General features: G+C 46.6%; 32 protein-coding genes and 2 pseudogenes. 7 read left to right on the forward strand and 27 right to left on the reverse strand.

Translation table 11 applies throughout. The annotated features are described in order from the left end of the window. Window positions 1–295: 295 nt before the first annotated feature. The 7 genes from E1757_RS34305 to E1757_RS34335 form a co-directional block, all read right to left on the reverse strand. Window positions 296–1,300, reverse strand: coding sequence for a 5-oxoprolinase subunit C family protein (locus E1757_RS34305; RefSeq protein ID WP_133236777.1), 1,005 nt, complete (start codon window positions 1,298–1,300; stop codon window positions 296–298). Between the two features lie 4 nt (window positions 1,301–1,304). Continuing rightward, window positions 1,305–2,006, reverse strand: coding sequence for a 5-oxoprolinase subunit PxpB (gene pxpB, locus E1757_RS34310; protein ID WP_133236779.1), 702 nt, complete (start codon window positions 2,004–2,006; stop codon window positions 1,305–1,307). Between the two features lie 40 nt (window positions 2,007–2,046). Further along, entirely contained in the window at window positions 2,047–2,604 is a 558-nt protein-coding gene (locus tag E1757_RS34315; protein ID WP_133236781.1) for a UbiX family flavin prenyltransferase, read from the reverse strand. A 138-nt stretch (window positions 2,605–2,742) separates the two neighbouring features. Next, window positions 2,743–4,167, reverse strand: a complete 1,425-nt coding sequence (locus E1757_RS34320; protein ID WP_133236783.1) for a UbiD family decarboxylase — start codon at window positions 4,165–4,167, stop codon at window positions 2,743–2,745. Window positions 4,168–4,184: 17 nt separating this feature from the next. Beyond that, window positions 4,185–5,198 (reverse strand): ABC transporter substrate-binding protein, encoded by a 1,014-nt coding sequence (locus E1757_RS34325; RefSeq protein ID WP_133236785.1) that lies wholly within the window; start codon window positions 5,196–5,198, stop codon window positions 4,185–4,187. A 31-nt stretch (window positions 5,199–5,229) separates the two neighbouring features. Next, window positions 5,230–5,994, reverse strand: coding sequence for an ABC transporter permease (locus tag E1757_RS34330; RefSeq protein WP_133236787.1), 765 nt, complete (start codon window positions 5,992–5,994; stop codon window positions 5,230–5,232). A gap of 15 nt (window positions 5,995–6,009) precedes the next feature. Next, on the reverse strand, window positions 6,010–6,783 hold the full coding sequence (locus tag E1757_RS34335; RefSeq protein WP_133236789.1) for an ABC transporter ATP-binding protein: 774 nt from the start codon (window positions 6,781–6,783) through the stop codon (window positions 6,010–6,012). A 538-nt stretch (window positions 6,784–7,321) separates the two neighbouring features. Here E1757_RS34335 and E1757_RS34340 point away from each other — a divergent pair. Next, a complete protein-coding gene (locus E1757_RS34340; protein WP_181956729.1) occupies window positions 7,322–8,083 on the forward strand; it encodes an IclR family transcriptional regulator in 762 nt (253 codons plus the stop codon). Window positions 8,084–8,312: 229 nt separating this feature from the next. Here E1757_RS34340 and E1757_RS34345 read toward each other — a convergent pair whose 3' ends face one another. From E1757_RS34345 to E1757_RS34375, 7 genes are all read right to left on the reverse strand, one after another. Next, the gene (locus E1757_RS34345) at window positions 8,313–10,328 is read right to left on the reverse strand and encodes an alpha-L-arabinofuranosidase C-terminal domain-containing protein (protein WP_133236791.1); all 2,016 of its coding nucleotides are present in this window, start codon (window positions 10,326–10,328) and stop codon (window positions 8,313–8,315) included. 20 nt (window positions 10,329–10,348) lie between these two features. Continuing rightward, on the reverse strand, window positions 10,349–11,242 hold the full coding sequence (locus E1757_RS34350; RefSeq protein ID WP_133236793.1) for a carbohydrate ABC transporter permease: 894 nt from the start codon (window positions 11,240–11,242) through the stop codon (window positions 10,349–10,351). A 13-nt stretch (window positions 11,243–11,255) separates the two neighbouring features. Beyond that, window positions 11,256–12,212, reverse strand: coding sequence for an ABC transporter permease (locus tag E1757_RS34355; RefSeq protein WP_133236795.1), 957 nt, complete (start codon window positions 12,210–12,212; stop codon window positions 11,256–11,258). 28 nt (window positions 12,213–12,240) lie between these two features. Beyond that, window positions 12,241–13,839 (reverse strand): extracellular solute-binding protein, encoded by a 1,599-nt coding sequence (locus E1757_RS34360; protein ID WP_133236798.1) that lies wholly within the window; start codon window positions 13,837–13,839, stop codon window positions 12,241–12,243. Window positions 13,840–13,957: 118 nt separating this feature from the next. Continuing rightward, window positions 13,958–15,550 (reverse strand): response regulator, encoded by a 1,593-nt coding sequence (locus E1757_RS34365; protein WP_133236800.1) that lies wholly within the window; start codon window positions 15,548–15,550, stop codon window positions 13,958–13,960. Window positions 15,551–15,565: 15 nt separating this feature from the next. Further along, window positions 15,566–17,332, reverse strand: coding sequence for a cache domain-containing sensor histidine kinase (locus E1757_RS34370; protein ID WP_133236802.1), 1,767 nt, complete (start codon window positions 17,330–17,332; stop codon window positions 15,566–15,568). A 122-nt stretch (window positions 17,333–17,454) separates the two neighbouring features. Further along, entirely contained in the window at window positions 17,455–19,239 is a 1,785-nt protein-coding gene (locus tag E1757_RS34375; RefSeq protein WP_133236804.1) for a family 43 glycosylhydrolase, read from the reverse strand. A gap of 288 nt (window positions 19,240–19,527) precedes the next feature. Here E1757_RS34375 and E1757_RS34380 point away from each other — a divergent pair, with 288 nt between their 5' ends. Continuing rightward, entirely contained in the window at window positions 19,528–20,367 is an 840-nt protein-coding gene (locus tag E1757_RS34380; RefSeq protein WP_133236806.1) for a helix-turn-helix domain-containing protein, read from the forward strand. 351 nt (window positions 20,368–20,718) lie between these two features. Here E1757_RS34380 and E1757_RS34385 read toward each other — a convergent pair whose 3' ends face one another. Both E1757_RS34385 and E1757_RS34390 read right to left on the reverse strand, forming a co-directional pair. Continuing rightward, on the reverse strand, window positions 20,719–21,948 hold the full coding sequence (locus E1757_RS34385; RefSeq protein WP_133236808.1) for an oligogalacturonate lyase family protein: 1,230 nt from the start codon (window positions 21,946–21,948) through the stop codon (window positions 20,719–20,721). Window positions 21,949–21,995: 47 nt separating this feature from the next. Beyond that, window positions 21,996–23,399: a family 4 glycosyl hydrolase gene (locus tag E1757_RS34390; protein WP_133236810.1), complete on the reverse strand. Its 1,404-nt coding sequence runs from the start codon at window positions 23,397–23,399 to the stop codon at window positions 21,996–21,998. 169 nt (window positions 23,400–23,568) lie between these two features. Between E1757_RS34390 and E1757_RS34395 the strand changes: the two genes are divergently transcribed. Next, window positions 23,569–24,414, forward strand: coding sequence for a helix-turn-helix transcriptional regulator (locus E1757_RS34395; protein WP_133236812.1), 846 nt, complete (start codon window positions 23,569–23,571; stop codon window positions 24,412–24,414). A gap of 235 nt (window positions 24,415–24,649) precedes the next feature. On the opposite strand, the pseudogene E1757_RS37400 reads toward E1757_RS34395, so the two are convergent. The 6 genes and pseudogenes from E1757_RS37400 to E1757_RS34420 form a co-directional block, all read right to left on the reverse strand. Next, window positions 24,650–24,793, reverse strand: a pseudogene (locus E1757_RS37400) (transposase zinc-binding domain-containing protein); the annotation flags it as partial. Window positions 24,794–24,925: 132 nt separating this feature from the next. Beyond that, a complete protein-coding gene (gene melA, locus E1757_RS34400) occupies window positions 24,926–26,224 on the reverse strand; it encodes an alpha-glucosidase/alpha-galactosidase (protein ID WP_133236814.1) in 1,299 nt (432 codons plus the stop codon). A gap of 45 nt (window positions 26,225–26,269) precedes the next feature. Next, window positions 26,270–27,244, reverse strand: a complete 975-nt coding sequence (locus E1757_RS34405; protein ID WP_165972418.1) for a PdxA family dehydrogenase — start codon at window positions 27,242–27,244, stop codon at window positions 26,270–26,272. 77 nt (window positions 27,245–27,321) lie between these two features. Beyond that, on the reverse strand, window positions 27,322–28,137 hold the full coding sequence (locus tag E1757_RS34410; protein WP_133236818.1) for a carbohydrate ABC transporter permease: 816 nt from the start codon (window positions 28,135–28,137) through the stop codon (window positions 27,322–27,324). After that, the gene (locus tag E1757_RS34415; RefSeq protein ID WP_133236838.1) at window positions 28,134–28,973 is read right to left on the reverse strand and encodes a carbohydrate ABC transporter permease; all 840 of its coding nucleotides are present in this window, start codon (window positions 28,971–28,973) and stop codon (window positions 28,134–28,136) included. The genes E1757_RS34410 and E1757_RS34415 overlap by 4 nt, the downstream gene beginning before the upstream one ends. A 133-nt stretch (window positions 28,974–29,106) precedes the next feature. Continuing rightward, window positions 29,107–30,411: an ABC transporter substrate-binding protein gene (locus tag E1757_RS34420; RefSeq protein WP_133236820.1), complete on the reverse strand. Its 1,305-nt coding sequence runs from the start codon at window positions 30,409–30,411 to the stop codon at window positions 29,107–29,109. Window positions 30,412–30,621: 210 nt separating this feature from the next. Here E1757_RS34420 and E1757_RS34425 point away from each other — a divergent pair, with 210 nt between their 5' ends. The 3 genes and pseudogenes from E1757_RS34425 to E1757_RS37405 all read left to right on the forward strand — a co-directional run. Next, window positions 30,622–32,340 carry a cache domain-containing sensor histidine kinase gene (locus E1757_RS34425; protein ID WP_133236822.1) on the forward strand — a complete coding sequence of 573 codons (1,719 nt, stop codon included), beginning with the start codon at window positions 30,622–30,624 and terminating at the stop codon, window positions 32,338–32,340. Continuing rightward, window positions 32,337–33,827 (forward strand): response regulator transcription factor, encoded by a 1,491-nt coding sequence (locus tag E1757_RS34430; protein ID WP_133236824.1) that lies wholly within the window; start codon window positions 32,337–32,339, stop codon window positions 33,825–33,827. The genes E1757_RS34425 and E1757_RS34430 overlap by 4 nt, the downstream gene beginning before the upstream one ends. A 194-nt stretch (window positions 33,828–34,021) precedes the next feature. After that, window positions 34,022–34,156, forward strand: a pseudogene (locus tag E1757_RS37405) (transposase); the annotation flags it as partial. Window positions 34,157–34,236: 80 nt separating this feature from the next. On the opposite strand, the gene E1757_RS34440 reads toward E1757_RS37405, so the two are convergent. The 5 genes from E1757_RS34440 to E1757_RS34460 all read right to left on the reverse strand — a co-directional run bounded on the left by E1757_RS34440 (window position 34,237) and on the right by E1757_RS34460 (window position 41,089). Then, window positions 34,237–35,064, reverse strand: coding sequence for a carbohydrate ABC transporter permease (locus tag E1757_RS34440; protein WP_133236826.1), 828 nt, complete (start codon window positions 35,062–35,064; stop codon window positions 34,237–34,239). Beyond that, window positions 35,061–35,939: a carbohydrate ABC transporter permease gene (locus E1757_RS34445; protein ID WP_133236828.1), complete on the reverse strand. Its 879-nt coding sequence runs from the start codon at window positions 35,937–35,939 to the stop codon at window positions 35,061–35,063. Before E1757_RS34445 ends, E1757_RS34440 begins: the two co-directional genes overlap by 4 nt. Window positions 35,940–36,065: 126 nt before the next feature. Continuing rightward, complete coding sequence (locus E1757_RS34450; protein ID WP_246079716.1) at window positions 36,066–37,397, reverse strand: ABC transporter substrate-binding protein; 1,332 nt, start codon at window positions 37,395–37,397, stop codon at window positions 36,066–36,068. Between the two features lie 255 nt (window positions 37,398–37,652). Continuing rightward, window positions 37,653–39,239: a response regulator gene (locus tag E1757_RS34455; protein WP_133236832.1), complete on the reverse strand. Its 1,587-nt coding sequence runs from the start codon at window positions 39,237–39,239 to the stop codon at window positions 37,653–37,655. A gap of 14 nt (window positions 39,240–39,253) precedes the next feature. After that, window positions 39,254–41,089, reverse strand: a complete 1,836-nt coding sequence (locus E1757_RS34460) for a cache domain-containing sensor histidine kinase (RefSeq protein ID WP_133236834.1) — start codon at window positions 41,087–41,089, stop codon at window positions 39,254–39,256. Window positions 41,090–41,383: 294 nt separating this feature from the next. On the opposite strand from E1757_RS34460, the gene E1757_RS34465 reads away from it, so the two are divergent. After that, the coding region (locus tag E1757_RS34465) for a transposase (protein WP_484217470.1) at window positions 41,384–41,604 on the forward strand (221 nt) is incomplete at its 3' end.

A 41,604-nucleotide genomic window follows, 5' to 3' on the forward strand; every position in this document is an offset into this window, starting at 1 on the left:
TCCCAAGCACCAACACAAACGCGCCCTCGTCTTAACGGCAAGAAAACTTGTGCGTCTGGTCGATGTGCTGCTACGCAACGACCAACTTTATACGCCACGGAGGAAGGTGAACAACGCGAAGGGATAACGCCTCCTTTGTCAAAGTCCTTCATGGATTCCCAGTAAAATTCTGGTAAAAAATCGGATTTTAGGCTGGGTCTGATTTGATGCGTCCATTTTTCCTGACTGATCTACTTTACGGCCAAGAAAATTTCCAATTCGATTGAATCAGGGACTTGACATCATACCGCTGGACTTATATGAAATGCATCTGAATGCTCTTTTTCAAGAAGTTCAAATTCAGCTCAGTCATCAAATAAGCTTCTTGAGCCTCGCGAAGATCGACCAGCCTGAAACGGATGCTGCTGCCAATTTGAGCTTGAGCAAGCAGGGGCAAATCCGCCGAAATAACTTGCGCCACCTTCGGGTATCCTCCCGTTGTTTGCCGGTCCGCCATCAGCACGATAAGGTTTCCGTCGGGAGGTACTTGAACCGTCCCGAACGTTACGGGCTCGGAAAGCATTTCTTTAGGCTCCCGCATATGAATCGGCTTTCCCGCCAAACGGTAGCCCATCCGATCCGACTGCGGCTGCACTTTAAATTCCGTCGCAAACAAATTCTCCAGGCTGGCAGGATCAAATAACGGGTACTGCGCCCCGGGGATCACCCGAATCTCCGGATTCGCCTCATAGGCGGGCATCAGCTCGAACGATACGCGCCAAGATACGGAACCGAATGCCGCATCGCGCGCATTGCCGCCAAGCCGCTCCATCATTTTCGCTCCCAGCTTCGTGATCGGCTTGATGGAGAGCCGGTCGTTCTCCTTAAGCGCTCTGCCCTGAAAGCCGCCCAAGCCTGCGCGAAGATAGGTCGAATAGCTGTTCATTTGCCGCGGGACATCAATCCCCCCCGAAACAGCCAAATAGCAGCGGCATCCTTCACGGGAAGATCCGAACTGAACCGTTGCTCCCGCCTTTATATATACGGGCCTCCATAGAGGTACGGGCATGCCGTCGATTTTGGGCGATAAATCCGACCCGCAAATGGAGATTAGCGCAGGCGTCTCAAAATACAACGCAGGTCCGATTATCGTGATCTCCAATGATGCTTCCGTTTCTTCATTGCCTACTAACAGATTGGCCGTCTTATGCGCAAAGCGATCCATCGCCCCGCTAACAATGACGCCATATTGTTGATAACCGTACCTGCCCGAATCCTGAAGCGTTGTAAGCAGGCCCGGCTTTTGCACATGAATCGTCATCGACTTACTCCTTCCACCGATCGTACTCCTTGCGGGAAATCGGGTAAAAGCGTACCAAATTACCCGCTTCGAGCAGCGTGGGAGGTTGCTTTTCCGGCAAAAACAAAGATATCGGCGTTCTGCCGATCAACTGCCAGCCGCCCGGCGTTTCAATCGGATATACCCCTGTTTGCTCCCCTGCGATCCCAACCGTTCCCGGCGGAATCCGTAATCGGGGAGTCTGCTTGCGCGGGGCTGCAATCCGCTTGTCCATTCCACCCAAATAAGGAAAGCCCGGGGCAAACCCAAGCATGTACACCAAATACTCTCCACTCGTATGGATCTGAATGACTTCATCCGTACGGAGTCCATTGATTTCCGCGACATATTCCAAATCTACGCCAAATTCGTCTCCGTAGCATACGGGAATTTCGACTACCCGGGGTTCGGGCACGGAACCTGTATCCATGGACGCCAATATATTTTTCAGCTTCTCCTCTACAGCGTCAAACGGATAGCGAATGTGTTCCGTATGCGGCTCCTTGTTTTCACTAAGAAAAATTCGCATAGGATTATACACGACAGTAACCGAAGCGAATGCAGGAATATACTCGACCAGTCCGTCAAAAGGATGCTCCGCCAAATAATCGGAAAATACTCTTACTTTCGCATGTGTTTCCAAATCGACACGATCTCCAAGCTTCACTACAATTGCACTGTCCCCCATTGGAGACATTTCCACATATCGAATACCCAAACATCCCCTTTTATGACTGAAGCCAGCGTTTTGAAACCGCATTATCAATGCCAAGCTGATCCAATGTTCTCGAAACCGTATGCATCACAATATCGTCAATCGTTTCCGGTTTATTATAAAATGCGGGCATGGGCGGTAATATGACCGCTCCCATGCGGGTTAGTCGCAGCATATTTTCCAAGTGAATCTCGCTTAACGGCGTTTCTCTGGGAAGAAGCACGAGCTTCCTTCTTTCTTTTAAAACAACGTCTGCGGAACGGGACAATAAATTGTCCGAATATCCATGACTTATCGCTGCGAGCGTCTTCATACTGCACGGCGCAATGACCATTCCGTCGGTTTTAAAGGAACCGCTTGAAATAACAGCCGCTTGATTGGAGGATGGATGCACCACCGTGGCCAAATCCTTGACCTGCTCCAATGTATACTTCGTTTCAATCGCAATCGTTTTCTCTGCCCAAGGGCTCAGAACAAGATGTGTTTCCACGCCGAGCTGCTTCAAAACCTCCAGCAGCTTTATGCCATAAATTGGACCCGTCGCGCCGGATATGCCAATTATCAGCTTCATTTCATTAACCCCGCTTTGGCTGTTTAGTGCACTGCATATCGCATTTGTGAAACAGGCGAGCCCCAAGCAGGCCGTAGCAAGACGGAAAATTCCGTCTTGCTACGGACAAATTCTCGGGGCTGAATGACTTGAATCGAACTAAAACCACTTGCCTTTTTCTTCATTCGTCAGACCGCGCAATACATCCAGCTGAGCAAGTCCGACATGTTCGACAGGAACAACCGCCCGTTTTGGAAATACAATCGGAGGCGCAGGCTTGGTTGCGTCGGCGATGACTGCGCTGGACATGCGTGGCGTATTTTTCCCGTCGGCATGATATTCCCAGTTCGTAGGCAGCAGCCCGCCCGGACCGTTCCATTTGGGAATGATAAGCAGATCGCGTTCGGCGTCGAATCGGGTGCCGATCGCCCATGCCACCTCTTCCCCGTCAAACACGTTGATGTCATCGTCGACAACAACGATATGCCGCAAATTTTCCTGTTCGGTGTTCAAAGCCGCGAACGCCGCCTTTTTCACATCCGCTTCTCTTTCCTTATGCAGCGATAAATAGCAATGCATTCTGCTGTAGAACGGCACGTTAACCGTTTTTAGGCTCGGAACCACTTCTTTTACGGTTTGATAGATGCTTCCGGAACGGGGAACCGCCCCGACGACCAGATGCTCGCGGCTGGAGGCGACAATATCCTGGAAAATCGCATTGCGGCGATGTGTAATGCGGGTAATCCGAATGGTCGGAACAGAGCCGCCGCCCAAATAATGACCCGGCCACTCACCGAAAGGCCCTTCCACTTGATCATAATCCGGTAAAATTTCGCCTTCCAAAATAATTTCTGCATGTGCCGGGACGAGCAAATCGGATGTTTCCGCCTTGACCAGTTCGAGCGATTCATCCATCAGAGCTCCGGCTGCCGCGTATTCGCCGCCAATGCCTTGAATTCTTGACACCGAGCCCATAACGAACCCTGGATGGTGTCCGAGAACGATGGCCACCGGGGCCGGTTTACCCTGTTTTTTATATTTTTTATAGATCAGTCCGCCGTGATGGGCGCCAAGGAACCAGACGCCCAGCTCTTTTTCATTAAAAATTTGATGACGGTAAATGCCTGCATTGATTTCTCCGGAATCCGGATCTCGGATGACCATAACACCGGCAGATAAATAGGGGCCGCCGTCCAATTCATTGTGCACAGGGATCGGAAGCTTCGACAAATCGACCGCTTCTTCCTCAATAATAACTTCCTTTACCTTCGCTTCGGATCGTTCAATCTCCGTCGGAGGGATGGGCGCTTGCAATTTTTCCCCGTATACTCTGGGAATATCCTGTACATCGCAGTTCAGGTAAAGAGCGATACGTTCATAGGAAGTAAGCACATTCGAGATGCAGGAAAGCTCGGAGCCCTTTACTTTCGTAAATAACAAGCCCGGATATTTTCCGTCTTGCGCAAGTCGCGATGCATAAGCCGTAATGCCAAACTTGGGGTCAACCTGCTGGTCCACGACTTTCAAGCTATCCGGGTCGTGGTGAACCAAATCTTTCAGATACGTTCTCAGATCTTTGGCCATGGATCGATCATCCTTTCTTATGGAAGCAGTGTTAAATCAACTGTTTTGTCAAAAGGGATTTCTTTACTGATCGCGCCCAGCTCAAGCTGAGTACTTACTACCATATCGGCAGCCGCTTTGGTTATTTTCAGATCAGCCGGAACTTTGGGCAGCTGGTTTTTAATTGCTGTCAAAAGCACATCCTGAGGAATTTTATCGAATTCCTTCGTCATAGGCTGCACAGCGCTTTGCGGATCTTTTTGCGTGCGGTCGTTAATTTCTTTATTTATTTTCAAAAATGTTTTCATCGCATCTTTGTTTTTGTTGACCCAATCCGTCTTGGCCATAACTACGATACCGGCATATTCAAACGGCGGATCATACAAAATCCGGTAGTTTCCGGAAGCGAGCATTTGCGCCGTCGTCGGCTCGGACACCATGCCGCCGGCCGCTTTGCCGCTTTCGATCGCCGCCAGCATCGTTGCGCCGCTGCCGCCATTAATAATCTGTACATCCTTTTCGGAGCTTATGCCTTCTTTTTCCAGGCCGGCACGCAAGCCTGTATCGGACAAGCTGCCAACTTTGGTTACAGCCAAAGTCGTCTTTTTAAGGTCGGCCAGCTTTTGGTAAGGAGCGTCTTTCTTAACGACCAGCGCATAACCGACGCCATTGAAAATTTCACCGTAAACTTTGACATCAAGGCCGTTCTTCTGCTGTCTCAGCACATGCTCGTAAGAACCGAGGTTGATGTCGATGCTTCCGCCAACCAAAGCCTGAACGGCATCGGCGCCGGCATTAAAGCACGTTTTTTCGATTTTCAAGCCCGCTTTTTCAAACGACCCGTCATTGATTCCGATTTGCGTCAGCAGCGGCGTCATGCCTCCGCATACCAAACCGACTTTAATGCTTGTCGGAGCTTTAGCTTCCGCAGGCGGCTGGCTGCCTCCCGCAGCAGGAGCCGGATTCGGCTGGGCGGATTGAGTGCCGCAAGCCGAAACGAACATTAGTGATACGCCGAGCACTAGAGCAGAAACAGATTTAAGGTTTCTCATGAATAATTCCCCCTGATATGAATCTATGTTATTAGCGGTATTTCAACAATCTCCGTTCCAACTGGATCACAATTTGTTCCAATACGACAGCGATGATCATAATAAGGAATAGACCTGTAAAAATACCGGTCGTATCCAGCATGCCGGACGAATAAGTAATGTAATAACCTAGCCCGCGATTAGCCCCTACCAGCTCGGCTATAACGGAACCGATCAGCGCCATCCCGATATTTAACCGAAGGCTTGTCAAAATCCAAACCGTTATGGACGGCAATATGACCCATCTCAGCTTTTGCAGTCTGCTGGCCTTGTACGTCTTCATCATGTCCAGTAAATCTTTGTCTATGTTGCGGATACCTTCAAACGCGTTATAAAAGGCAACGAAAATGACCATCGCGACAACCATCAATATTTTGGATGACATTCCGATCCCGAACCAGACGATGAAGAGCGGCGCCAATGAAACGCGAGGCAAGCTGTAAAGCGCCATAATGAAAGGATAAACCCATCGCTCGAAAATGCCGCTATAGGCAATCAGAATGCCTAATAAGGTTCCCCCTACCATCCCGATGATCAATCCGAAAATGGCTTCCTGCAACGTCACGCTTAAATGAAACCATAAAGTACCCTTCTGCAGCATTTCGATAATACGTTCAAGGATCAAGGATGGCTTGCTTAGCCAAAATGCGTTGAATGCCCGTCCCGATAAAACTTCCCACAGGCCCAGGATGAGAATGCCCAGGATGATTCTTCCCGACCAAATTTTAACCTTGCTGTAATCGACTGCACCTGTCATGGTCTGCTCCCCTTTCTATTCCTCCTCGGCCATGCAATTCCAGATTTCTTTCTGGAGCTGCTTGAACCGGGGATCAAATCGGATTTCGTAAAAGGGGCGCGGACGTTCCAGAGTCACATCAAACTCAGCCTTGATTTTACCCGGACGGCTGGTCATCACTACTACCCGGTCCGAGAGCGCTATCGCCTCTTCAATATCGTGAGTGATGAACAGCACGCTTTTCCCGACCTGTTCCCAAATCTTCAGAAACTCTTCCCCAATCTTGACTCTGGTTTGCGCATCCAAAGGTCCGAAAGGCTCGTCCATTAAATACAGCTCCGGATCATACGCGAACGTTCTGGCCAGAGCCACTCTCTTTCTCATACCGCCGGATAACTGCTTCGGATAATAATGTTCAAAATCAGCCAATCCTACCATGCCGAGCAGGCGGCGAACCTCGTTCGTCTGTTCCGATCGGGAAAATCCTTTAATTTCAAGAGGCAAGCGCACATTATCAAAAACCGTTTTCCAAGGGAGCAGCGCATCGTTCTGGAATACCATGCCGACTTCTCCGGTTACGCCATCGATCCGCTTGCCGTCAAGCAGCGCCTCTCCGGCTGCAGGCTTTAACAGCCCCGAAGCGACCTTGAGCAAGGTAGATTTCCCGCAGCCGCTTGGACCGACAACCGAAACGAATTCGCCTTCTTTTATCGATAAATTGACGTTATTCAATGCGACAGTGCTATGTTCCTTCGTATTATATTGAACTACCAGGTCTTGTATTTGCAGCTTTGCTTGATCTGTACTCATCTCACGTTCTCCCATACTGCTTGCATAGTCTTAAGCATTCCTTGTAATTCCGTATTTCGGTATTTTATTTCCGAATTTCGAAATACGACATATACGATCATTATAGTTGGTGTTTTCAAAAAATCAAGAAAAAAATGCTAGATGACAGCAGGAAAAATTCGAGGCACAGTTTCTTCATTATTATTTACAGAAATTTGCAATCTGTTGCAGGTTATCACTTCCTTTTATTTCATAATTTTGGATTCGCAATTCCGGATGTCCGCGAACGGAAGTCAATCCTTAAATTGACATATCCGTTAACATGATCATTATAGAATTCCGAATTTTGGAATTTCAATTCCGAATTTAAATTCCTAGATATACGATCATTATAGTCGGTATTAAATAAAAATCAAGAACAAAATTTCAAACTTTTCATCGGAATACTCGAAATATGGAATGGAGTTCATTCTTCTTTCGGTGTATACTGGATAAACGAAACCGCGAAATGATGAAATTTTCATAAGCAATCAGCATAATCAGGAGGAAAACGCGCAACGTGCAAAATAAAAATAAGACCGTCGTAAGATCCATGGACCTGCTCAATCTCTTCTTGGCCCACATCAAGCTGAGCATGAACGATATGGTGGAGCTTTCAGGCATTCCCAAAACATCCGTCCATAGAATGATCGGCTCCCTTGAAGAAATGGGATTTGTTAAAAAAGATAATGATGGACAATACTCGCTTGGCCTGCTGTTCCTGCAATTCGGGAACTTGGTGGCAGAACGGCTCGATATCCGGCATATCGCTATATCCGTAATGGAGAAGCTGCGCGACGATATCGGAGAGGCCGTACATCTCGCACTTAGGGACGGTCAAGAATCGATATATATTGAAAAACTGGATACGAATCATCCCGTCAGACTTTTTACCAAAATAGGAAGAAAGGCTCCGCTTTATGCGGGTGCCTCCTCCCGAACGATTCTCGCCTTTATGCCCGAACATGAACGAGATGCCTATTTGGACGAGATTGAATTGAAGCCTATCGGTTCCGGAACCATCATGGATAAAGAAGAGCTCCGCGCATCTCTCGAGCTTTCGAGAAGGACGGGCTACAGCTTCAGCCGTTCCGAGCTAGAAAATTATACCGCCGAGTTGAGTGCTCCCATATTCGATCATACAGGACAAATTATTGCCGCGCTCAGTATTGCGGGGCTTGAAGTGCAATTTGGGGAAGAGAAAATGGCCGACTTGATTTACAAGGTTAAAACGGCTGCACATGAAATTTCGCAGAAGCTTGGTTTTATCGAAACGGCTTAGGCCATTGTGTCCCGGTTACCACTCAAGGAACGGCTTCATGTCGTTCATAGGTGTTCCGCGGCAGAGGCGGCCCGGCAAAAATAAACCGCAACGCGACAGTCAGTCGGTTGCGGTTTATTTTTGCCTTTATTCCATTTCGATAATTAGCCGCTTCCAGTCCGAAATGCCGGACGCCGCCTCGCTCTCCCTGCTGCCTGCAATATCCCATCTCTGTGTAAATTCGGGAACTTTAACGCGTTATTTCCATTACATAGACCGACGATGCCTTTAACTGGCAAGTCACTTGACTGTTCATAAATTGCAGCTTATAGGTTATGCAGGCAACCGAATCCGGATGCTGTACGCTATTGATGGCTTCATAATCGTCCGCTGTTATTTCATATAATTTTGCTGTGCCTGAATCTGCAAATCCGTTCAGCCGCACTTCTGTCGACGCCGCTTCGAGACTTCGGTTGACCATAAAGATCGTCAACTTATTTCCTCTAGCATTGATACAAGCTACGACATCCAGATTCGGCAGGCGATCAAGCTGCGGCGCAGCCGGTATGAGACTGTTCACTTTAAAAGTGCCGCATTCGGTATGGCTTTTTACAACGCAGCCCAAGTCACGGTTGGCATACAATTTCATAACATAGTAAGTCGGAGTGCCATAGACAGTCAAAGGCTTCCCGCTCCAGCCTGTCAACTTACCGCGAAACTGATCCGCATAAAAGTCCCCCACCCTGATACAACCGCCAAGCCAGCCGTTAACCAGGTCGGAGAAGCTGCCAATCTCCACCAGGTCGCTGTTCCGGATAAATTCATTCAAATTGGCGGCATTGGCAACCGCAGCTTCCAGCGTATGCTCGCGGGGAAGACCCTTACGGATTGTATTGGGATTGTACATCGTATTATATTCAGTAATAGCTACTTTCAAATGGGAATAACGTTTATCCGACCTGAACATTTCTCTTAATCGATGTATGGATTCCCTTGTCCATTCCGGGTAGGAAACCATGGCCTTATAGCGCTCTTCCTTGGGCGTATGCTCATTCATGCCGAATCGCGGGTATCCGTGATACAAATGCAAAGTCAAATAATCGATATGCTCGGCGGCCCGCTCTATGACCGTCTTGTTCCAGTCCATGCGGACATCGCCGCAAGCCAACAGTTTAATTCCGGGATCCGCGGCCTTCATAGACTGCGCAAACTGAATATAGCGTTCGGAGAACTGCGCAGCGTCGCAGTGTCCAACCTGCCAAGCTCCCCATACTTCATTGCCGATCTCCCAATACTTCACGCCATACGGCTCGATATGTCCGTTGGCGGCCCTTAAGCTTCCCATTGGCGAATCGGCATCTCCGTTACAGTATTCAACCCATTCCGCCGCTTCCGCCGGTGTGCCCGAGCCGTCATTTACACAAATCAGCGGCTCCACATTCAATTCGCGGCAAAACTGAATAAATTCATCTGTGCCAAAGTATTTATTCGTCCAGCCTCCCCATGCTTCATTCACAACACAGGGACGCTCATACACTGGGCCGACCCCCTGCCGCCAATGATAAGCGCTAATATAATTGCCTGCAAGCCGCATCATGCCGGCGTTTAAATCCCTGGTCATATCCATGACTTCTTTACGGACATTGCCTGCACTGTCGGAAGGCAGCAGCGAAATATGATCAACCCAGAGCATCCCCGTGGATACGTGATCCAGCCAGCGCTCATGCTCCGAAGGAACATACAGCCTGAACTCAGCATGCTCGCAATTCCGTTGCACCGTGAGTCGCGTTTCATAGTGCTTCCAGTTATGGCCGGTCAGATCTATCCGTGTCGAACCAAGCATTTCTCCGCTCATCTTATCTACAATCTCCGCAAGTACAAACTTGATTTCAATAGAAGCCCTTGCATACAGAGCCAAATCATAGCCATCCGCGTCTTGTTTCACTGCAACGGCCTGGCTTATTCCCGCATAACCTTCGTCATCGCTATAGATGCGTATCAGCTGACTATGACCCGAATGCCGCGCAGCTGCAGGCTCAAGGGCATAAATAGTGCTTTTCCCGTTCGTATAAGGACGCCAGCAGCCGGAAAGCCCCTTGTAAGTTTCATCCGTACTTTCAAAATCCATATCCTTTAACGGATAAGCCAGCATGGCATCCATGTGATCACGAATATCTTCCACAAAATGACCGAACAAATAAGGATGAATTGTATCGCCAACGGCTTGATTTGCATTCACTTGAATTTTAGCTTTGGTAGGTACCATCAACTATAAACTTCCTTCCATTATCCTTTTAGAGAACCGATCATAACTCCCTTGACGAAATGCCGTTGTACAAACGGATACATCAACAGCACCGGCAAACTGGAAATAATAATGACCACGTATTTGATACTTTCGGCCAGCAGCACTTTCGATTCCAGCCCCACATTACTGTCAACGGCATCCGCCTGACTCACCATAAGCACTTCGCGCAGCACGAGCTGCAGCGGGTACAAATCTTTGCTGCGAATATAGATCAACGCATTGAAGTATGAATTCCAGTGACCGACAGCGTAAAACAGGATCATAACCGCCAATATCGGCTTGGAAAGCGGCAATATCACATGCGTCAGCAGCTTCCAGTTCGAGCAGCCGTCGATATGAGCCGCTTCCTGGATTTCCCAGGGGATGCTGGACCCGAAATAAGTTCTCATTACAATCAAATTATAGGTGGCGATTGCCCCCGGGATGATGAGCGCCCACATCGTATCGACCATTCCCAAATTTTTCACAAGGAGATAAGATGGGATGAGACCCCCGCTGAAAAACATCGTAAGCGTCACAAAAAACATAATGCCTCCCCGCCCGGGCAGGTCCGGTCTTGAAAGCGGATAGGCCGCTAATGTCGTCATGATAAGATTGATCGCCGTACCTACGGCCGTATACAGAATGGTATTTCTGTATCCGTTCCATATTTGACCGTTTTCAAAAACATTCCGGTATGCCTCTAAAGTAATCTGCTTGGGCAGCAAATACACCTCGCCATTCAGCACCAAAGCGGGATCGCTAAAGGAAGCGCTCACGATGAAAATTAACGGGTAAAGCACGACTATCACTATAAGGGCGGCCAATGTGTTGACGACGGCATCGAATACTTTTTCGCCCGATTTCCTTTTCCTGATCGTTAGTTCCCTCATCCATTGCCCCTCCTTACCATAAGCTTGTCTCGGCCTTTTTACGGGCAAAGCGATTTACGAGTACCAGCAGCGCCAGGTTTACAACGGAGTTAAACAAACCTATTGCAGCCGTATAGCTGTACTCCCCTTTTAAAATACCTGCCGAGTAGACGAAGGTGGATATGACATCGCTCGCTTCCAAATTCAAATTATTTTGCATTAACAATATTTTCTCAAAACCGACGTTCATGAAGTGTCCGATATCGAGAATAAGCAAGATGACGATTACAGGGAGAATGCCCGGAACGGATACATGCCAAATGCGCTGCAATCGGCTTGCGCCGTCCATTTTGGCCGCTTCATACAGCTGCGGATTGACTCCGCTAAGGGCCGCGATATAAATGATCGATTGCCAACCCATATTTTGCCATATATTGGAACCGATAAAAATCGGCTTAAACCAGGCGGCCGAATCCAGAAATCGAACCGGCATCCCGCCAAATGCTTGAATGACCGTATTAATAGGCCCTCCTCGCGGAGATAAAAACAGCATCAACATCCCTACCATCACGACGACAGATATAAAATGTGGAATATAAGTAATGTTTTGCACAATTTTACTGAATGCTTTGCTGCGAATTTCATTAATCAGCAGTGCCAAACAAATCGGAATAGGAAAAGCAATCAATAATGAGAACAAATTAATCGAAATGGTGTTCCAGAGCAGTCTCCAGAAATAGTAGGACTCAATAAAACGTTCGAAATGATCAAAGCCCACCCATGCGCTGCCAATTATACCTTTGGCCGGACTAAAGTTTTTAAACGCGATTTGCAACCCATACAGAGGGCCGTAATGGAACACAAGGTACCAAACAATGGGGATGAGCAGCATAAGGTAAAGATCGTATCGAATGACAATGGATTTAAAGAGGCTGGAGCGCCTCGATCCGGATCGAGACGCAGCGCCTGCAGTATTGGCTGTACTCTTCATCTGTAGCCCTCCAACCGGCATCTGGTTCTCATTTTTGCTTTTTGAGGTTATCGTAAGCGTCCTGGTACAGCTTTTGCAGCTCGTCTATTTTCATTTTCTTCAATGTGGCCTGGAACTCTCCCCACTTATCGAAGCTAAGGGCGCCCGCAATAAACTTTGTGCTCTGCTCCTCGTAATATTTATCAATATCGTTCCGCAGCACATTTATTTTTTGAGCCGTTTGTTCGTCGAACATCGGCGCTGCGTAACGAACCTTCGGCATGAACGGATCCAGTTTCTTTTGAGCTTCTTGAACCTGCGGCGGATTGATGTAAGAAGCTACTTTGTCGCTGATCAGATGCGGCGCTCCGCCTCCGGCATACGGGGTAATTTTGGATTGATTGCCTGTCGCCAAGAAGGCGTCCGTATAATAAGGAATGCCTTCCCGCAATTCATAATTTTCGCCTTGTCGGCCGAATCGCAGCAAAGTGGAGCCTTCGTCGCCATAGAAGTAATCGATCCAACGCATCGTCGCCTCCGGATTTTTGTTAACCGAGGTGATTGCAAAAGCTCCGAAATCTCTAGGTACCGGAGCTGCGTGACTTTGCAGCCGGTCGCCGTGCGGACCTTTGACAGGGGGAATTCCTATATATTGATCCGCTATCGCGATGAACGGATTGTTCGTCTGATCGAAGAAAAATCCAGTGTTGCCCGCCGTTTGTTTGGCGAGATACTGTGCTTCTTTATGCGAAAATAGTTCCTGATCAAGCAGCTTCTCGGAATAAAGCTTGTTCAGATACATCAGCAGTTCTTTATTTCGGTCGTTGCCCATCCAAATTTGCACTTTGTCATTTTCAAGATTAATGTAATAACCGAGCTGCTTATCCAGGCCGAACGATCCGCTCATCATATCTATGACCGGTAAACCCAGACCCGAGCCGGCGCTTGCGCGAGCGGTCATCGGGATTTCATCCTGCTTGCCGTTGCCGTTAGGATCTTTATCCCGAAAAGCTTTCAGCACCTCGTACAGATCATCCGTAGTCTCAGGTTCCTTTAGGTTCAGTTTCTTCAGCCATGCCTGATTCATCCATTTTTTATCGGTTCTGGCTGCATTAACGGTCACAATCCCCGGTATGGCATAAATATGACCTTCGGGGGTTGTTATGGCTGAACGTATTTCAGGATACGTATCCATCAGCTTTTTAAGGTTTGGCGCGTAGGTTTCAATCAGCTTCTCAAGCGGGATTAATTGACCGCCTGAACCATAGCGAATGGCCTCTAAAGGAGTAAGGCCCGCGCGGTACAGGGCGTCCGGGAGCTCATTCGAGGCAAACAAAAGATTTTTTTTCTCAGCAAATCCATCCGTCGGCGCCTCGATAAATTCCACCTGGACATTGCTCATTTTCTCGAAGTCCTGGAACACCGGCATATCCTTAAAAGGACCGTTGGACGGCGCGATTCTTGTGAACATCTTCAGCTTAAGCGGTTCTTTGACAATGGGAAATCCGGCTGCGCTTACAGCGTTTGCCGATTCTGCACCGGATTTGACATCGTTCTTCCTGGCCGCGTTATCCGGGCTGCAAGCGGCAAGCGTTAAACCGGAAACTACTACAGTCGAAAGCAGTGTAGTCACCCAATTTTTGTTCATTCTTTCGTTCCCCCTATTTTAGTTATTTCCCCTCAGGTAACGAAAGCGTTTTCCAAAGGATTCTTTAATTGTAGTAAAACTTTTTCCATGAGGTACTCCAAATATATGACTTTCCATTCTACTTTTTTGACGGTTTCCGACTATCCATGTAAGCCTGAGGCGTCATACCCGTAATGCTCTTAAACACTTTAAAGAAGTAAGTATAGTTAATAAAACCGACTTGACTGCTGATGTGTTTCATCGAATACGTACCGGATTCCATCAGCAGACAGCTGGATTTAATGCGAACGCGGTTTAAATACTCCGTGAACGTCATTTGCGTTTCCTCTTTGAACCGTCTGCTTAAGTAGGAGGAATTCAGACTAATGGCATTCGCCGCCATTTCCAAGGAGATGTTGGAAGCATAATGATCCATAACAAATTGAACGGCTTGTGAAATATGACGGGAATAAGTCCCCCCTGCTTGCTGCTGCTTGATGGCCTCAAGAATAGATGCATAGCAACCTGACATCCACCGCTCAAATTCGCCGACAGTTCCTAAACGTCCGAGCTCACTCCGCGCAGGAATGATCTTGTTGTCTTCTATGGAATGCCGTTTCAGCGTCTTTTCAACCATACGCAGCATTTCACTTACAATGACTTGTACCGTCATGGAGTAGACGGGCTCATCCCGTACGGCTTCAAAAATGGATGAGATGACTCGTTGAACCTTCTCCCCATCCAACTGCTCTAAAAATAGCAGCAATTGCTTCTGTCCCTCGATCAACAATGAATCTCTCTGGACGGGTGCGCTCAAGTCTACAAAGAACTTGTCGTTCATGAGTTGATTTGCTTTGCTGTAGCTGGCGGCAAGCTGCCTCAAACTGCGGCATATCGGCCCTATCGCATGCACACATCGCAAATTAAGAAATTTCTCTAGAGAGTGGGAAAGGCTGCTCATGGCTTGATTCATTTGGGCTGTAACCGTATGTTCGCTTCTTTCTGACGAGGAAAATATAACAATGAAGCGTCCTTCCCCCGCATAGGCTGCGGTCCGCTTATGAATGTCCCCGACCGCCATCTGCATGACATCCGTGACCCGCTGCACAAACCGGTTCTTTTGTACATCGGTGAAAGACTCTGTCAGCAGCAGAAAGGGGACGATTTGCACCGCTGCGGCTGCATAATTGACAGAATGGACAAAGAGCCCATTATCCTGGGCATACAGCTGCAGCTCTTCCCCCGCTTCTTGAACCTCTCTGACCAAATTTGCCACATATTCGCGGAGAATAACCGGACTCAAACGTTCGATCATTTTCGATTGAGCATTGCGGGCTTCATCCTCCCGCTGCTCGCACTGCAAATCCTGAACCGCTTTATTCAACAACGACAAAAGTGCAGCCGAATTCAAACGATGCTTGAGCAAATAGTCCATGGCCCCGTTCATTAGACAAGTCCGAACATAATCATAATCGTCAAAACTGCTGAGCATAATCATCTTCACCTTGGGAAATCTGTTTTTGATAATGCGGCTCAATTCCACACCGTTCATGATCGGCATACTTACATCCAGGATCGCGATATGCGGAACATGGCGCTCCATGATGGAAATGGCCGCAGCTCCGTTATGCGCTTCGCCGCATATAGTAAATCCATGCTTCTCCCAATCGATCAAACTTTTCACATCGTTGCGCGCCAACGCCTCATCGTCAACAAGTACGACCTGAAACATGAATTCATCCTCCTGTCACGCACTATCTGTACTTGGCAGCAGCGGAAATCTGATTTCCACCTTGGTATACCTGCCAGGCTCACTATAAAGAAATACGCCGTAAGACTCCCCGTACAAACGAACTATTCGCTCATGCACATTTCGGATTCCCATGCCGCTGAAACGGGTATAAGTCCCGCCTTCCTTCACTTCAAACAGCGCCTTAATCTGTTCATCCGACATTCCCTTGCCATTATCGCTGACTTCGAGTCTCAGCTCTTTCTGCTCTTTATATACCCGAATTAACACCAGGCCCCCATGCTCCGCGGAAGCGATTCCATGAATAATCGCATTCTCCACAATGGGCTGCAGCATTAACTTTAATACACGGTATTGCAATAGCTCTTCATTCTCGATTTCTATATTGACATGAATCGGTTCTACATATTTGTATTTTTCGATATTTACGTAGCTGCGGACATACTGCAGTTCCTCTTGCACGGAAAGAAACTCATTGGAATTGCCCAGCACGCCGCGCATCAGTTCGATCAAGGATTCCGCTACCTCTTCAATATTGGGTACCCCGTTTAATTTGGCCAAATACTTGACCGTATTCAGTGAATTATAAAGAAAATGGGGACGGATTTGTGCCTGCAAAACTGCCAGCTCAGCCTCATGCTTCATCTTCTCGCTCGTCTTGATTCCTTCAAGCAACCGCTTAAGCTCTTCAACCATACTTTTGAATACTTGATACAGCTGACCTATTTCGTCTTTGGAACGAATTTCTACCGCATGCAGCGTCATGTTGCCTTCCATCACATGCATCATCATGGATCTGAGTCTTCGAATATTTCTCGTTATTCTTGAGGAGACTTGCAAAGAGCTGAACAAGATAATAATAAATACGACAATAGCTGCTTCGGCCAATACATTGCGAATCCGCACCGTTTCACTTAGAAGCGATTCCATGGGAACGAGAGCCAACGTGGACCAGCCCGTATAATCCGATTTCCGGCTAATGACAAGATAAGACCTTTGATCAATTGCTTTTTCAACCGAAGCGTTGGAGCCGGCCAGCTCTTGACTTAGCTTGATGATCGTTTCCTGTGCAACGGAGCTGTTATCGGGTTGATATATGAATTCATTTTTCTCGTCGACAACAAACAGCATACTGTCCGGGGTAGGTTTAACGTCATAAATCTTCTTAATAAATTCATTATCGAGGTCGAACATCACAACGCCGATCGTTTCCCGGTTATAACGAATGTGGCGGCCGGTGACAATAGAGTCATTGGAGCCCGTCTGATGAAAATAAGCATGCCGTGAACCGTTTTGTATTAAATAGTCCATCATAGGCGTTTTGATTACATTTTTGTCGAGCCAGGGGGATCCGACGAAAAAAACCTTTTCGTTCAAACCGATGACGGCAATTCGCGAGATGTATGCCTTATAGGCAATAACAGCGGATAAAAACTCCTCAATCCGTTTTTGTTCCTGAAACCATTCGTAGCTTGCTTCTTCCGTGGCGCTTAGCAGCGTGTTTAGCACTGTTTTATTTGTGACGACAACCGTATTTAAGCGATCTATTTCCTCCAGCCGGATATTTAATGATTCGTCGGCTTGTCGTATGCTGTCCATGACGGAAGTAAGCGCATTATTTTTAACCGTTTCTCTCATATACAAATAAACAATACTCGTCACAGCAACGATGGCAAGCAGAGTAACCAGACTAAATGCGACAAAGATTTTCCCCTGGATGCTTACGGTAGGCGAAATCAGCTTTTTAACGGAGAAAAGCTTCATTGACTGGCAGCCCCCTTCAATAGAAACGCTATCATTGCTCGATCCAAAATGAGCCCGTCTTCCGGAAAGAAGACGGACTGTATGTCAAACTATTTTCCTTTGTTCACCAGATCTGCCGGGCTTCACGAACAAGGCTCGATGCACATCCCCTGTCCGTCCTCTTCGGCATGAAGAAGAACAATTCCCGCACGTGTCCGAAATGGAGCGGTACGATCATTGCCAAAAAATGTAGATCTGAGTCTGCCGTCATTATCGATAAACATCGTTCCGTGGCCTCCGTGAGGCACCGCCAGCCGTCTTGGGGTATAAGGGCCATACAGATCGTCGGCAACGGCATACATCAAATCATACGTACCGTCCACCCGTTTATCGCCATTCCATTCCGCCGCGCCTAAAATATATTTGCCTTTATACTTAACGATAAACGCGCCTTCATAGCCAACGCGCTGTCCGTCTGTGCATAACAGCTTGCGCGGGTCTTCTGCAAAGCCCGACATATTTTCCTTCATCCTGGCAATTTTGCCGTCCTGCCATACAAAATATACTTGTCCATCATCATCCTGGAACAGACTGGAGTCGATATCCGTATTCGTCATTCGTCCCATATCGATATACGGCCCCTCCGCATGGCCGGAAACGCTTTTAATCAATCCGGTGCCGCCGCCTTTAAGAGAATAAGTGATCCAGAACGTCCCGTACAAATAAATCATCTCCGGAGCCCAGAGACAAGGATTCTCATAAATATTGTTTTCCCACGTGCCATTTTCGGCAAGATCCCATACTTTCGACACATGACTCCATTGCTTTAGATCTTTAGAGCTCCACAAGTGAAGCTGATTATTCCGATCCCAAAAATTTCGATGCGGCTTATCTGTCGTCCCCGTCAAATAATAGGTCCCATCCGGTCCTTTGCTAATATGAGGGTCCCGAATCATAAAGTCCGCGACGGGCTTAAGACTTCCCACAGCCCCCTTCTCCAGCACCGATTCCTCAACCGGCCTGATGAATCCCGGTCCGGCAAAAGACATTTGGACAATGGAAGGAAAATGCTCCACCGGCGAATAGCTGCCGCAGCCCGTGAAGGAGGCATACAGCTGTTTGTCCGGTCCGGCAAATAAAGTGACTTGTCCGCCATGGGGAAGCGCCAAATACCGTCTGCTGTACGGACCATAGATCGATTGGCTCACCGCTACAAAGGTATCTACCGCATTGCTGCCGATCCGTTCAAACTCATCCGCACAAAACATAAAGTAGTAACCGTCCCGCTTATATAAAAATGCCCCGTAAGCTCCTACCTGCAAATTCCGGGTGTACGATGGATGATCCTCCCGCCCCGTGATCTTCCAAGGCTGAGCTTCCACCATCCGGGGACTTTCCGCAACACCTGCCATTTCCTCATTCATTCGGGCAATCTTGCCGTTGCTGTAAACCCAATACATAACCCCGTCATCATCCTCGAATAAAGACGCGTCGTGCCCGTCGGATGTTATTTTGCCCATATCCCGGTAAGGGCCCTCGACGGAGCCCGACAAGCTTTTAAGCAGGCCGGTGCCGCCTTGCTGCAATCCGTAAGAAATCCAGAACGTTCCTTTCGCATAGTGAATTTCCGGGGCGCAAATACGATAGGAGCCTTCGCCCTCCTTTTGCCACGTTCCTTCTTGCTCCAGACTCCACACGGTAGCAGGTCCCGACCATGACTTCAAGTCTGCGGATGTCCATACCTGTATGCTGGTGCCGTCCGTCGTTCCGGTCAAATAGTACGTATGATCCATTCCTGTGCAAATAGAGGCATCACTTAAGGGCACATCCAAAATTTTTTCTATCATACCTGCAGTTTCAGAATAGCCTGTGCAAGCGGACCATTCCGTTTCAGGATGAGGAGGCTCATTAATAAAATGATTGTTCATTATAGGTTTCCCTTCATATCGTTGATTGAAATTAATCAAATATGTTCCCTCTGCAGCAGAACGAAGGAGGCGCTTTGCTTGAGGCAAGCACCTGAAATGTCCCTTTTCGTAGTTGTGCTTATGGTAATTATATATTGGTTCGTACAACTTCTTAATAGAGAAAACGGTGCGTCAGGTGAGGAAAAGGGACAACCTTACACCCATCTCATTCCATGTCCCGATACGATATAAATCGTGCTACAATATAGTAGGAACAAGGAGCAAGCTGTTAAGGGAGGTCCTATAACGATGTTGAATAAACCCGGCAAGCATGGGCCCATATATCACCTGCCTTCGTTAGGAGATCCTCCCCCTCTTAGTGTGCAATTCCTGGGAATAAATTACTGCGATACGGATTATCTCAATATTCGCAAGCTTGCCCAAATTACCGTTTTCGGATATGTGCTTTCAGGACAAGGATTTGTTCAGGTGGGCCATCAAACGTATACAGCCCAGCAGGGAGATATATTCATCCTTCCTGCCGGATCATACCATGAGGTTTCGGCAGATCCTGATCACCAAGTGCAATGGAGCTATATATGGCTGAACATTAGCGGATACTGGATACTGAAGCTGCTTGAAGCTTACCAGCTGCTCCCCCATGTCGTGATCCCGGATAGCGGGCTGGAACCGTTGTTTAAAGAAGCCATTGAAGGCGCTAAACATAAATCGGTAGAAGAAATGCAAAACGAGCTGCAGATTATTGTTATGCGAATGATCGTCAGCCTCTCCGAAGCTTTACGCAAAAGAGGGGAAGCGCTAACATTAACGGTTCAAGCTATCAAGCAATTTTTGGATAACAGTATCCTTCGTCCTTTCGATCCGATCCGGCTCTCCGCACAAATCGGCATTTCCAATAAGCAAATGAATCGATTGTTTAAAAGAGAAGTCGGAACTACCATCTACAGCTATGTCATCTCCAAAAGGATAGAATCCGCTAAACTGATGCTGCTCGACACACAGCTGACCATAAGCGATATCGGTTATAAGCTTGGGTATGCAGATCCGCACTATTTTTCAAACCTGTTCCATAGCAAAACCGGTGTGAGACCGAGCGCCTTTCGAAAGCAATTGAATAAAATTCATTGACTTTATTGGCACAATATCATAGTGTCCCGCGAGTACGTACAAGATGAACAAAAAGGAGCCGACTCAGCAGCTCCTTTTTGTGTCTCGATTCATTTCTTACTATTCAACCTCCGGAGACTGCCGATTAATTGTGGGGAACAGGCTTTGGAGGTGACTTCGAAGCTCAAACACGTTTTATTGCCTTGATTTCATTATACTTTTCGGTGTCAAGGCAATAAAAAACTCGCCCTGAAGCCATCCTCCAAGCCCTTATCCCCTATTAATAGACAGTCTCTTCCGATTTATTACATTGCAGCTGACCTGGCTTCATTCCGAAGGAGATTTTTAAGAGAAACGCCTTGCGGCGTCCTTCTACATATCGTTCAAATCGACGAGGTATACGTTTCCTTTCGTTCGCTCGTTATGGGCATCCGAAGTGAACAAGATGTATCGGTCGTCATGACTGAAGATCGGATGCGGGTGCACGTCCTGAACGGTGAAGCTGCTGCCGTGACGGCAGAGGAGCGTCATACCCAGCTCGCGCCGCTGCCAATCCATTCGGCACAAGTGGATGCTGTGAGCATCAATAATCCCGTCGGTTACGAGCATCGTATCGTCCGTGCCGGCCGTGAAATGTCCGTAAGCCGTCATCTCCGGTAAAAAGTTCACCTCGGCATACTGTCCGTCGCTCGTGTCCATATACCCGACAAAGCTGACGACCTGTCCATGATCTCTCGAATTATCGTTCATCGCCGGGTCGTTCGGTACTCCCCGGGTCCCGTGATAGATGACCGCTTTGCCTTCGCCGGCCCACATCTCGTGACAAATCCATAACGACGGTCCGCCGTCCGATTGATCCCTTACTTTGGTTATCACACCATGGTCATACAGCCAGATGCGCTGCTCCACCATGCCGCCCTCGTGATTAAACAGCACGATGTTCGGATCGTTCGGGTGAAACTGCACATGCGTCACCCAGCCCTGATGCGTAAACGAATACAGGATCTCTCCCGTGGTCGTATCGACAACGATAATTTGCGAGCTCAGCCGCTCCTTCTTCACCTTTTCCCGAATCAGGCCGAACGGATTTCCTTCGCCAACCTCGAACGCTTCCGCATCGATATACGGAATACACGCATACCGGCCGTCGCCGGACAAATGGGTAAACCCGGTCATCACGCGCTCCGGAAGGACGTAAATTACACGCTCGTCCAGAGAGCTTATGTCCAGCAGCCTGGCCTCGTTACCCTGGATATACAGCAGTTTTCCGGCGGCAGGGGCAAAGCTGGGACTCGCTTTCGCCAAGCCGCGATACGGATTGCCGTCGTAATAGACGTAGCTTTTCATAAAACCGTCCCGGTTGTCGGTCAATTGAACGGCGGATCCGTTGTCCAGCGCCAGCTTGAACAGATTGGGGCTGTCCGTCCCCGTATCGCTGATGTATAGAATGTGCCGGTTATCCGCTGAAAAGCTGCTGCTCGTAAAATAAAGATGATGGTGGTTGCCGGGCAGCGATGTGAGCCGGGTTACCGTTCGTCCCGTTTGCGCATCCTTGCGTTTCTCCAATCGGTGCTGCAGCAGGCTGCCTTTAGACGTATTCAACTGAGCTCTCCCCTTCCTAGTTCAAGGATAAACATTTTTACCGTCCTTTAGGGACGGGCGCGTTTGTCAAAAAACCGCGGCAGCCACATTTGGTTCGCCCGCAGCAGAGCATCGGCCAATTCGCCGAGCTCGGAGAAATCGGCTAACCCGCTCAGCGGATCGAAGCTTAACGCTTCAAGCAGCGTTGCCCGGCTGCCTTCAAGGGCTGCCTTCACTGTCAGCTCGTGCACATCGGCATGCAAGCGGCACAGGCTGCCGATCGGACCGGGCAGCTCGCCTGAAGCCCATGGATGAACCCCGCTCCGGTCAACGGTGGCCAATGTCTCCACGATGACATCCCCGGGCATGTTCGCGAGCTGGCCCCCGTTCGGGACGTTCACGACGGCCGTCGTCTCGCTGCCGGTGACGATGGCCTTCATGATTTCGCTCATTTCCTCGCCGGACTGCTGCCACGATACCTCCTTCACCCCGCTCGCCAGCTGTCGGATGTGATCCAACTGGTGAACCTTGGTCAAACGTCTTGCATCAACCGTCGTTTTCAGCACCCCGTATTTCATGCCGTACCCGTTTCTCACATTGCACAGGCTCGGATAAAATTCGATCAAATGGCGGTCCCCGGCAAGCGGTAAATATCCGAAATGGCGGCAAAGGGCAAGCTTCGCCGCGCTTCTATTGTGGAACGAGTCGTTTGCTTGCCCGCCCGCCGGATCGTCCGCAAGCTCCCGGCGATCCCGGGCGTAATCCCGAATTTGCGGAAGCACATCTTTTCCATGAAGCTCCGCCTTCGTCAGCCAGATGAAGTGGTTAATCCCCGCGACCGTATATCGCAAACCTTGCTCCGGCAGCCAGCGGTATAAGTAATCCGTGACGTTCATCCCTTCCGGCTTATGCAAGCCGAGCATCGGACCGAAATATTTCGGAGCCGCATGCAGCTCATGACACATGCCGACCACTTTGACGGTCCTCGCCGCCATATTCATGGCGCGGGTGACGGCGCTCATCGGATTGGTCACATTGAGCAGCCAAGCGCCGGGGCACATCTCCTCCATCTCCTGCACAAGCTCGTAGGCAACCGGCACCGTTCGCAGCGAGGCGGAGATGCCACAGGGTCCTACAGTCATCGACACAGGCTGCCGAATGCCGTATTGGATCGGCAGCTCCAAATCGTTCCAGAACGCGTCCATCGCGCCGGGACTGAATGTCGTCAGCACGAAATCGGCCCCCTGTAGCGCTTCTTTCCGGTTTTGGACGATACGGATGCGGTATGCCTTGCCCCTCAGCCTGTTGAAGGTGTGCAGCATCGCCGCCACCGCTTCGACATGCTCCCGGTTCGGATCGACCAGGCGGATTTCGCCTCCCCCGATTTCGTCAAGCAAATAGATGTCGCGCATGAGACCCGCCATCCAGTTGACGCTGCCGCCGCCGATGACCGTTAAAACGATTGAATCCATTTCCTTCTCCTCCCAGAGTGTGACTCCAAATCCATCAGGACTAAGAGTACCATCCGCAACAAGAAAGCGTCTTCATTTATATTGTTTTTATTACCCGATATTCACTTATCTTGCTATAATATTTATAAGGTATTTTTGACATTCAAGATGAAGGAGGGGCATTTGAACTATGCCCGAAATCCCTTGCGACCGGACTCCGCCCTTTTCCATCAGCTATGCCAATGAACGGGAAATCGGGAATAAACCGGCGATCCACCATTACCATGACGCATTCGAGTTCGATTTTTTCGTTAAAGCGGATTTGCAAATTTTCGTCAGGGACCATACCTATACGATCGGCGAAGGCGATTTCTTCTTTATTAACGAATACGACATTCATCGGATATTTTATCACCCTAGCCGGGCTTACACTAGATACGTGATAAATTTCAGCAAAGATTTTATTCAAGGCGTGCTTCGTGAAACGGGACTTGAGCCCGCCTTGGAGTGGATGGTGACTCAGGGACCGCGCAAGGTGGAAACGAAGCCGGAACAGCGCAGCAGAGTGATCTCTCTGCTCGATTCCCTGGTTGCGGCTTATGACCGAATTCTGCGAACCGGCGATCCGCTCGCTCAAGCGAAGGTGAAATTAAATTTGCCGCTGCTGCTTATCCAGTTCAAGGAGCTGGCCGAAGTCCAATCCCCTCCGACCGCATACAACCCGCACATCAAGGAACTGACGCGCTTCATCGACGAGAATTTCTCGAGCCCGATTACGCTGGGGCAGCTGCAAAACGAATTCAGGCTCAGCAAATACTACATCAGCCATCTGTTTAAGGAAACCACCCATTTAACCGTATTCGAGTACGTCCTGCACCGGAGAATAGTCGAAGCGAAAAAGCTGCTTGAGCACACAGAGCTGCCCATCATTCAGGTTGCCATGAGCTGCGGCTTTAACAACCTGCAGCATTTCTATCGAATCTTCCGGCGACATGTGAATCAGACGCCTCTGCAGCACCGTAAAAGCTTAAGATAAGTAAAACCGTCAGGGAAGTTCGCCCTGACGGTCCTTGGTTCTAACCATACGTTTGAGCGTGGTGAGGGATGGATGTGGGGTTACAGCCGTTGTTGAAGTCGTGTTCCTTCGATTAGACTGGGCAGGAGGAACACGACTTCAAAGACGGCCCGTAAACTTTCCACCCCACATCCATACCCTCTTACTGTTCTACTCTTGTGTCTTCTGCTACCTCTTTTTTTAATAGCCGGTCTTCGATCCGATGCCGATGATTCACTTGAAATGCTTCCTCTGCTAACACCCGGCTCCATTCCTCGGTTTCATTGCATGAGCAGGTTATTCAAATTCGGCCTTTGCACCTGTACGGTATGGCTTTCATCTCATGGCAGCCTTCACAGATGGGCGGCCGCGGTTTAGCCCTTCAACAAATAAAGATCAATGCCCCTGAAACAAACGGGCTGCATTGATCTCTGCATTACAGCTTCATCCCGTTCCAATTACTGGATTCGGGATGAAGGTCTGGCAATATTACTTATACAAATTTAGGCAGCCAATCGCCATGAGCCTCAATCAGATCATCACACATAGCCACAATATCATCGATGGAAAGCTCCGCTGCCGTATGAGGGTCAAGCATCGCCGCATGATAAATATGCTCTTTTTTTCCTGTAGCTGCAGCTTCCAAGGTTAACAGCTGAGGATTGATATTCGTGCGGTTCAATGCGGCCAGCTGAGGAGGCAGATCTCCTACATACGTTGGTGTTATGCCGCTTGAATCTACCAAACAAGGAACTTCAACTACGGCTACCTTGGGAAGATTCGTAATTAAACCGGTATTCATTACATTACCGCCGATTTTGAACGGATTATTCGTCTCCATGGCTTCAAAGATAAAAGATGCATATTCATGGGACCGGGTATGTCCAAGACTTTTGTTATTGACCAATTCGTCGCGCATGGTTGCCCATCTTTGAATTTGGCGTTCACAACGACGCGGGTACTCATCCAATGGAATATTGAAGCGTTCAATCAATTCCGGATAATTCTTTTTGATAAAGTAAGGATGATATTCGGCATTATGCTCGGAAGATTCCGTCACATAATAACCAAAGCGGAACATGAGCTCATAACGGACCATGTCATCGTGCTGTTCCAATTGTTTCTCACGGGCACGACGCTTGATTTCCGGATACAAATCCACTCCGTCTTTTGTTACTTCAAGCAGCCATGCCATATGGTTGATACCTGCAATTTTAGTTTGAACACCTTCGCTATCGATATCTAAATCCTTAAATAAGTACGGAATGCAGCGTTGAACACTGTGGCACAAACCGATTGTTTTAACACCGCCAAACGTCGTCATTGCATGGGTAAGTACAGCCATAGGATTCGTATAGTTCAAGAACCATGCATCCGGGCATACTTCATTCATATCTTTGGCAAAATCAAGCAATACGGGAATTGTACGAAGATTACGGAAAATACCGCCAATTCCTAAGGTGTCACCTATCGTCTGGCGCAAACCATATTTCTTGGGAATCTCAAAATCAGTAATGGTACAAGGATCATAGCCGCCAACTTGTATGGCATTAACTACATACTTCGCCCCGCGGAGCGCTTCCTTCCGGTTTGTATAGGATTTAACAACACAAGTGCTGCCAAGTGTAATTTTTAAATTGTTCAGCATAGCTTCAGAATCTTTAAGGCGTTCTTCATTGATATCGAATAATGCCAGCTCAAAGCCTTGCAGCGCTGGAGTCATCATGCAGTCACCCAGCACGTTTTTAGCAAATACAGAGCTGCCCGCACCCAGAAAAGTAATTTTTGACATTGAAACTTGCCTCCTGATGTAGTTGTTTTGCAAACTTATATCCAATTAGAATCCTGCTAATTTGATGGCCAGCTTCATGGCTTGTTCAGTCGCACCCGGATCAGCGATACCTTGACCTGCAATATCAAAAGCCGTACCGTGAGCCGGCGTTGCGAGGACAACCGGAAGACCTCCGCTTACCGTAACTCCTCTATTAAAGCCCAGCAATTTCATGCCGGTCTGAGCCTGATCATGATACATACTAACTAAACAATCGAAAGGCTTCGTTTTTAATCGCAAAAAGATCGTGTCAGCCGGATAAGGTCCTTCAACTTGAATCCCTTGCTCCTTCGCTTCATTTATCGCCGGTCTGATTTCTGTAATTTCCTCGGTGCCCAGCAGTCCTCCGTCTCCGGCATGCGGATTAAGGGCTGCTACTGCAATTTTCGGATTTTCATAGCCTACATTGATTAGCGTATCGTGAGCAAAACGAATAATGCGAGCTACTCGCTCTTTTGTAACCAGGCTGCTTACCTGCTGTATTGGCACATGGGAGGTTACCCTTGTTACCCAAAGGTCATCCATAACGTTGATTTCACTAAATCCTTCTTTGCAATCAAGCAGCGACGCGAAAAAATGAAGTTCATCTTGAAAATGAAAGCCCCCGCTATGCAAAGCTTCCTTATTGATAGGAGCATACACAACGCCATCCAGCTTTTTTTGCTGCGCCAGCTTGAGCGCATACGTCAAGGTCTCGCCGGTCACCCGGCCGGATTCTGCCGATAATTGGCCAAGCGTGTAAGCATCCGGTTGCAAGTTTTGCAAATGAATAAAATAAATCCGGTCTTCACGCTCAATTTCTTCTATGTTAGTTATTTTTTGATAGGAAAGAGTTACTCCCGCTACAGACAAGCCTTGCTGAAAAACACGTTCATCACCAACCAAAACCCATGTTGCCAATTGACGGATTTCCTCGGATTGGAGAGCCTTGGCAACCAACTCCGAACCAATGCCCGTTGCATCTCCCAATGTCAAACCCATTACCGGTTTCCTCTTCATGATTTAAATTCCTTTCTTTAAATGAACTTTTGCACGATCCTGCGAGTTAGATTACAGCATTAGCCTTTTACCGCTCCGGAAGTCATACCTTCAACAAAATATTTTTGCAAAAACAAATATAAGGTAATTGTAGGAAGAGCGGCCAGTAAGGAACCGGCAGCTACCCACCCGATATTGGCATTGTTCTCGCCGAAAAATGCGGATAAGGCAACCGTAATCGTTCTATACTCCAGTTTCTGGAGAAAAAATACCGAAAACTGATAATCATTCCAGATCGAAACGCCATTTATTATGGTAACTGTCGCTGTAATCGGCATTAAGACAGGCAGTATAATCCGAAAAAACAATCCGATCCTTGAAGCCCCGTCGATCATTGCAGCTTCGTCCAGCTCTCTTGGAATCGTGCTTATAAAACCCGTAAACAAGAAGATGGTCATAGAAAGATGAAAGGTAACATGAAGAATTACGATCCCTATATACGTATTCATGGCCCCAATCTCAACAAACATCTTATACAAAGGAACCAGGATAGTAAGCGGCGGAACAATCAGGGCACTCACAAAAAAACCATACATCCATTTGTTTAGCTTGGTTCGATTACGGGCGAGCGGAAAAGCTGCCGACGAGCCTACAATGAGCATCAAAATAATGGAACATACAGTGACAATGGTGTTATTCAGAAACGCCCGATCCAAACCTGCCAGCTGCCATGCGTTGGTAAAATTATCCAAGGAAAGATAGCCCGGCATCACCCATTTAGAGCTTTGATCCAATTCATCTTTAAACGAAGTCGTGATTAGCACATAAAAAGGAATAATATGCATTAGACCTATTAATGCACCCAATAATGTAGTTATGCCCCCTGCCCGCTTCATAAGGAAATCTCCTTTTTACGTAAAAAATACAAAGAGGTTAAACCGATTATTGAAATCAGCATAAACATAAAATTACCTAATGCGGCAGCGTAGCCGGCATCTTGATGAGCGAAATATAACTGATAAATCATTGTAGATAAAGAAGCGGATGCATAGCCCGGGCCGCCATTGGTTAAAGCTGTTATAACATCAAACAACTTCAATCCGCCTATCAAATTAATAACAATATTAATCGTTATGGCTGGCGCAAGCAGCGGCAGGGTAATATGACGAAATCTGGAGAACCCCGAAGCACCGTCCATCTCAGCCGCCTCGTAATACTCCTTGGAAATGGATTGAAGTCCGGCCAAGAAAATAATCATAGCAGTTCCAAGAAATTGATAGGTGTTTACAAGCGTAATAATCCATACATTAAGCTCGGTGTCAGCAAGCAGATTGATCGGCTTATCACGAAACAATAGAATAATATCGTTCAGAGCTCCTCCATTATACTGAAAGAAAAAATACCAGATATAACCCATAACAAGAGGACTGACGATTACCGGAAGATAAACGATTGTACGAATAATGTTCTTCCCCCGGAGGTAGCTGTTCAGCAAAATAGCATAAGCCAACCCAATGATATTTTGCAGAATCGTGCTGCCAATTCCATAAATCAGCGTATTGATAATAACCGTTCCTACCCGATGATCCGAAATCATCCTTTTATAATTCTCGAACCCAATATAGCCGTACAGCTGTGAGTATCCATCCCAATTAGTAAAAGAAATTAGTATTCCCTTAAAAAATGGATAATAGATAAATAGTACAAACAGCAGGAACGCAGGTAAGTACATCAGATTGGTTGAAGATGGAGAATTTCTCCATCTTCGCAAAGTAATTTTGGCTGGCCTGCTTTCATCTATTTTACGATCTAAGATGTCCAGATTTAATCTCCCCTTAGTTCAAGCAAGAAATGGATGAGTAAACTTAATTTTTACGCAGCCGTTCTACTTCCCGCTTCATGGTTTCAGAATATTCCTTTGCAGTAATACGACCCGCCAGCAGCTCTGTACCGGATTTGGACATCACGCTCCACATTCCGTTTGGCAAATAAACTCTATCGAAATACGGCAACACTTTAACATTGGCATATTTATCATAGTACTCCGTCAAATCATGCTTTGACTCAATACCCTTCAGCCCTGGCTGCAGCTTGGTTACATTAGCAATTTTGGACAAATTATCGGGCTTAGCGAAATATGACATTAGCTTCTTGGCTTCAGGGATATTTTTAGATTCTTTCCATATTCCCATTGTGGACCGTTCTCCACCGGAAAAACTCGGTTTATCATTGGCTGACATCGCGGGAATCGGCATGAGTCCAACCTTCATTTCCGGCTTCAGCTTATGAACCGCATCCACGAAGGATGGAGCCAACAAAGCAAATGCCACTTTCTCGGCAGCAAATACAGTTGGAAGATCGCTCCGTTTCGCTGTCAAGAAATCTTCATTGATCAAGCCGCGATTTTTGATATCCAAAAGTTTGTCAGGAAGGGTAGTCCACTTGTTCCAGTCAAAAGTATTCTTTAATAGCTCTTCCGCAGAATTATTGGCAGGATTGATGAGTAGAGCGTTTGCAAAATAACCAAAGTAGGTGCCGATCGTGCTTTCATCAATTCCCGAGAAAAAGAAAGGTGTTGTTTTTCCGCCACTTTCCTTTTTTATTTTGTCGGCGGCGCCCACTAGCTCATCAAAGGTTTGAGGCGGCTCTATATTGTACTGCTTAAGCATGTCGACATTGTACATGATGCCGTCCTTCGCTTCACTAATGGGTAAAACGTACACTTTGCCGTTTTTGTCTGTTACGACATTTTTGATTGTATCGGTCATTTGATTAACCCATGGTTCGCCTTTAAGATCCGCCAAGTATTCGCCATAACGGACTTGTGCCCAGCCATGTGTATCAAAAATATCGGGAAGATCATTGGCAGCCATCTTAACTTTCATGTTATTTTCATAGGCGGAGCCAGGAAACTGAATATTCACACCAATATCCGGATTCTCTTTTATAAAATCATTAATAATTTGGCGATAAACATCCTGGACGGGTTGATCTGCAATATTAAGCATCACAGATAAAGTTTTTTTAGCATTGCTATTCGTGCTCTTGGTCTCTTTACCACTTGAATTTGAAGGCTGTGCAGCCGGTTTTTCGGGACGCTGGGAACAACCGCTTGCAGCTAAAGCCGATGCCAGAATTAACGCCATTGATACTTTCCATCTTGTTGACATAATTACCCACCTCTTAATCTATTATGTACCTTACACTTAAATCCTATCACGAGTGTAAGTGTTTACATATGTATCAAATCTATGATTTCGGGCGCTCATATTTATGGTTGCAACCCAGTACAAATTACAGTATAATCTACCACAAAATTAAACTGCTGGGGGTAGACTTAACTGAATAAGCCGAACATCTCGATTCGTGTGAAACTCATTTTGCTCTACACGTTAACCATTCTGCTCCCTGTTATCATTATCGCTTTTGTTATGCCTTCCTATTACGTCAAAATAATTACGGCCGAAACCGAAAAGCTCACAGACGCAACCTTGGTAGGCCTGACCGAAAATATCCAAACCTATTTAGATGATTTGGAACGGGTAACTGTCTCTCCTTACACTAATAACGAAGTTATGAACTCTCTCAAGCAAAAAGCGAGAGGCTTCAATAGCCCTCCTGATAATTATTCGAAGTATAAAGCGGACTATACATTGTACCATACTCTGCCAAGCTTGCTTGTCAATTTGCGTAAAGATATATTAGGCACGCTTCTTGTCGCTATTGATGGCTCTGTCTACTATAATGACAGCAGCTCGCAGCTAACGGAAATCCGCAGCGATTATCCCTATAAGGAACAAAGCTGGTATCATCAAGCAATTGCAGCTAACGGAAGAGTTTCCTTTGTTAATGTCCATCCGCAAGATTATTTAAAGCTGACCACTGTTCCAAATGTGTTTTCCGTAGCGCGTTTAATAAAGGATCCTGACTCCAAACAGCCCCTTGCCGTAATTATGGCTGATGCGGACACGATCATTTTGGATAGAATCGTAAGGCAAGTTTCGGTTAATGTAAATTCAATAGTTACAATTACGGACAAGGATCAAAAATTAATTTATTCTAATACACGCCTGTCACAAGAAGTTTTGAATCAATTCCTGAAAAATCCGACCAATATCGATCTTAATCAGCAATCCTATGTGGCTGTTTCGAGGGAAATACCTACCAGCTCCTGGAAAATTACAGTTTGGTTATCTAAGGCTGAGCTTGCCTCCAAGGTCTATTGGATGCACTTAATAGGGGCAATCTTTGCAGCCGGCGGCGTTGTGCTTGCCTTCTTCCTGTTTTTTGCCTATTCCAGGAACCTGCTGAAACCATTTAAAGAAATGATCGGTGTCATGCGCCAAGTTCAGCTTGGAAACATGAACAAAAGGTTTTCCTTTCGAGGTCAAGATGAAATTGCCCAGTTGGGAAATGCTTTAAACCGAATGATCAGTCAATTGGATGAATTAATCACCAATGAATATCTGAACAAGCTGAAACTAAGAAATGCCGAATTTCGCGCACTGCAATCACAAGTGAATCCGCATTTTCTTTATAATACATTAAATGCATTTGTAAGCTTAAATCGCAAGGGTGAGCATGCGCTTCTGGAGCGTGCCATATTATCTTTAAGCGGAATGCTTCGTTTCTTCTTAACGTCCAATGATTCATGCAGTTTAGAAGAGGAATTTTCCAGTATTCAAAAATACGGGGAGCTAATGAGTATGCGTTTTAGTGACCGCCTGGAGATAGCAATTACCATAGATCCCCAATTGGCGCCCTTTCGTATACCAAAGCTACTGCTTCAGCCCTTGGTAGAGAACGCTATCATTCACGGTGTGGAGCCCTGTGAAAATCCTTGCAGGGTTGAGGTAAGCGCAGAATTGCTTCCTGGCATCAATGGCAATGAGAGCTTTGCCATTCGCATTGCGGATAATGGAATTGGTTTTAACACATCTGAGCAAATAGGTGATCAGCATATCGGTTTAAGCAATGTAAAGGAAAGATTGGAGCTGGCTTTTCCGGATAAACACGAATTCAAACTGGAAAGCAGCCTTGGACGCGGCACTACCATAACGATCATCATATCACTTAACAACGAGGAGCCAGCCAAATGAAAATTGTGATTTGTGATGATGAACAATTGGCAAGGGAAGCGCTGTCCATTGTTCTACTGGAATTATACCCGGATTTGCAAATCTATGAAGCACGCAACGGAAGAGAACTTATAGAAGTTACGGAACGAATTCAGCCGGAAGCTGCTTTTGTTGACATTCGAATGCCTGGCAAATCAGGCTTGGAAGCCATCCAGGAAGCAGCTCCGCTATCCCTTCATACCCAATGGATTATAGTGACGGGATTTGCCGACTTTCAATATGCCCAGGAAGCACTTCGACTACAGGCTATCGAGTATTTGCTAAAGCCGGTTGAAATTCATGATCTCCGGAATCTGCTAACAAAAATACGGCAAACTGCACTGCTGCAAATCATTGAAAGGAATAAGCTATTTGAGTCGGACATGCTGTACTTATTTCACGGTCTGATAGACGAACAAAAAGAAGAGGATCCTACAATTAACACATCCGGCCGTCTTCGATGTCAGATTATTTATATGGATAGCTGCTATTCCGAAACGGAGAAATCCGTCGCAGTCAAGCTGTTTTTCAATACGATTCGGACTACGATGTCCCGGCATTATCACAAGGACTTAGAGCTAGCCACGTTAATTCTGCCAAATGGAGATTGGGCTGTTGTGGGGAGATATACCACTTCGCTAGGCGCAGAACAATTGGATAACATATTCTCTTCTCACTCAGAGCTTGTACAAAGGGTTGAAGAGCCGGGCTTAGCATTCACACTGGTAGGTTCTGAACAATGTAATTCATATACAGCCCTTCTTGACGAAGTGACGGAAATTAATAATATTTCCCATTTTCGCTGTTCATTGGGAATTTCCCGAAGTTGGACTAAAGAGGATTTATTGAAGGCTCAATCGCAGCCAATCATTTCCCGGCAATGCCACACTTTAATCAAAGCAGTAGATGAATACCACAAAGGACATTATGTAGGCTATATGGATACGATCGGGCAATTTATTAAAAACTATCATGAACAGCAGGATTCGTTAATAGAAAATACACGGGCCTTTTCGCGGTTTCTCAATTGCTCTATCAATGCGCCTGTACTGGTACCAGCTAAAGAAGAGGAGTGGTTCGAGTCACTTAAGAATGTCGGAGAAAATCTTCTGGACAAAAAAATAAGACAAACAGAACCCAAAACTGATCTGGTAACAAAGACCATTGCTTATATAGAAAATCACTATTCGGGAGATATAACATTAGGACGTGTTGCTGAACAATTTAGTGTGACTCCAAATCATTTAAGCAGTCTATTTCATAAACGAACAGGTACCACCTTTATGCAATATGTAACCAAACTCAGGATGCTGAAAGCGAAGGAGCTGCTGTCTGATCCGTCGATACAGGTACAGCAAGCCGCTGAGCAGGTTGGCTACTTTAGTTCAAGACATTTTACTAAGCTGTTTAAAGAGTTTTTCGAATGTTATCCTTCCGAATTCAAGAAACAAATACAAATGAAAGAGTAACCCGACGGATTGTTGATCCTTTCAACAGCAGGAAGGACACCCACCCGGGACATCCAAGATCATCTGCAAAACTTGGATGCCATTCACTTCAAGGTCAAGCAGGACGGACATATCGTGAACAAGACTGCGTACATGGTCGCACGCTCGCGTACCATTCATGCCCACAGAGGCGCTCCAAGGCAAGCCGCGGCACTGCGTCCGGCACACTGGCAAAGCTCAACCTGGTCCGAAAGTTCCTCGGCGCACGTGTTGGCGTCTACGATGGTGCTCATGCGTGGGGACAAAACTTGTCGTTTCATCCCCATGTTCATTGCATTGTTCCCGGCGGCGAACACAGTCAATATGTGTTCGGCGTTTTATTTATTGTTTGCATTCTTTCTGCGTATTTGCCCATAAGTTCAGGTGCCAGTTATCCTTTTAATGCGCCTGCCGTCATTCCTTCTACAATATATTTTTGCAGAAAAAAGTACAGCAGCAGCACGGGAGAAATAATCATGAGAATATCGGCGAATATCAAATTCCAGTTAGAGTTGTATTGGCCTGCGAACTTATATACGGAAACGGTAACCGTCCACTTCGAGCCGTCGGTGAGCAAGTAGAAAGGACCTGTGAAATCGTTCCATACGTTAATGATCGTAAGCAATGAGCCGGTGATAATGACAGGCTGCATCAATGGGACGATGATCGAGCAAAAAAGCCGGACCGCATCGCATCCCTCAATTATTGCCGATTCGTCCAGTTCCCTTGGAATCGCCCTCATAAATCCGGTCATAAGAAAAACGGTGAACGGCGTCAATACCGCACCGTAAAACATCATCATTCCGTGATACGTATTATGGATGTGCAGTCCCATCATAAGCTTAATGGTTGGGATCAGAGCAACAGGCATCACCAAACCGAGAATAAACAAATAGTAAATCATATTCGTCAAACGAGTATTGTTACGCTGGATGCTGAAAGAGGCCAAGGATGAGAATACATTGATCACGAGCAAGGCTCCGAGTGAAATAATCAGGCTGTTGGCATAGCCCAGGACAATCTTTCCGCTGTTAAAAACGGTAATGTAATTTTCAAATTTCCATTCCGAAGGAAGAGTCAGCTTAAATTGAGCAGCGCCGTTCACATCCTTAAACGAGTTAACCACGATCATATAAAAGGGAATAATTACAACAAGTGTGAGCAATATCAACAAAATTTGAATGATGCCCTTGTTCATTTTCGCTTTGGTGAAAATCACATATCCACCTCCCTTTTTCTAAGGATACGAAGGAAAAAGATAGCGATTACCGAGATCAGAATGGTTAGAATAAATCCGGCGGCCGTGGCGTATCCCCAATTCCCCCTGGAGAAATTCCGGAAAATTAGCGTATTGAACACTTCTGTATCGTACCCGGGTCCTCCATTGGTCAGCACCAATACCGTCTCAAAAACCTTGAGTGAATGAATGACCGTCAGCAGGAAATTTACCGTAAAAGCAGGAGCGAGCAGCGGAAATATGACATTTCTAAATTTTGACCATGCTCCTGCTCCGTCCACACTGGCTTGCTCCAGCATATCTTTAGGAATTCCTTTTAAACCGGCCAAGTAAATCACCATGGCAAAGCCCGAGGATCTCCAGATTTCCGTACAGATAATAGAGAACAGCGCATAGCGTGAATCATTCAACCAATCTACAGCCAAGAAGTTCAAGCCTGACGCTTTCAGAAATTGATTAAGAATCCCATTCTCCGGATGATAGATCGAAGTAAAAATATAGCCGACAATCAGAGGAGCAATAACAACGGGAATATAAAAAGCTGTCCTGTAAAAATGACCCAGCCTCATACGTTCATTCAACATCAGGGCTAGTCCGAGCCCAAAAATATTGACAAATATCGTAACAAACACTGCATACAACAACGTATTTCTTATTGATGTCAACAACACGCTCTCTGTGAAAAGCCGGTAATAATTTTCCAAACCGATGAACCGGACTGATTCGCTGTATGCACTCCAATCCGTAAAGCTGTAATAGAAGCCGGATACCGTTGGAAACATAAACATGAGCACATATAACGCTAGTGACGGAATGATAAACACCAGCGGATATCTGAAAGTTGATTTCGATTTCATATGGGCCTCCCCCTCCTATACTACCGAAAACCAAAAGATTCATTCCCAAGCCCGGCCCGGTCTAACGGGCTTGGGGTGAACGTTTGGGTAAAGGGTGAGTCTAGGGCGACATCAGGATGCTGGCAGTTAAAATCCAGGTATCTTCTTATTTTTTCCGTCTTGACGATAATTTTCATCCATACTTTTCACGGCTTTGTCGGCATCGCCCTTGATAAGAAGCTCCTGGGTGATTTTATCGAAGTCGAATACACCGGCATTGAGTTGAAGCTGAATTTGAATGATACCGTTTCCGTCGTTAATATATTTGTAGATATCCTGCTGGGCAGGAACTAGTGTGGTTTCAATGCCGTTGTAAACCGGAATGCCAGGGTTATGCTTATACCAGATCTTGAATGATTCCGGCTTTGTCAGGAACCGGGTCAAATCCATGGCTGCGTCGGCGTTCTTGGATGTTTTCGTAACTAGGAGCTGTTTGGGAGGATAGAGGGATATGGTGCCTGGGCCTTTATCCGACGGGAGTGGGAAGAAGCCGATGTCCTTCACCTTATCCGGAAATCGCTGTGCGATGATCGGCATCATCCAGTCCGCTTGGAAGACCATTGCCGCTTTTCCAGTAGTGAGCGCCTCCTGCTGATTTTCATAAGTGCCGGATAACAGGTCGGAGTTGAAATAGCCTTTCGTCTTCAATTCGTAATGCCGTTCGAATACCTTCTTCAATTCCGGTATATCCGTGAATCGCATCGTGTTTTCCTTTAGCTTCTTCACTCCTTCCATACCGCCGATCGTCGGTAGGACGAAACTTTGAAAGCTAGCTAGCGGAAACACCTGTGTCGGCCATCCCGTCTTAACCGCTTCATAGAACGGGGTGATGCCGGCACCTTTAATTTTTTCCGCTGCTGCCAACAGCTCCTGGTAATTTTGAGGCACTGATAAACCAAGGTCTGTAAATACTTTCTTGTTATATAGAACGCCCATCGCGTTGTAAATGCCCCATGGGATGCCGTACATTTTACCATTCACTGTGTAGAAGTCTTTTACGGCAGGGGTGAGCCGCTTTACGTAATCCTCGTTCGTCATTTCCATGAGATTTTTCTCGGCTTGGAGTGTGATGTTTACGTTCGGGCCGGCAAAGAAGTAGAACATATCCGGGGCGTCGTTGGTGGCAAAACGGGTTTTGATCATGTTTTCGTAAAGGGAAACATCAGGCAAAATTTGTAAATCAACTTTATTGCCGGATGCCTTCTCGTATTGTTCGAATAGCTCTTTGAACGCTGCCGGTTCTGTTCCCCCGCTGCCAAGTGTTACAAATTTGATAGTGACCGGTTCTTTCGGTTTATTCGCCGCGCTGTTATTCGCGCTTCCAGTGTCTGCCGCTTTTTTCGCCGCCGTGCCGTCAGTTGCCGTAGTTGTTGCAGTTGTCGTTGAGCTGCTCCCCCCGCCGCACCCGGCTAATATCATCAAGGTGGCCATAATCGTTGAAACGATTTTAACCTTGTGACTCATACGTGCTTCCCCCTTATCGACCGCAGTCTACTTAAGCGCTTACATACCGTTATTTAATAACCGGTTCGCTTAACAACAGCATACCTCGACGAAAGCAAAATAAAAATTCCATATTCTCACCTGAGTGTATGTCATATTCTTACTTTAGGAGTCGAGTGTGTTCAAAAAGGCAGGCTCGCTGCGAAGAAGAGGTATGCTTGAGCATACCCTTTAGGTTAATTTTTTAAATTCTCCTGGACTTTTACCCGTGACTTTCTTGAATACTAAGTAGAAATTACGGTAATCCTCGTAACCGATGTACTGCCCTACCTCATGAATTTTCATATCGCTGTCTCGAAGCAGCTCCTTCGCTTTAACAATGCGGATTTCTGTTAGTACATCCAAAAACGTTTTCCCGGTTTCACTTTTAAATACCCTCCTAAGATAGTTGGAATTCAAATTATATTTTCTGGCGTAATCGTCGATGGAGAGCGATTTAAAATAGCCTTCACGTACATGTTGTACTATATCCTCGATAATGTTCTTCATCCCTTTCCGGTTCTTCTTTTGCACAGATTCTATGCTTTGTTCTATAAGACTGTTGAACCATAGCTTCAGCTCTTCCATATTGTAGGAGCATCGTATAGTCTCAACTAGCGAAATATTCCCATGTACCCTTATCTGCTCCAGGTTAACTCCAACCTCTGATAAAATCTTGTCCGTTTCGCCAAGCAAAATGACCAGATTTCTTTGCAAACTATAGATGGTTGGTTCAGCCGCGAGAAGATGATCCAGCAGCTTTCGGAAGGCCTCCAACGCCTGCTCCCGGTTACCCGCTTGGATTGCGCTCAACAGCACATGCTCAAGCTGGGTAGAATAGAGCACGGATTGTTCCTGTGAACCTTCGATATGTACGAGTATGGAATAACGGGAAGCGGCTTTTTTCATCCTGATGGCTTGAACCGCTTGCTTGTACGATTGATGCAGCTCCAGAGGACTTTTCATTTGTTCCCCTACTCCAATACTGACAGAAACGGGAAACTCTTTCTCACACCAATTCAGAGATTGCTTCAAGGCGTTTATTAACAGTTTCGGTTCCAAATCATTCCCGAAGACTACCAGTACGCACTCTGCTTTTTCCGGATCGACCATTCCGATGCAGCCGACTCCCAGCCCTACGAGCTTCCCTGAAACCATGCTGCGGGCTTGCAGTAAAGCATGTTCCTTACCGCCGTACTCTTGAACAGCTGTCGGAGTATCATCGATGATGACCACACACGCAAAATACGATTGATAAGTGCCGAACTCCTGATAAAAATCAGATTCTTTATAACCCGAATAATGGATTTGGGCTGATTTACGAATCAACGGCTCGATGAGCCGTTCATGATTAACTTCGAGCAGCTCATTACGCAAGCCGTCTTCCATCTTCCGGAGGCGCTGCAGCTCTAACTCTTTCGTGCATCGATGAAGGATCGCGTTCAATTCATCCTTGTTCAACGGCTTAAGTACGTAGTCGAATACTCGTGAGAGTATTGCTTCTTTCGTGTACTCAAAGTTGGAATATCCGCTAATAATGATGATAAACGTATCAGGGCTCAGCAGCTTGAGCTTTCGTATCAGCCCTACTCCATCCGTTCCCGGCATATTCATATCGATGAGCGCAATATCGGGAGGATTCTTTTCTACGATATCCAGTGCATCATCCCCATCCTCCGCCTCACCGGCCAGTACGAGTCCGTGCTCCTCCCAACAGATGGCATTAATAATGCCTTGACGGATCCACATCTCATCGTCAACAACTACTACTTTATACATAAGTTTCCTCCTGTTTACGGAGTAGCCGGAATCCGAAAACTTACGGTCGTTCCAAGCCCTGGTTCACTTTGTACCGACATGCTGTAACGATCGCCATATATAATACGCAGGCGGGAATGGACGTTCATGAGCCCGATCCCGAGTTTTTTACCCTTATCATCCATGTCTCCGTCATCGAAGTCCGCACCGTCATGATCGATCCACATTCGAATCCGCTTCAGCTTCGATTCCGCCATACCGGGACCGTTATCCTTGATCGTGAACCAAATCGATTCATCCTCTATCCTTGTTCGGATAAACAGCGTACCCGGCCCCTTTTTTTTCTCAAGACCATGGAGGATTGCATTCTCCACAATAGGCTGAAGTGAGATTTTATAAATCGGCTTGCTTAATGTTTCCGGCTCAATATCCCATTCAACTTGAATCTTGGGTCCAAACCTAATTTTCTGAATAATGACATAGTCCGAGATATGCTTCAATTCCTGCTCTATGGAAACAAATTCCCCTTCGGTCGTGCTGTATCTGAACATATTCCCAAGAGATGTTGTCATTAAGGCGATATTTTCCATATGGTGGTGGTCTGCAATGGCCCTAATGCTGTCCAGCGTGTTGTACAGAAAATGAGGGTTGATCTGGGATTGCAGAAGTGCCAACTCCGATTCTTTCAGCTTAATCTGATTTACATATTTGGTTTGAATCAAGCTTTCGATCTCATCTAACATCTCATTAAAGTTTAATGCTATTTTCCCGATTTCATCATCGCGCCCAATAGCGGTTCTGGTTCGCAAGTTTCCTAGCCTAATGCTGGTAACTGAACGGTATAGCTGCATGATAGGCTTTGTTATGCTCGAAGCAAATAAGAAGGAAACCGCCGCTGTTATCAAAATGGCTATGACCGCGAATCCGAAGGTAAGACGTTTAATTTGATTGGAGGCATCAAAAATATACGTCTCGGGCGTCAGAAAAATAGTTGTCCAGCCCGGCACACCGGATTTGGAGGACATCACCAGAAACTTGCCGTGCTTATCCTTATACCACGCATATCCACCTGCCGATGTCAGGTCAAGAATTGCCGGATCAAACTGCTCCCCGGCTCGTTCCTCGCCGGTGGAATAAATGATACGACCCTGCTTGTCGACGATGACCGATTTGCTTCCTTTCCCTATGGCAGACTCGTTCAATATATGTATAATCGATTCCAGCGAATAATGAGTTCTCGCTACACTATATTGATTCCGTTGATTTGAAATATCTCTAAATATGATCGATGCGGAGAAAATGTTCCGGGCAGGCCGGCTGCTGTAAATATCCGGCTCTGCTCCTCCAAAGTAAACACTGCCGCCGGTATTGACCGTTTTTGACACCCAATTGTCTTGCGTAAACGATTTTTGGATCACCTCGGGATCGATTTCAACCGTATGGAACAACATCTCGCCGTCGCTCATAAAAATAAAGAACCCGGAAAAGTCCCTTTGCGGGGTTACATAATACATCTTAATAAAAAAATCACGCAAATTTTGTTTATATACCAATTGATCCAATGTGCTCATGGAGTCATAGTTATTAATCCCGCTAATGAAGTTGGTTTGGAAATATGGGGCGATCAGCACATTCTTGATCTGCTCAAAATAATAATCAAGATTGAACTGCACTTGAGCGGCCTTTTCTTGGATATTTGAAATCGCCTTGTCTTCCAACGATTTGTAGGATACCCGGTAACTCATCGTACCGATTATACAGATCCCGAGGACGGTGACCACGACATAAGTCAGAAAAAGCCGGGTTCTAATTTTATTCAAACGCATCCGCGCATTATGAACCACTGTTTTCCACCGTGACAGAAGGATCATCCAAAATTCTCCTTTATTCAATGTAAGCACTTACATCTATTATTATATGTAGTACATGCTTACAATTACAACCCGCGCCTTTGACCGGTAGATATGCAGCAGAGAGTTGTGGTGCTGTTGCCGCTCAGTTTCCTGTCGGGAAAACTTATAGTCAAAATTAAAAAACAGCCCGCCGTAAAAGAGGCCACTGAAAAAGTCCGCATCATCTATAAGAGATACAGTCCCTCAAGAAAATTGAGCAGGCTGTGCCTCTTTTCGCTTATAATTAAAGCATCATGAAGAGCGGGTGATCGAATGATTCGGCAACAACAATCAATGGTTTTAAGTCCATATGCAGGGTTATATGACATCGTCGTGCCAAAGGACAATATGTTGCGCCAAATCAACGATCTGGTGGACTTTACTTTCATATACGATGAATTGAAAGATAAATACTGTTTAGACAACGGTCGCAATGCGATCGATCCGATCCGCATGTTCAAGTATCTCCTATTAAAAGCCATATTCGAGTTGTC

The sequence above is a fragment of the Paenibacillus piri genome, from assembly GCF_004354045.1.
GTDB classification, from domain to species: Bacteria; Bacillota; Bacilli; order Paenibacillales; family NBRC-103111; genus Paenibacillus_S; species Paenibacillus_S piri.

Excerpts from the sequence above, each read along its gene's own strand:
- E1757_RS34305 (WP_133236777.1), bottom strand. The coding sequence starts at position 1,300 with ATGACGATTCATGTGCAAAAGCCGGGCCTGCTTACAACGCTTCAGGAT.
- pxpB (WP_133236779.1), bottom strand. The coding sequence starts at position 2,006 with ATGGGGGACAGTGCAATTGTAGTGAAGCTTGGAGATCGTGTCGATTTG.
- E1757_RS34315 (WP_133236781.1), bottom strand. The coding sequence starts at position 2,604 with ATGAAGCTGATAATTGGCATATCCGGCGCGACGGGTCCAATTTATGGC.
- E1757_RS34320 (WP_133236783.1), bottom strand. The coding sequence starts at position 4,167 with ATGGCCAAAGATCTGAGAACGTATCTGAAAGATTTGGTTCACCACGAC.
- E1757_RS34325 (WP_133236785.1), bottom strand. The coding sequence starts at position 5,198 with ATGAGAAACCTTAAATCTGTTTCTGCTCTAGTGCTCGGCGTATCACTA.
- E1757_RS34330 (WP_133236787.1), bottom strand. The coding sequence starts at position 5,994 with ATGACAGGTGCAGTCGATTACAGCAAGGTTAAAATTTGGTCGGGAAGA.
- E1757_RS34335 (WP_133236789.1), bottom strand. The coding sequence starts at position 6,783 with ATGAGTACAGATCAAGCAAAGCTGCAAATACAAGACCTGGTAGTTCAA.
- E1757_RS34345 (WP_133236791.1), bottom strand. The coding sequence starts at position 10,328 with ATGGTACCTACCAAAGCTAAAATTCAAGTGAATGCAAATCAAGCCGTT.
- E1757_RS34350 (WP_133236793.1), bottom strand. The coding sequence starts at position 11,242 with ATGAGGGAACTAACGATCAGGAAAAGGAAATCGGGCGAAAAAGTATTC.
- E1757_RS34355 (WP_133236795.1), bottom strand. The coding sequence starts at position 12,212 with ATGAAGAGTACAGCCAATACTGCAGGCGCTGCGTCTCGATCCGGATCG.
- E1757_RS34360 (WP_133236798.1), bottom strand. The coding sequence starts at position 13,839 with ATGAACAAAAATTGGGTGACTACACTGCTTTCGACTGTAGTAGTTTCC.
- E1757_RS34365 (WP_133236800.1), bottom strand. The coding sequence starts at position 15,550 with ATGTTTCAGGTCGTACTTGTTGACGATGAGGCGTTGGCGCGCAACGAT.
- E1757_RS34370 (WP_133236802.1), bottom strand. The coding sequence starts at position 17,332 with ATGAAGCTTTTCTCCGTTAAAAAGCTGATTTCGCCTACCGTAAGCATC.
- E1757_RS34375 (WP_133236804.1), bottom strand. The coding sequence starts at position 19,239 with ATGAACAATCATTTTATTAATGAGCCTCCTCATCCTGAAACGGAATGG.
- E1757_RS34380 (WP_133236806.1), top strand. The coding sequence starts at position 19,528 with ATGTTGAATAAACCCGGCAAGCATGGGCCCATATATCACCTGCCTTCG.
- E1757_RS34390 (WP_133236810.1), bottom strand. The coding sequence starts at position 23,399 with ATGGATTCAATCGTTTTAACGGTCATCGGCGGCGGCAGCGTCAACTGG.
- E1757_RS34395 (WP_133236812.1), top strand. The coding sequence starts at position 23,569 with ATGCCCGAAATCCCTTGCGACCGGACTCCGCCCTTTTCCATCAGCTAT.
- melA (WP_133236814.1), bottom strand. The coding sequence starts at position 26,224 with ATGTCAAAAATTACTTTTCTGGGTGCGGGCAGCTCTGTATTTGCTAAA.
- E1757_RS34405 (WP_165972418.1), bottom strand. The coding sequence starts at position 27,244 with ATGGGTTTGACATTGGGAGATGCAACGGGCATTGGTTCGGAGTTGGTT.
- E1757_RS34410 (WP_133236818.1), bottom strand. The coding sequence starts at position 28,137 with ATGAAGCGGGCAGGGGGCATAACTACATTATTGGGTGCATTAATAGGT.
- E1757_RS34415 (WP_133236838.1), bottom strand. The coding sequence starts at position 28,973 with ATGTACTTACCTGCGTTCCTGCTGTTTGTACTATTTATCTATTATCCA.
- E1757_RS34420 (WP_133236820.1), bottom strand. The coding sequence starts at position 30,411 with ATGTCAACAAGATGGAAAGTATCAATGGCGTTAATTCTGGCATCGGCT.
- E1757_RS34430 (WP_133236824.1), top strand. The coding sequence starts at position 32,337 with ATGAAAATTGTGATTTGTGATGATGAACAATTGGCAAGGGAAGCGCTG.
- E1757_RS34445 (WP_133236828.1), bottom strand. The coding sequence starts at position 35,939 with ATGAAATCGAAATCAACTTTCAGATATCCGCTGGTGTTTATCATTCCG.
- E1757_RS34450 (WP_246079716.1), bottom strand. The coding sequence starts at position 37,397 with ATGATATTAGCCGGGTGCGGCGGGGGGAGCAGCTCAACGACAACTGCA.
- E1757_RS34455 (WP_133236832.1), bottom strand. The coding sequence starts at position 39,239 with ATGTATAAAGTAGTAGTTGTTGACGATGAGATGTGGATCCGTCAAGGC.
- E1757_RS34460 (WP_133236834.1), bottom strand. The coding sequence starts at position 41,089 with ATGATCCTTCTGTCACGGTGGAAAACAGTGGTTCATAATGCGCGGATG.